The organism is Halomonas sp. YLB-10, from assembly GCF_003856855.1.
GTDB lineage: Bacteria > Pseudomonadota > Gammaproteobacteria > Pseudomonadales > Halomonadaceae > Halomonas > Halomonas litopenaei.
Genome location: NZ_RRCU01000002.1, coordinates 173015 through 230685, shown reverse-complemented (window position 1 = coordinate 230685; position 57671 = coordinate 173015). Strand labels below are relative to the sequence as shown.

Genomic DNA, 57671 nt, shown 5'->3' with positions numbered 1-57671 from the left:
GCCAGCACCATCAGCAGCGCCCCGATCAGCGCCGCCCCGGCCAGGTGCGCGCGTGCCCGGGACAGCCCCAACAGACGTGCCATATGAGGCGCCAGCAGGCCGACAAAGGACAACGGACCGACGATCAGGGTGGCCACCGCGGTCAGTATCGCCACCGTCGCCAGCAGGCCCAGGCGGGCGCGCTCGACGTGGATCCCGAGCGCCTTGGCGGTGGCAGCGCCCAGCGGCAGGATATCCAGCCAGCGAGTCAGCGCCTGAGCGGCGACGGCGGCCAGCGCCCCGATACCCAGTACCACCAGCGCCGAGACCGGGTCGACGTAGTAGGTCGACCCTGACAGCCAGGCGATGACCTGCTGGCCACGTGGGTCGCCGCCGGCCAGCACGATCGAGCGCACCGCGTCGAACAGCGCAGTGATGGCCACGCCGCTGAGCAGCAGGCGTTCTGGCTGGAAGCCGCTGGCGCGATTGAGCGCCACCAGCACGCCGAGCACGACCAGCGCACCGACGGTGCCGGCGCCCACCAGCGTCAGGTTGCTCGGCGCTGGCACCAGGAAGATGGTGAGAATCAGCGCAATCGCCGCACCACCGCTGATGCCCAGCAGTTCCGGGCTCGCCATGGGATTGGCGGTGACCCGCTGGATCAGGGTGCCGGCGATGGCCAGCAGGGCGCCGCTGCCGGCGGCGGCGAAGATGCGCGGCCAGCGCCAGTCGAGAACGTCGCTGTGAAGGCTCAATGCCCAGCCGCTGCTGGACTGGCCGATCAGAATGCCGACCAGGGTCGCCAGCGCCAGCAGCACGGCGAGCACCAGCAGCAGGCGCCCGGGTGCCTCGGCACGCAGGGCCTGCGGGTTCGAACTGGGCGGCGGACGCCGGGCGGTCAGGCGCAGGCGCGGGATCAGCCATAGCAGCAGCGGTGCCCCCAGGGCGGCGGTGGTCGCCCCGGTGGGCAGCAGGGTAGGCAGGGCGTCGACGCCGCCCTGGAGGACCAGGTCGGTGATCGCCAGCAGCAGCGCGCCGAACGCGATCGACCAGCCCAGCCGCGCCGGCAGACGCCGGGCACCGGCCATGCGCGCGATATTGGGCGCCGCCAGGCCGATAAAGCCGATGATGCCGACCACCGCCACCACACAGCCGGTGATGAAGACCGCGAGACCCAGCCCGCCCAGGCGCAGCCATTTGAGCGAGACGCCGAGGCTGCGTGCGCTGGCATCGTCCAGCTCCAGCAGCGCCAGCGGGCGCAGCAGCCAGATGGCAAGAGCGCCGGCGATCACCAGACGTGGCAACAGGTAAAGCACGCCGTCCCAGCCGTTCTGGGCCAGTGAGCCGGCGCCCCACACCAGCACGCCCTTGAGCGCCTCCTGGTTGAACAGCAACAGCACCACCGCCAGGGCGCCGAAGTAGAGGTTGACCACCAGGCCGCCGAGTACCACGACGCCGGGTGACAGGCCACGGCGCCAGCCGAGGGCGAACACCAGCCCCATGGCCAGGCCTCCGCCGGCCAGCGCCACCCACTCGCGGCCCAGCACCAGCAGGCCAGGCGCCATCAGGGTGGCGACCATCAGTGCCAGGTTGGCACCGCTGGCCACCCCCAGGGTGGTGGGGGCGGCCAGTGGATTGCGCAACACCTGCTGCATCAGCACCCCGGCCAGCCCCAGGGCGCCGCCGGCGCTCAGCGACATCACCAGGCGCGGCCACCAGCTATAGTGCAGCACCAGCGACTCCGGGTCTGGCGGTTCATTGGCGCCGAGCGCCCCCGAATCGGTCAGGGCAGCAAGCGCCGCCAGGGGGCCGCCCAGCTCGGCCAGGGAGTAGAAGGCGGCCAGCATGCAGGCCACCGCCAGCACCAGGCCGGTGATGCCCAGCGCAGTGGTACGGCGGGCGCGGGATTCAGCGGCGAGCATCGGTATTTCCTTGTGCCTGATCCGGTGTGGTGGCCTGTTCGTTGATGTCGAGGGCGCTGGTGTCGAGAGCGCTGGTATCGGAAGCGCTGGTGTCGGGAGTGTGGGTATCGGGAGCGCGGGTATCTGGCATGTTGCTGGAGAGGGCGTCGCCCAGCAGGGTGGCAAAGCGCCTGGCCGAGGGCAGGGCACCGAAGCTCCACACCGGTGGCAGGGTGACGACGTCGTCGCGCTGGACGCTGCCCAGATGGCGCCACAGGCCACTGTCGGCCAGCGCCTCGCGGACCCCGGCGATATAGGGTTCGACCACCACGATGCGGGCCTCGGGATAGTTGGCCAGCTGTTCGATGCCGATCAGGCTGAAGCCCCAGGCGTTGGTGGTGCCCTGCCAGGCGTTGGTCAGGCCCATGCGCGTCAGCACCGCCTGGTAGAGGCTGTGCTCACCGAACAGGCGCACGTGGCGTTCATCCATGAACTGGAGCAGCAACAGCGGGCGGGTGTCCTCGGGCAGCCGAGCGGCGATGTCCGCGATGTAGGCCTCGGTCTCCTCGATCAGCGCCTCGGCGGCGTTCTGGCGATCCACCAGTTCGCCGAGATGTCGGGTCAGTGCCAGCGACTGCGACCAGAAGGTGCCCTCGCCGCTGTACATGGCGAGCTGCTTGACCTCGGCGATCGATGAAAGCCGCGGCGCCAGGTTGGCGAACATCGGCGAGATCACGATGGCGTCGGGGTCGAGTTCGGACAGCAGTTCCAGGTTCGGCTGGGTACGCAGGCCGATGTCGGTGGCACCTGGCGGCGCCTCGAGCCCCACCCAGCTTTCGTAGTCGTCGACCTGGGCCAGCGCCACCGGTGGTGCGTCAAGTGCGATCAGCGTCTCGGCCAGGGTCCAGTCCAGGCTGGCGATACGCGGCGTGGCACTGGCCGGAGACGTCAGCAGCCAGGCCGACAGCGCCAGCCACGCCAAGCTATGGTAGCCACCCGAGCGAAAAAGGCCGGAACGCAAGCGCAGGGAAGCCAGGGACACCAGAGAAGGGCGGACAGTCAGAGCACGGCGGACATTCAAGGACAACCTCATTGCACCAGCGCCACCGCGTGTTCGCCGGAGGGATGGGGCATCACCTGCATCGGCACGCCGTAGATGTCCTCGAGCAGGTCGCCGGTCATCAGCGTCTGCGGGTCGCCTTCGGCGATGACGCGGCCGCTGTGCAGGGCGACCAGGCGATCACAGAAGCGTGAGGCCATGTTGATGTCGTGCAACACGATGACCACGCCCAGGTCGAGCTCCCGCGACAGCTTGCGTACCAGGGTCATCACTTCCACCTGATGGGCGATATCCAGCGCCGCCAGTGGCTCGTCGAGCAGCAGCAGGCGGCTGCCCTGGGCCAGCAGCATGGCCAGCCACACCCGGGTACGTTCGCCGCCGGACAGGGTGTCCACCAGGCGATCGGCAAAGCCCTCGGTGTGGGTCAGCGCCATGGCTCGGGCCACGTGTTCGTGATCGTCGCGCCGCGAGCGACCCAGGAGCCCCTTCCAGGGGTAACGACCAAAGGCGATCAGCTCGCGACAGGTCAGGCTTTCGGCACTGGGCAGGTGTTGCGGCAGATAGGCCACTTCGCGGGCGAAGGCGCGGCGACCCCAGGCTTCGAGCGGCTGGCCGTTGAACAGGATGCGCCCCTCGCTGGCCGGCTGTTGCTGAGCCATCAGCTTGAGCAGGGTCGACTTGCCGGAGCCGTTGTGGCCGATCAGTCCGTGGACCCGGCCGGCATCGAAGCTCAGGCTGGTCGGCGACAGCAGGGTCTTGCCCGGGATCGCGAAGGAAGCGGACTGAAGATCGAACATGAAGACGGCTCCGCTGGGTGACTTGGGCAGGGTGGCTTGGGCTGGCTGGTCCGGGCAGGAAAGATAATGGATAGGAATGGTTATCAATTTGTTTGTTATTGTCAATGATGCACGTCAGGGAGGCGTTGCGCTGAAAGACTATTGATCAACCCTTGTAGAAGGGGCGTAAAGGATGACACCCTGTGGTCCACGACATCGGGCCTCTTCAACGGCGGCAGGGACGCCGACACCGCCAGGCGGGCAATGCGTTTGGCGTGGAGCACGCTAGCGAGAAGAACGCGTCTTGCCTATAGTATGAGGCCCACGATGACGTAAGCTGGTGAGTGGGATACGATTATCCCCCCTGAACCCAGCCCTATTTCGACAAGGAAGGAGGTATCACCATGGCACATACTCTGCCGGAACTGCCCTACGCCTACGACGCACTGGAACCCTCCATTGATGCGCTGACCATGGAGATCCACCATTCTCGTCACCACAACACCTACGTCACCAACCTCAACGGCGCCCTGGAAGGCACCGGTCTCGAGGACCTGCCGGTCGACGAGCTGATCTCCAACCTGGAGCGTCTGCCGGAAGACAAGCGCCAGCCGGTCATCAACAACGGCGGCGGCCACTCCAACCACTCGCTGTTCTGGACCGTGATGTCCCCGAACGGTGGTGGCGACCCCAAGGGCAAGGTCGGTGAGGCCATCGAGAAGGAACTGGGCGGCTTTGACGCCTTCAAGGATGCCTTCACCAAGGCCGCGCTGGGCCGCTTCGGCTCTGGCTGGGCCTGGCTCTCCGTCACTCCGGACGGTGCCCTGGTGGTGGAAAACACCCTGAACCAGGACAGCCCGCTGATGCACGGCAACACGCCGGTGCTGGGTCTGGACGTGTGGGAGCACGCCTACTACCTGAAGTACCAGAACAAGCGTCCCGACTACATCGCCGCCTTCTTCAACGTGGTGGACTGGGACGAAGTCGAGCGTCGCTACCAGGCCGCCACTGCCTGAGCGAAGCCGGCCTGACGTCGATGTCTCGACGTCATCCGTGCTAGCGCAAGACCCGCGCCGCGGCCCCCAGGGCCGCGGCGCTTTTCGTTGGTGCCCCGGCTGGGGCGCCGTCTGGATTGGTCGTCGCCCTTGTGGTGCGACAGCAAGGAGTTCACGCCGTGTCCCGCTCATCCAGCCTGCAGGCACTAGGGCGCCTGTTGCGCTACGCCCGCGGTTATCGTCGACGGATCGTCGCCGCCACCCTGTGTTCGATGATCAACAAGCTGTTTGATATCGCCCCCGAGATCCTGATCGGAGTGGCCATCGACGTGGTGGTCAACCAGGAGCAGAGCTTCGTGGCGGGGCTCGGCTTCGTCTCGGCCAGCTCCCAGATCATTGTGCTGGGGGTGCTGACCTTCTTTATCTGGGCCGGCGAGTCGCTGTTCGAGTACCTCTATCAGATCCTGTGGCGCAACCTTGCCCAGCGCCTGCAGGCCGACCTGCGTCAGGACGCCTACGAGCACGTGCAGCGCCTGGACATGGGGTTCTTCGAGTCGCGCTCGTCCGGTGAGCTGGTCGCCACCATGAATGACGACGTCAACCAGCTCGAGCGCTTCCTCGACGGCGGTGCCAACTCGCTGATCCAGGTCGCCGTCACCGTGGTGGCGGTGGGGGCGGTGTTCTTCGTGCTGTCGCCGCTGATCGCGCTGCTGGCCTTTACCCCGGTGCCGTTGATCCTGTGGGGTGCCTTCGTGTTTCAGCGCAAGGCCGGTCCCCTCTATGCCGACGTGCGTGAGAAGGTCGGGGTGCTGTCCAGCCGGCTGTCCAACAATATTCAGGGCATGGCCACCATCAAGAGCTTTACCGCAGAGGCCCGCGAGGCGGCTCGGCTGAAGGCCGACAGCGAGGCCTACGTGGACGCCAACAGCCGTGCCATTCGTATCAGCTCGGCCTTTATTCCGGTGATCCGCATGGCGATCCTCACCGGGTTTCTGGCCACCTTCATCGTCGGCGGCATGCAGGCGCTGTCCGGTGAGCTCAACGTCGGCGCCTACGGCGTGCTTGTGTTCCTGACCCAGCGGCTGCTGTGGCCGCTGACCGGACTGGCCCAGGTCATCGACCTGTTCGAGCGGGCCATGGCCAGCACCCGGCGCATCCTCGATCTGATCGCTACCCCGATCCGGGTGCGCGACGATGGACGCCGTGAGCTCGAGACGCCGGTGCGTGGCGAGGTGCGCTTTTCAGAAGTGAGCTTTCACTACCCGGGCAGCGGCGCCGGCATCGACGCCGTGGACCTGGCGGTACCCGCCGGCAGCACCCTGGCGCTGGTCGGGCCCACCGGCTCCGGCAAGTCGACCCTGATCAAGCTGCTGTTGCGCTTTCACGACCCCGACCAGGGGCGGGTCGAGCTCGACGCCGTCCCGGTGGCGGAGCTTCGCCAAGGGGCGCTGCGCGACGCCATCGGCCTGGTCAGCCAGGACGTCTACCTGTTCGAGGGCAGCGTGCGTGACAACATCGCCTACGCTCGTCCCGAGGCCAGTGATGAGGAGGTCATCGCAGCGGCACGCACCGCCGAAGCCTGGGAGTTTATCGAGCGTCTGCCGGACGGCCTCGATACCCGTGTCGGCGAGCGCGGCGTGCGTCTGTCCGGCGGGCAGCGCCAGCGTCTGTCGCTGGCCCGGGCGCTGCTCAAGGATCCCCCGGTGCTGGTGCTGGATGAGGCCACCAGTGCGGTGGACAACGAGACCGAGGCGGCGATTCAGCGCTCGCTGTCGCGTATCGGCGGTGAGCGTACCGTGATCATGATCGCCCACCGGCTCTCGACCATCGTCCACGCCGACCAGATCGTGGTGATGGAGCGGGGGCAGGTGGTCGAGCGTGGAGACCACGCCGAGTTGATCGCCCGGGGCGGGCGCTACGCCGCCCAGTGGCAGGTGCAGACCGGCGAGGCGGCGACGGTGGCAGCCACGTCGCCCTGACCTGGCGCGATGCGTGGGGCTCGGCTGCTGGCTCGGATCACCCCGGAACTGGCCCCGGATTCGGTCCCGGAACCGACCCCGGTGTGCAGGATACGGCTCGCCAGCGCCGCCCGTGCAGTCTAGGGTAAGTAAGTAGTAACTTCCTATGCTGCATGAGGCGTGAAGGATGAGCCGCGTACTGCTCGGGGGTGGGGTCCGTCGCCGGGCGTTCCATCGTCTGCTGTCGGGCTTTGTCGTACCGGGCTTTGTTGTACCGGGCTTTGTTGTACAGGGCATAGCTGCACCCGCCTTGGCGATGCGCGCCCTGCGAGTGTCGGCGTCTTGTTTACTGGCGGCTTGTTTACTGGTGGCTTGGCGACCGAGAGCCCTGGTCCGGGCCGCTCTGCTGCTGGGTTGCCTGGCAACGACGCCGGCCCTTGCCGACTTGCGCATCCTGCACCTCGACGTGGGCATGGGCGACGCCACCCTGGTAGTGGATACCGGCAGCGGTCAGAGTCTGTTGATCGATGCGGGAAATCGCGGTCATGGCCGCAGGGTGGTGGCGCCGGCCCTGATCGCGCTGGGGATCGATCGACTCGACTATTTTCTCGCCAGCCACTATGACGCCGACCATATCGGTGGCTTCGATGAACTCATCGAGGCGGGCGTCACCGTCGAGACGGTGCTGGAGCGACCCGGTATCAAGCCCGAGGTGCTGTCTCCCACCGGCCGCGACACCCAGTACGGCGAGTACCTGGCGGCGGCCCGGGCGGTGGGGGCGCGGCTGGTCGAGCTTATCCCCGACTGTCGTCCCGATCATCCCCAGCTGCGACTGGGCGCCGACACCCGTATCCAGGTGGCCGCCGCCGGCGGCCGGCACCTTGCCGGGGATATCGGTTTCTGCGAGGTCGGTGAGCAGTCACTTCATCCACGGCGTGAAAACGCCCGCAGCGTGGCACTGATCATCGAGCACGGGCGCTTTCGCTACTTCACCGGCGGCGACCTCACCGGTGGCGGCGCTCGCAGCGTACCCATGGAGGCCTTCGTCGCCGCACAGGTGGGCAACGTCGACGTGCTCAAGCTGAATCACCACGGTTCCGACACCAGCACCAGCGACACCTTTGTGCAGACGCTGAGACCCGAGGTGGCGGTGCTCAGCGTCGGCGATGGCGGAGTGAACCTGCGCTATCGCCTGCCACGTCAGGCTCCGCTGGATCGCCTGGCCAAGCTCAGCCCGGCACCGCTGCTGTTCCAGACGCGCCAGGGCGAAGGTGGAAGCTACCTGGGGGCTTACGTCGAGAATCGCCACATCGTCGTTCATACCGATGGCGAGAGCTACACCATCAACGGCCTGATCTGTGTGGTGGACGAGCGCACCCAGGCAAGCGAGGGAGGACACTGTCGATGAGCAGTTCAGAGCAGGAGGGGCCTCGTCGCGATCGCAGGGGCGATGATGCCGACGGCGGCAGCGATAGTGACAATGTTAACGGCAACGGCAACGGCAACGGCAACGGCAACGGCAACGGCAACGGCAACGGCAACGGCAGTGAAGATGGCTGCGGAGAGCGTATCCGCAAGTTGCTCGACGACACCACGGCGCTGCTGGACTACGCCCAGGAGTTCGAAGGTTACCCGCCGGAGATCGACCTGACCGCCTACTTCGTGGCCAAGGAAAAGACCGATCGCAAGGAGCTGTTGACCACCGAAGAACTGGCCGGCGTGGTGGATTGCTACCGGCGGCTGTCTCGGCTCTACCCAGGTATCTCGCCACGTACCCTGGCGGCCACGCGCCCGGACAGCGATGGTCGAATGCGCGACAGCCGCACCGGCAAGTACTTGATTCGCCTTTGGTGGTGGACCGGGGCGGTGGTGATGGCGGTGATCGGCTCCAACGTGCTGATGTACGCCATCGATACGGGCCGGCCGTCCTCTGGGCTCGACTGGACCCACTGGAATACCGCGCTCGACTTTATCTACGAGGGACTTCGCCACACCGAGCCCTTTCTTTATGGTGCCCTCGGGGCCTTTGCCTTTGTGCTGCGGGTGACCGCGACCCGGCTGTACAGTCGTACCTTCGATCCCGCGCGGATCGGCGAGCATGTCAATCGCATCGTGCTGGGCACGCTCTCCGGTGGCGCCATCGTGTTGTTCGTCTCCCAGATTCCCACCGATCAGGGCGCACAGGTGGCGCTGAGCGGCGCCGCCCTGGGCTTTCTCGCCGGCTACAGCATCGATTTTCTGTTCGGCACTCTGGACCGGGTGATCTGCGCCTTGCTGGCAAACGACGCGGGCGACAAGACTGGCAAGGCGGCGCGGGCTCGCCGTGACGCCGACGTGGTTCAGGTGCTGGATGATCTGGTCGCCGAGCAGCCAGACGGCGAGGCCAGGCGTCGTCTGGGAGAGGTGATCGAGACGCTCAGGCAGCGCCACCAGGCCTGAGCGCGAGGGCCGAGGAAGCGTTCAGGGGCTTTGGGGCACGACGCAGCATCAACCCGGGGTCGAATAGAAGTGGCGACACCAGGCTAGCGTGCGGGTCTGGTCGCGGGCCTCGTAGTCAGTCAGCGCCTGCTCGAGGGATCCCGGCGACTCGTCGTCGCGATCCTCGGCCAATTGCGTCAGGCGCATGGTGTACCAGGCGGTGATGCCGCCCTCGGGCGGGGTGTCGAAGCGTGGGAAGGTCGGGCCCGCGCTCTGACCTTGCTGCCAGTGGCGGGGCAGCTCGGGCTCGATGGCCAGGGCCCGGGCCAGTCCGACGATATCCACGCTCCCTTCATCCACCGCGCTGCGTGCCTGGGACAGTGTCTTGAAGCCTCCGGTCAGCATCAGCGGCAGCGTCGTGTGTCGGCGAGCCCGACGTGCAAACGCCAGAAAGTAGGGGCTGCCAGCCGCCGTGCCCGTGTCTGAGGCAGAACGGGCGCCGGGAAAGTAGGTGCCACCGCTGATATCAATCAGGTCGATGGGCTGGCTGTCCAGCGACTTCACCACCTCGAGCGCATCCTCCTGGTCGAGCCCGCCTTCGAGCTGGTCGCTGGCGTTGAGCTTGACCGCCACCGGAAACGCCGGCCCCACGGCATCGCGTACCGCCTGGATCACCTCGAGCAGCAGGCGTCGGCGTCCCGTGATCGAGCCACCGTAGGCATCGTCGCGTCGGTTGAACAGCGGGGAAAGAAACTGGCTGAGCAGGAAACCGTGGGCGGCGTGGACCTGCACGCCGGCGAAGCCTGCCGCCCTGGCCAGTGCGTGCAAACTGATCGGGCAGGGCGTGGATCTCGTCTGGGCTCAAGGCCGCGCAGCGTAGACCCGGCAGGTCGAGGGCGCTGGGGCCCCTAGCGACACTGGTCGGCGGATAGGCCAGCGCTCCGGCGTGACCGAGCTGCAGCCACAGGCCGCTGCCATGCTGATTGCCACGTTGTGCCAGTCGCTCGAAGGCCGTCAGATCCGAGTGCTCGTTCAAGACTAGATTACCGGGCTTCTCGGCCACATCGGGCCTGCCCTGTACCTCGCCGATCAGCGACAGGGCGACTCCGCCCTGGGCCCAGCGCTCGTAGAGCCGGCCCTGGGCTTCGGTAGGGTGACCGGTGCCATCGCCGAGTGAGTCCGACATGGCCGCCTTGGCGATGCGGTTTTTCAGCACCAGGCCGCAGGGCAGCGTCAGCGGCGAGAACAGCGGACCGATGTCGTTGTCGTCGTGCGCGGTGTCGCAGGAAGGGATCATGGGCAAACTCCGAGCGTCGATGGGAAGGGAAAAGGGAACGGTAGAACGGCACCTGAGCAGGAGCCGCCATCCTGGCACGCCGCCGGGGCAGCGATAATCCCTTGTCGAGGCACAGGACTTGTGACTATAAGGAACAGATGGATACTGTCAGCGAACTTTCCGTCTTCCATGCCGTCATCGACGCCGGCACTTTTTCAGGGGCCGCCCGCCAGTTGGGCGTCACCCACTCGGCCGTAAGCAAGCGCATCAGCCGGCTGGAACAGCGGCTGGGTGTCCCCCTGATCCTGCGCTCCACGCGACAAATGAGCCTGACCGAAGCGGGAGAGACCTTCGCCAGCGAGACCCGGGGGCTGCTGGAGCGGCTTTCCCAGGTGGAACAGGGTATCGCCGAAGGCCGCAGTGAGCTGCGCGGGCGTATTCGCCTCACGTCGCCCACGGCGCTGGGCAAGCAGCGGTTGATGCCGCTGCTGCTGGCGTTCATGGAGCGCTATCCGGCGGTGGAGATCGACCTGACGTTGACCGACGCGATGGTCGATCTGGTGCACGAGCGTATGGACCTGGCGATTCGCAGCGCCACGCTTGACGATTCGAGCCTGATCGCTCGGCCCTTGGTGGCGCATCCCCGGCTGATCTGCGCCGCAACTGCCTACCTGGCTCGCCACGGCAGGCCGCTGGCGGAAGATGAGTTGCCCCGGCATGTGGGGCTGTTCCTGCATCAGGGCCGGGGCGCCGTCATGTGGGGAATCAAGGACAGCAGGCTCCCGCAACCCGGGTTTCTTTCCAATTCGCTGGAGACACTGCACGCCGCCTGTCTGCAAGGGCGAGGCATCGCCTGCCTGCCCGCGTACATGGTCGACGAGGATCTCCAGGCGGGCCGGCTCGAACGCCTGCTCGATGACGTCGTCGCCAGCGAGCCGGCGACGACAGTGTCCATCGTGCGGCCGGCCACGACCCTGCTGCCCAGACGCGTTCGCGTGCTGATCGACTTTCTGGTGGAGCGCTTTGCGTAGACAGAAAGCCTTGGATGGCCCCATTCCTCAGCCGCTCATCGCCTGTGGCAGATAGGTGGCGATGCCCGGGAACAGGCTCATCAGCACGATGGCCACGATCATCAGCAGGAAGAAGGGTAGCGTGGCGCGGGTGATCGACATGATGTCGCGCCCAGTCAGGCCCTGGATCACGAACAGGTTGAAGCCCACCGGCGGGGTGATCTGCGACATCTCGACCACGATGACCAGGTAGATGCCGAACCAGATCAGATCGAAGCCGGCGGTCTCGATCACCGGCATGATGATCGAGGTCACCAGAAGGATCAGCGAGATACCGTCGAGAAAGCAGCCCAGCACCAGCAAGAACAGGGTCAGCACCACCAGCAGCCAGGCCGGTGACAGACCCATGGCGCCGATCTTCTCGGCCAGGTCCATGGGCAGCTGGGTGAAGCTCATGGCCGAGGACAGAAACGAGGCCCCGGCGATGATGAAGGCGATCATGCAGGAGGTGCGCACCGCGGCGAACAGGGCGTCTTTGAAGATCGTGGCGTTGAAGTGGCCGTTGGCTCGAGCGATCAGCATCGACAGCACGACCCCCGAGGCGGCGGCCTCGGTAGGCGAGGCAAGCCCGCCGTAGATGCTGCCGAGGATGCCGCCGATCAGCGCCAGCAGCGGCAGCAGTTGCAGGCTTCCCGACAGCTTCTGGCGCAGCGGCATGTCGCTGTCGCGCTTGCCCACCGCGCCACGACGATTGCCCACCAGCAGCGACCAGCCGATCACGTAGGTCATGAACAGACCCAGCAGCATCAGTCCCGGCCCGACGCCGGCGATGAACAGCCGCGAGATCGACTGCTCGGTGACCACGCCGTAGACGATCATCATGATCGATGGGGGAATCAACAGCCCCAGGGTCGAGGCGCTGGCCAGGGTGCCGATGGCCAGGTCGTTGTCGTAGCCGCGCTTTTCAAGCTCCGGCAGGGTCATCTTGCCGACGGTGGCGCAGGTCGCCGCCGAGGAGCCGCAGACCGCGGCAAACAGCCCGCTGCCGATGATGTTGGAATGCAACAGGCGTCCGGGAATACGCCCGAGCCAGGGCGACAGCGCCTGGAACATGTTGTTGGCGAGCCCCGAGCGAAACAGGATCTCGCCCATCCACACAAACATCGGCAGCGCGGTCAGGTCCCAGCCGTAACTGGCGCCCCAGAAGTCCGAGGCCAGGATCGGGCCGGGCTCCAGCGGAAAGAACAGCGTAAGCACGATAAAGCCGGTGCCGAGCAGGGCGTAGGCGATCCACACGCCGCTGCCGAGCAGTACCGCCAGCGCCAGCAGGGTGACCAGACTGATCGTCAGCATCTCGGCAAGCCCTCCTGGCGAGACAGGCGCAGCAGGCGAACGAGGTTTCTCGGGTCAGTCATGGCTGGGCTCCTCGTCCGGGGCCTCGAAACGGCGCGGCGCCGTCAGCGCCTGTCTGGCGGTGTAGATCAGCGCTTCGGCCAGGGCCAGGCTCATCAGCGCCATGCCGACCAGCAACGCCAGCTGGGGAATCCAAAGCGGAACGGCGAGCAGTCCCGAGGAGACGTCGTCGAACTCGAGGCTCTCGTGCATCAGTTGCCACAGCGATACGCACAACAGCGCGTTGAGCGCCGAAGCCACCGCCAGGCAGAACAGTTCGGTGAAGGCGCGCACCGCCGCCGGCAGACGCTGGATCACCAGCGACATGCGGATGTGGGCGTGGTGGCTGAAGGTGTAGGCCATGCCGAGAAAGGTCGCGCCCACCAGCAGGAAGGACGCCAGTTCCGACACCCCGGTGATCTCGAGGCCAAGACGCGCGCCGCCGAACAGCACCAGCAGGGCATCCAGCAGGCGAAACAGCACCTGGATGGTGATCAGGCCGCAGATGGCGACCATGGAGGCGGCCGCACCTAGCCCACCAAGGCGGTAAAGCGGCATCAGGCGAAACTTCATGGGCGATCCTTGGCGTCAGTGGAGCGATACGTTGTCCGTGAGTCGTTGACCGCACCTTTCTTGCACGGCGCCGCGACGTGGCGTGTTGCGAAAGACAGGCCGTGAACGGGACAACGAACGAGCGGCGAGGACACCCCTCACCGCTCGTCCCGAGCGCTATTCGGTATTGGCGCGGTAGTCCTCGATCAGCGCCTTGGCCCGGTCATCGGCGCGGCTCTCCCAGTCCTGGAAGAGCTTGTCACCGGCCTCGGAAAGGGCTCCGGCCACCGCCTCGTTGGGCTCGCCAATGGTGATGCCGTTTTCCTCCAGGGCCTGGGCGCTGCCTTCCATATCGGCCTTGCTGGCCTCCCAGCCGCGCTCTTCGGCCTCGGCCGCCGCTTCCATCAGTGCTTGCTGGGTCGCCTCATCCAGGCGATCGAAGGCCTTCTGATTGACGAAGATGATGTTCTTCGGAATCCACAGGTTGGCGTCGGAGAAGTGGGAGACATAGTCCCAGGCAGCCATCGACTCGCCGGTGGACACCGAGGTGATCATGGCGTCGACCCGGCCGGTGGAGAAGGCGGTGGGGATGTCCGACTCCTCGGTCTCGGTGGGCAGGCCGCCGAGGTTCTCGGTCAGGCGCTGGGTATTGATGTTGGGCGCTCTTACCCTGAGCCCCTCGAACTGGGCGGGGTCATTCAACTCGAAGTCGGTGTAGATACCCTGTGACGGCCAGGGCACCGCGTACAGCGGCTTCATGCCCTGCTCGGCGAACAGCTCCTCGATCACCGGCTTGCTCGCCTGCCACAGCTCCCAGGCCTCGTCGTAGCTGCCGGCGAGCCCCGGCAGGGTGTCCAGCTCGAACACCGGCGACTCGTTGGACAGGATCGACATGAAGATCTCGCCGGCCTGGACGGTACCGCGGCGCACCGATGGCTTGATCTCGCCGTGGCTGATCAGCGAACCGCCGGAGTGCACGGTGATGTCGAGCTCGCCATCGGTGGCTTCGCGCACGTCCTCGGCAAACTGCTTGGTGTTCTCGGTGTGGAAGCTGGCATCCCCATAGGGCGTCGCCAGATTCCATTCGGCGGCCTGGGCGCTGCTGACCGCAGTGGCGGTGGAGAGTGTGGCCACGGCAACGGCCAGCCCCAGGGAGGAGTATCGAGTCATGATGCCTACCTTGTTGTTGTAGAAACGTGGCTGTGAAAACGACGTGTCGTGATGGAGGTATCAGTCTGACTATGCAGCATCGGGCAGGATGGCGTTGAAGATCAAGCCGCCTTGCCGATGCCGCTGGGCTCTCAGGCCTTCTTGAACAGCTGGCTTTCGCGATCCTTGAACGCCTTGAACTCCAGTGCGTTGCCGGACGGGTCCTTGAAGAACATGGTGGCCTGCTCGCCGGGCTCGCCCTTGAAGCGGATGTAGGGTTCGATCTCGAACTTGACGCCATGGGACTTGAGCTTCTCGGCCAGGGCCTCCCAGGCGTCCATTTCCAGTACCACGCCGAAGTGCGGCACCGGCACACCGTGGCCGTCCACCGGGTTCTTGTGGGCAGCGTCGGCGGCGTCCTTGAGACCGGGGTTCAGGTGGCAGACGAACTGATGGCCGTAGAGGTCGAAGTCGACCCAGGACTCGGAGCTGCGGCCTTCGGGGCAGCCGAGAAAGTTGCCATAGAACTCGCGGGCCTCGTCGATATCACGGACCTGAATGGCAAGATGGAAGGGATCGCTGACGGCCATGGGGAAACTCCGGAGTAGGTGAAGGGGTATATCACTGATTCTTGGCCGGGGAGGATCGTGGCGTCAATCTTCTTGCCGAATTTGTCGGGAATCGACTCGGGCGTTAGATTCAACTGACAAGAGAATATTGTGTGGCGCCCCGGCAACGCGATCGAAGCATCCGCGAAAGGGCTCGAAGGAAAGCGCTCGGAGCGCGCGCTGGACGCCACGATGGCGACAGAAGACAGCGGAAGACGACAATAACAGGTTCGTTAACCACCTGACGTCCGTTGGCGAAGGTTCACCAGAGGACGTCGACAACAGAGGCTGCCCCCATGCCGATACCCCGACTCAACTGCGACGTTGGCGAGAGCTTTGGTGCCTGGAAGATGGGCCGTGACGCCGACGTGATGCCCTATATCGACTGCGCCAACATCGCCTGTGGTTTCCACGCCGGCGATCCTGACGTGATGCGACGCACCGTAGGCTACGCCGTGGCCAATGAGGTGCTGGTCGGCGCCCACCCCGGCTATCCCGACCTGGTGGGCTTTGGTCGGCGCAGCCTGGCGGTGTCCCCGAGCGAAGCCGAGAACCTGCTGCTCTACCAGATCGGTGCCCTCGACGGCGTCTGTCGTGCCGAGGGCACCAGGGTCGGCTACGTCAAGCCCCACGGCGCGCTCTATAACGACATGGCCACCAATATGGAATTGCTGCGCGCCACCATGCGCGCGGTCAAGGCCTATGACGAGAGCCTGCCGCTGTTGGTGATGTCCACCGCCGACACCGCCGCAGTGAGGGCGCTTGCCGAGGAGGAGGGTGTCAGCCTGTGGTTCGAGGTATTCGCCGACCGTGCCTATGACGGCGAAGGTCGGCTGGTGTCCCGGCGTGAGCCAGACGCGGTGCATCACGATGAGGACACCATCGTCGGCCAGGCGGTGACCCTGGCCCGGGGTGAGGCGCTGACCGCCCGCGACGGCACCAAACTGGTCCTTCCCGCCGATACCCTGTGCGTGCACGGCGACAACGAGAGTTCAGTGGCGGCGGTGCGCGCCATCCGCGAGGCCTTCGACCAGCTGGAGGGGGCATGACGCCGAGCCCACGCCTTGAGACAGTCGCCTTCGACAGTCTGATCGTGCGGCTGTTCGACGCCATCGACGAGTCGCATATGCCTTGGGTGCTGGCGGCGGTGGACGCCATCCGCGAGCGGCTGGGCGAGGATGCCCTGGAGGTGGTGCCGTCCTACACCACGGTACTGGTGCAGCTCGATATCCGCAGACTGTCGCTTGGCGAGGCCCGAGCGCGCCTCGGCGAGGCCCTGGCGAGCCTGTCGCCCCGGGCGACGGAGGACGGCAGCCTGCACGAGATCCCGGTGTGGTATGACGCAAGCGTCGGCCCTGAGCTTGAGCTGATCGCTCAGCGCGCAGGCATCACCGCCGACCAGGTCATCGAGCGCCACTGTGCCCACGACTACAGCGTGTTCGCGCTGGGATTTGCCCCCGGCTACGGCTTCATGGGGCTGGTCGAGGACGCCCTGGCCACGCCTCGACTCAAGACACCGCGCCAGAAGGTGGCCGCGGGCAGCGTCGGCATCGCCGATCGCCAGACCGCCGTCTATCCCGCGCCGTCGCCTGGCGGCTGGAACCTGATCGGACGCACCGCCACCCGGCTGTTCGATCGCGAGCGCGAGGGTTACACCCTGTTCAAGCCCGGCGATCGCGTGCGCTTTGTGGCCATCGACCGCGCCACCTTCGAGGCGCAGGGTGGCGACACCACTCCCCAACCCCCGGCCGAGGAGAGCGGCGCATGAGTCTCAAGGTGGAACGCGCAGGTCCCCTGGCGCTGGTGGTCGATGGTGGCCGTCAGGGTGTGCGCCATCTGGGCGCGACCCAGGGCGGTGCCATGGACTGGGTGGCGCTGGGCTGGGCCAACTGGCTGCTGGGCAACGCCCCGGACGCTCCCGGCATCGAGATCATGGTGGGCGGCCTTGCGCTGGTGGCCGAGGCCGAGGTGAGCGTAGCACTGGCCGGTGCCGACCTGGGCGCGACTCTGGACGGCGAACCCCTGGCCCTGGCGGAGCCGGTAACGCTCAAGCGTGGTCAGCGGCTGGTGTTCGAGCGGCCGAAAAGTGGCCTGCGCGCCTATCTGGCGCTGCCGGGCGGGATCGAGGCGAGCGCCATCATGGGCAGCGTCACGAGCACCGTGCGTGAAGGGCTCGGTGGCCTCGACGGTTTCGGCAAGCCGCTGGCCCAGGGCGACGTGCTGACGCCAAAGCAGGATCGGCCCTCGGGCGGCGATCGTCGCCTGCCACGGCGGGACGCCGACAAGGGGCAGCGGGACGCTGATCGAGAGCAGGGGGCTCAGGTCACGGCAAGCGACGGGCCACTGGCGCTGTCGCTGGTGCCCGGGGCCCAGATCGCGAGCTTCTCGGGCACCAGCCTGTATCGCGCCTTCAATGACGTCTGGACGCTGGATCAGCGCGCCGATCGCATGGGGATTCGCCTGACCGGGCCGCAGCTTGAGGGCAGCATGAGCGGTATGGTGTCGGAGGGCATTCCGCTGGGGGCGGTGCAGGTACCGCCGGACGGCCAGCCGATCATTCTGATGAACGATCGCCAGACCATCGGCGGCTACCCGCGCCTGGGGGCGCTGACCCCGCTGGCCTGCGCCCGTCTGGCCCAGTGCCTGCCTGGCACCGAGGTGCGCCTGGTGCCGGAGTCGCCGGAGCGTTCCCGCGATGACCATCTGAGGCAGCTTGCCCGTTGGGAGTAGGGGCGGTGGGCTGCCCTCCAACAAGGCCTTGCAGCGGATTCCGATGCAGCAGCAGGCGAGGATAGCGGTCGGGCCGAAACGCAAAGCGCCCCGTTCATGGACGGGGCGCTTTTCCTTCATTTGGGTCAGTGGCTAGAAACGATAGCTCAGGGTGGCGCTGACGCTGCGTTCGGCGCCGAAGTAGCAGAATTCGAGCGAGTTGCAGGAGGCCACGTAGTCCTCGTCCAGCAGGTTGCTGACGTTGAGGCGGCCGCTGACGTTGGTCAGTCCGACCTGGCTGAAGTCATAGCCCAGGGTGGCGTCGACCAGGGTGTAGTCCGGGACCGACCTGGTGTTGTCGCGGTCGGCCTGGATATCGGCGTGGTAGCGGACCCCGAGGCCGGTGTTGAGTCCGGCCAGCGGTCCCTTGAGGAAGTCGTAGTAGCCCCACACCGAGGCGATGTGCTTGGGCGAGTAGATGGCGTCGTTGCCTTCCTCGCTGGGGTCATCGCTTTCGGCGTAGGTGATGTCGGTGTAGGCGTAGCCTGCCTGGAGGCTCAGTGCCTCGGTGAGCTGAGTGTGCGCTTCGAGCTCGATTCCCTGGGATTCGATCTCGCCCACGGCACGATACGGATCGGTGGGCTGCTCCTTGGTGGCCACGTTTTCCTGGGTGATATGGAACAGGGCGATGGAGTACTGGTCCTGGGTACCCAACGGCTGGTACTTGAGCCCGGTTTCCACCTGCTCGCCCTCCATCGGCTCGAGCAGATCGCCGGAGGCATCGACGAAGCTGGTCGGGGTGAAGGCGGTCGAGTAGCTGGCGTAGGGCGAGACGCCGTTGTCGAAGGCGTAGAGCAGGCCAGCGCGGCCGCTGAACTGGGTTTCGTCGAGATCCGAGCTGTCGCCGCTATCGAGGTTGGTGTTCTCGATGTCGACCCAGTCGTAGCGGCCACCCAGGGTCAGGTGCCAGCGATCCCAGCTGATCTGGTCCTGCAGATAGACGCCGGTCTGGTCGAGTTCGTGCTTCTCGCGGGTGGTCACGACGATATCGCCGATGGGGCCAGCACCGTAGCTCGGGTTGAAGGCGTCGATGTTGGGGAAGGTGCCCCCGGACCAGACCACGTCGTTCTCGCGGGTCTGGTAATCGAACCCGGTCAGCACCCGGTGCTCGAAGCCGCCGGTGGAAAAGTTGGCTTCGAGCTGGTTGTCCACGGTCCAGGCCTCGAGATCCTCGTCGGCGCCGGAGTAGTAGCGGTTGAGCTCGGTGTCGTTGGCCCAGCCGTAGGCGTAGACCTGGTCCATCTCGACGTTGGATTCCAGATACTTTAGCTTCTGGCGAGCGGTGATGCCGTTGCCGAAACGGTGCTCCAGCTCATAGCCCAGCAGGGTCTGGTCGCGCTCGAAGTTGTCGTAGTCGTCCTCGCCCTCGAAGAAGGTGTTGTCGATATGCCCGCCGGCATGGCTGGTCACCGTGCCGTCGTAGGGTAGACCGGCGTGATAGCCGCCCTCGGGTTCACGCGACACGTAGGCGTTGAGGTTGAGGGTGGTAGCGTCGGTGATGTCCCAGGTCAGCGACGGCGCGATGGCGTAGCTTTCTTCTTCGGCTTGATCGAACTGGGTATCCGAGGAACGGGCGATGCCGGTCAGGCGGAAGGCGGCACGCTGGCCTTCGTCGACGCTGCCGGTGACGTCGAAGGCGGCGCGCTGCTGGTCATTGTTACCGAAGCCGACCTGCACCTCGCCGGTGGGGGTGTCGCTGAACTCAGGGCGCTTGCTGGTCAGCGCCACCAGGCCGCCGGGGGAGGCGCGACCATAGAGCACCGAGGCCGGCCCCTTTACCACCTCGATGCTTTCGAGCATCCAGGGGTCGACCTTCAGCGAGCTGAAGCTGTTGGTGTCGCCCATCAGCTTGAGGCCGTCGAGGAAGGTATTGCTCAGGCTGCCGTCGGAGAAGCCTCGCAGTACCAGATAGTCGTAGCGGTTGGACGACCCGAGCTGGTTGGTATAGACCCCGGGGGTGTAGTCCAGCGCCCGCTGCACGGTCTGGGCGCCACGTCGCTCGATCTGCTCGGCGCTGACCGTCGAGGTGGCCTGGGGTGTCTCGAGGAAGGGCGTATCGGTCTTGGTGGCGGCCTGGCCGGTGACCGTCATGGTGCCCAGTTCGGTATTGGTGGAGGTGCCAGCATTGACGGCATCATCACTGAGGGTGGTCTGGGCCAGTGCGGCGGAGGACACGCTGGCCGCCAGCAGCGCCGGGCCAGCCTTCAAGGCGAAAGGTTTCAGGGCGAAAGGCGTCAGCGCGAAGGGCAGGGTCGAGGTGATACGCATGTTGTCGCTTACCATTGGGAGCAGGGAATGGCGCCACGGGGTAGGCACCTGAACAAAGCGGTCATGTTTCGGTAATGCGAATTATTACATTTTGCGGGTGGACCTGTTTATGCGCGGCGCCAAGAACCTTATGCGTGGTGACAGGACCTGCGCCGATAATGAAACCTCAGTAGACAAGTGCGATCGGCGTAGCGAGTGCTATCGGCGTAGCGAGTGCTAGCTGATGTAGTGGATACAGTCATCGACGAAGCACCGCCCGACGGCTGGGTGCCGTTGCGGTGTACTGTGTCCAGTTGAGGTCTCGGGGGGAGAGGTGCCCAGGGGGGCTGGGCGAAGGGCGAAGGTCCTGGAAACGTCTAGCCAACGTCGCGGGGTGAGACCCCGAAGCGCCGCCGAAAGGCGGTAGAGAAGTTGGAGGCGTGGCTGTAGCCGCTCTCGAAAGCGGCCTGCTGCACGCTGGCGCCCTGGGCCAGCAGCTCGTGGGCCAGGGTCAGTCTGCGTTCTCGCAGGTAGTCGAAGACCGAAATGCCGAACAGCCGCTGGAACTTGGCGCGCAGGCCCGAGGCGCTCATGGACGCCATCGCCGCCAGCTGCTCGAGGCAGTAGGACTCGGCGGGAAAGTCGTGCAGCCGCTGGCGGATCCGCTCCAGCCGCTGGCGCTCCGGCAGGGGCAGGTCACCGCGCTGGCGCGGGCCGGGATGTCGCAGCCCATGGGCCAGTAGTTGCAGGCCGATGGCCTCCATCAAGAGCTGGCGCTGGCCGGGGGAAGGCTGCGGCATGACCGCCTGTTCGAGCATCGGCGCCAGGTAGCCCGGCAGCGGCCAGACGTGCAGATGAGGACGCGGGGCGTCGAGCAGTTCGGTGATGTCCGGGCGCTGGCTCAATGAGGCGATCGCGGCCTGGTCCAGCGACAGGTTCAGGGTGCGCAACCGCTGCCCCTCATCCTGATGCACGCGCAGGGAAACCTGATCGGCGAGCCGGGCGCTCAGTGCGCTGCCGGCGGTGAGCCGCTGCCGCCGTCCTCCGGTGTCGACCACGATGGCGCCTTCCATCACCACGCACACGAACAGCGGCGAGGCCATGGTGGAGCAGGAGTCGTAGGGCTTGAGCACCTCGACATCGGAAAAGGTCAGATGCCAGCCGCTGCGTACCTCTTCCTCGATGACGCGGCCTCTGAGAATTTCCAGGTGGTGGGCCACCGCCGGGAAGCGGGCGCCGTCGAAGCGGTAGTCGATGCCATGGCGCTGGCCAAAGCGTAGAAAGTCCCGCGCGCGGATGACCCGGGTATCACCAAGTCCCGCGGCGGCTCCGGCCAGCGGGCGCGAGCGAGGCGGATCACCACTCGGCTCGCAGACCTGCGCGTGGCTTGCAGCGCTCATCTTCAGCTTGCGACCAGGCGGCGGGCTTCGCCGCGGGAGGGGAAGGTCTGCACCACTGCCCCCGTGCTCTGGGGCATCGCTGTGGTCCTGGGCTGCCTGGTCTTATTGCTGGTCTTGTTGCCGGTCGTGCTGCTGGTCTTGTTGCTGGTCGTGTTGCTGGTCGTGTTGCTCGCCCTGGCAACGGCGGCATCGTCCAGCGGGCAGTTGCCGCAGCAGCCGAAGTCCTCTAACCGATAGCGCAGGCAACATAGCCGCCGTGTGCGCTGGGTCTCGCCGTGTTCGTCCGGCAGGTAGCGCACCGGCATGAACAGGGGATTGCGCCGGCCATCCGGGTAGACCCGGTGGTCGATCAGGCGCAGCGCCTCGTCGCCGAGCCCAGGTGAGGCCATGGGGTGGTGCACGGCAGCCTTGGCAAAGTACTCGAAGTAGTTGCCGAAGTTGCTCCAGAACACCTTGGGAGAGGCCCCGGAGACGCAGCCCAGCATGTCGACCAGCGGTGCCACATGCCCCTGCAGCAGGCGTTCGAAGCGCTCGAAGGCGTCGAGCGACCCCAGCGGGGTGCCTTCGTGGGGCAGGGCGATGCCAATCGTCTGGCCGCTGTCGCTGAGATACAGGCCCATCTGATCCAGCGCTACCGGCAGGTCGCGCTCCAGCAGCAGGTTGGAGGCCAGGGTATGGGCGGCCATGGCGCTGAAATGCCACTTGGACCAGAGCGAGACCACCGCCTTGAGGTCATCGCCCTGGTACTGGGCGGCGAAGCGCTCGAGCAATTCGTCCAGCACGCCAGGTTCGAGCAGTCGCTCGGCAGGCATGGCGTCGTCGGGTAGCTCGGCCGCGACGGTGGGTACGGCAAGGTGTTCCAGGGGACCGCAATACAGACGAGGCAGCGCTGATGTCATGGGGTGTCCTGCAGGCCGGAGGCTTGAGGTCATAAGACCAACGGTGCACACCATAAATTAAATGCGAATTGTTATCAAGAATATTGCCGATAGCCGGCGTCGATCGATTGAATGCTGGCGGCCCGCCAGACCTGGCTGGGGCTGGGCCCCTGGTCGATATCCGAGCACATGTCGATCCGTTCAAGCGTGAGGGTATGGCAATGGACGACCAGCTCACCGCTCGCTTCCCCGACCTTGCCTTTGCCATCGCCCTCGCCGGGCTGGCGCCAACGCCAGACCTGACGGCGGTATTGCTGGCCGTTGTCAGCGTCGTTGTCGCTGTCGCTGCCGCTGCTGCTGCTGCCGCCAAGGTGGCCGGGCATCTCCTCCGGTGCCAGGGCGCTGTCCTCCACCAGCGCCAGTTCGACGCAGGGCAGGGCCGAGTCCCTGGCCAGCCACTGGAGTGCGGCGACCTCGGCGCACTGCTGCGCCGGGGTCAGGTGGGAGGCTCCGCGATAGCCGGGCAGGAAGCGCTGCCCCTGCGCCTCGGCTTGCAGCATGGGCAAGGCCTGGTCGGGCTCGATACGCCCGTATTTGCGCACCGGTGACAGCAGGATGATGCTCGCGGCGAAGCGGCAACCGCCCAGGTGGCTGCTCTCCCAGACGTCGAAGGGCAGGCGATGTTCCTCCACGGCGCGGGCCAGCGCCTTGTAGCTGCGATAGCCGTAGCGCGCGCAGCACTTGTCCTTCTTGCCGTGGGTGCAGCACAGCACCAGGTCGTGGTGCTGTGGTGTGGACGGCCAGCGCTCGAGATCCTCGCCCGCCGCCTGCGCCTCGACAAAGGCCAGCAGTGCGCTGCGCTCGAGCTGGAGACGCCGACGCTCCGGCATCAGGATCACCTCGTGGACCTCGGCAGGCTGATCACGACGATGGATCAGATTGACCCGGCGACCGTTGGCGGCCAGGGCATCGAGTTGTGCTGCCAGCTCGGGGGCCATGTCGCTGGCGTGGCGCAGGTTGCGCTGCCACCTGGCCCGGGGCCAGCTGATCAAGAGGTTGCGCTCGGCGTGGGCGCCGCTGCCGGGCAGCGGATCCCCCGCTTCGCGAGACAGGTCGGTGCAGAAGACGTGGCTCATGGCCTCGGCCCTGACGTTGTCGAAGGATGCCTTGCCTGAGTGTGCGGCGCCGGCGACTCGTCGGTTGGTCTCTGCCGCGGCGCCTGCGATTCACGGCGTCCCAGCAGAGGTACGCACAGCGGCTTGCCGCTTTCAGGGTCGACCATGACGTGGGCGTCGAGGTCGAAGACGCGCTTCAGATTGTCGGCGGTGAACACCTCTCGCGGCGCGCCGCTGGTGAGGATGCGGCCGTCGCGCATCATCACCAGCTCGTCGGCGTAGGCGGCGGCCAGGTTGAGGTCGTGCAGCACCAAAAGCAGGGTGCGCCCCTGGTCGTGGGCCAGTCCCGAGAGCAACTCCAGCAGGTCCACCTGGACCTTGAGGTCAAGAAAGGTGGTGGGCTCATCGAGCAGGATCAGGTCGGTCTGCTGGGCCAGCACCATGGCGATCCAGCAGCGCTGGCGCTGTCCACCGGACAGGGTGTCGACGTGCCGCTCGGCGAACTCGGTGACCCGGGTGTAGGCCATCGCCTGCTTGACCACCTCGGCGTCGCGACGGGCATCGCGTTGCCACAGGCGCTGGTGGGGAAAGCGTCCCATCGCCACCAGCTGGCGCACGCTCAGCCCCTCCGGTGCCGTCGGCCCCTGGGGCAGCAGCCCCAGATGCTGGGCGACCTCGCGGGTGGAGCGACGGTGGATATCCTGACCGTCGAGCAGCACCTGGCCGCCCTGGGGCTTCAAGGTGCGTGCCAGGGTCTTCAGCAGGGTCGACTTGCCACTGCCGTTGGGACCGAGCAGCACCGTCAGCTTGCCTGGCGCCACCGCGATATCCACCCCGTCCAGTACCAGCCGTTCCTCGTAGCCGACCTTGAGAGAATGTCCCGCCAACGGGTGGCCGAGCGCGGACGCCGCGGTCGATCCGTCTGACGACAGGCCTGACGATGCATCGGACCGGTGTTGGGGTGCCGCGCTGGATGAGGGTGTGGCCGGAAAAGAAGGCTGAGATGAGGTCATGCAAGGCCCGCCTGGGGGTGTGTGGCAGCAGCACGGTATGACAAAAAATTCTCATTTTCAATCCGGCCAAGCCCGTATCGGCGCGGCTTGTCGGCATGGCGCGTGGCGTTTTAGCACAGTGTGTTGTTAGCTTATGCCGAACGAATGGTTCGCATTTCGTGGACATCAGGAAAGCGATTAATTAGGATAATCGTTCTCATTTGTATGTGAGATGGCAATAAACGACGCAATGCGGCATCGAGGCTTCGGTAAGGTGCGGCCCTTCGGGAAGGTGGCGAATCGCATCGCCACCGCTCGCCGGGAGCGGCAGCACGGGGCAGGGACGACGTCCGAGAGCAACGTCCTGGCGTGAGGGACTCGCCAGACCTCGAGTCAGCGTTTGCGCGATCATTCGATTTAGCAAAAGGAACGATGCACGACATGAAACGTCATGCTCTCTGGCCCACCGTTTCACTGCTTGGCCTGGTGGCCGCACAGCAGGTCGCGGCGCAGACCTCCGTCGATACCTCTTCCTCGAACGGCGCCCGTGCCGACGAGGCCCCGACCATGGTGGTAACCGCCTCGCGGACCAATACCACCGCGGAAGATTCGCCGCAGACCGTGCGCATCATCAGCGAGGAGGAGATCGCCCAGCAGCTGGACGTGACCACCGACTCCTCCCAGATCCTGAGCAACCTGCTGCCGTCCTATTCGCCCAACCGCCAGAAGATGACCGGCAGCGGCGAGACCCTGAGGGGCCGCACACCGCTGTTTCTGATCGACGGCATTCCCCAGTCGAATCCGCTGCGTCCGACCGGTCGTGAGGCCCACACCATCGATTTCTCCCAGGTGGAGCAGATCGAGGTGATCCAGGGCGCCAACGCCACCAACGGCGTCGGCGCCGCCGGCGGGGTGATCAACATCATCACCAAGCGTCCGGAGCCGGGTTCCTTCAATCAGCATTTCGGCGTGCAGATGACCACCCCGACCAGCGAGCTGGACGAGGACACCCTGAGCTACAAGACCGACTACGGCTTCAGCGGCAACAAGGGCAACGTCGACTACCTGTTTGGTCTGAGCTACGAGGACCAGGGGCTGTACCTGGACGCCAAGGACGACCCGGTCGGTGTCGACAACACCCAGGGCGACCTGATGGACTCGCGCAGCTATGACCTGCTCGGCAAGATTGCCTACTGGATCGACGATGACCAGCGCATCCAGTTCACCCTCAATCACTATGACATCGAAGGTCACAACGACTACGTCAGCGTGACCGGCGATCGCGACGCCGGGATTCCGACCACCTCCGTGCGTGGCACCCCCGAGGGCGACGCCCCCTTCAATGAGGTCTGGACCACTGGGCTTAGCTACGAGAACTACGACCTGGCCGGCATGCACCTTAGCGCCCAGGCCTACTATCAGGACTACGAGGCGTTGTTCGGCGCCACCGACTCCAGCAGCTTCCAGGATCCGTCACTGGCGCCGGTAGGCACCTACTACGACCAGAGCTCGGCCAAGACCGAGAAGTTCGGCACCAAGATCTCGCTGACCAAGGACGACCTGTGGAATGACCGGCTCAAGCTGACCGGTGGCTTCGATACGCTGTTCGACGAGACCGAGCAGTACCTGTATCAGAGCAACCGCACCTACGTGCCGCCCACCGATTACACCGACCTGTCGCCATTCTTCCAGGCCGAACTGCAGCCGATCGACTCGTTGCTGCTGTCCGCCGGGGTGCGTTATGAGTACGCCGAGCTGGATATCGATGACTATCAGACGGTGTGGGCCAACAATGGCGTCGACGTCGAGGGCGGCAATCCCGACTTCGACGAGACGCTCTACAACGTCGGCGCGGTGTGGAAGCCGGTCGATCGCGTCAGCCTGTTCGCCAACTACTCCGAAGGCTTCTCGATCCCTGATGTTGGTCGTGCGCTGCGCGGCATCGATACCCCGGGACAGTCCGTCGACAGCATCGACAACCTGCGTCCCATCGTGACCGAGAACGTCGAGACCGGCGTGCGCTTCGAAGGGGATCGCCTGTCGGCAGAGCTGAGCTACTACGAGTCCACCTCCGACTTCGGCAGCCGCCTGACCGAAGAAGACGGCGTCTTCATCATGAACCGCCAGGAGACCCAGATCACCGGTATCGAGGCCTCGGTGGACTACGCCTTTACCGAGCGCCACTCCGGTCGCCTGGCCTATTCCCACATGACGGGTCTGTATGACAGCGACGACGATGGCGACCTCGATGCTGAACTGTCCGGCCTGGATGTCTCGCCGGATCGTCTGATCGGTAGCTGGTCCGCCAACTGGACCGACAAGGTGTCCACCTTCCTCCAAGCCAACTACTCGTTCGATGAGACCTATGACGAGGACGATCGCGAGTTCGACGGCTATCTGTTGGTGGACGCTGCGGTGGGCTACCAACTGCCTACCGGCAAGCTGAATGTGGGCGTGTCCAACCTGCTCGACGAGGACTACATCACCTACTACTCCCAGAGCGCGCTGGTCAACGACGACCGTTACTTCGCCGGTCGTGGTCGTACCCTGACGGTAGGGTATAGCGTCGACTTCTAAAGGCCGCGTTTGTAAGCACTGCGGCTGGAAAGCGCTACTTTTCGTAAGCGCCGCTAGTCGGCTGACCCGGACCGCCGCCAGGACGGCGGCGGTCCACGCGGATGGGCCGTGGTGCCGCTTTGATGACACCAGGCAACGCCTGACGCTGTTGTCAGACCATCTCCAGAATCAGTTTCCAGATCAACGACTTCATAACAACGTACGCAATAACAACTACGCCATAACAACAACCCTTCGCCAAGTGACTAGCCAGGAAAGCGCGGTTTCCCCTGACGAAAGGCGTCGATGATTCGACGTCCGGGGAAGCAAAACAAGGAAGGAATCCTTGCGGAGGTTGCACATGCAATTCCCCCCATGTACTCGCACCCCTGGCGAGATCGCTCGGCATGCCTCACAGCATGCCCTGCTCAACGGCATCATCAAGGAAGTGGCGATCCCCCACGACCTGTTGAGCCACCACTGGCCCGCCAACCGGCTTGGCCTGCCAACGAGCCTCCAGGGCCTGCCGCTGCAGGTCGACTGGTCGCCTTCTTTAACCCTGTTCGTGTTGGTCGATCGCCACTCGGCGATGGGCTGCCACCAGGTTGTGTCGCCGCTGTATCTGCGACGCGGCCTCGATCAGCCCTGGCGGGAGGCCGATACCGGCGAGCTGGTAACGGCCCTGCTGGAAGATGGCCCCTGGCGCGAGGCCAGCCCCAACCCCGAGTTCGGCGACCAGGTGCTGCAGAGCCAGGCGGTGATGGCCTCCATCATCGAGGACGCTCGGCGACGCCCGCATGACCCGCTCAAGGACTACGCCGCCAGCGAACAGGGGCTGTGGTTCGGCCATCCCAATCACCCCACGCCCAAGGCCAGACAGTGGCCGCAAGGCATGAAGGGGCAGGGCCGGGACTGCTCCCCCGAATCGGGCCTGAATACCCGGTTGCATCAGTTCTCGTTTCCGGCGCAAGGGCTACGGATCGCCTGCAATGGCCTGGAGCCCGGTGAGGTGCTCAGCCAGGCCGCCGACCAGAGCGCGGAGCCCGAGGCCGGGCGGGTGGTGCTGGCCATGCACCCGGTCCAGGCCGAGCTGTTTCGCCAGGCGCCGGATGTCGCCGCGCGGATCAAAGACGGCAGCATCCGCGACCTGGGCAGAAGCGGCCCGCTGGCGCTGCCCACCGCCTCGATGCGTACCTGGCATGCGCCTGAGCATCCCTGGTTCATCAAGGGCTCGCTCAACGTGCGCATCACCAACTGCGTGCGCAAGAACGCCTGGTACGAGCTCGAGAGCACCCTGGTGATCGATCGCATCATGAGTCGCTTGATCGACAGTGAAGACCCGGCGCTCGAGACCCTCGAGCTGGCTCGGGAGCCCGCCACCCTGCACTGGGCCCCGCAGGACGCTGACGACGACCAGCGCCGCTGGTTCCGTGAGCAGACCGGGGTCATCCTGCGCGAGAACTTCTGTCAGCGCTTCGGCGCCGAGCGCTGCCTGCTGGCGGCGACGGTATTCGCCCGTGACACCGAACTGGAGCCGATGGCGCCATCGTTGGTGGCGCGCGCGAGTTCGCCTGCGTCCGCTGCTGTGAGCGGCGCCCCCGCCGACGATGTGCCCGAACACAGGATCGTCGACTGGTACAAGGCCTATCTTGGCGCCCTGGTCGAGCCGGTGCTGGCGCTGTATTTCCGTCATGGCATCGTGGTCGAGCCGCATCTGCAGAACTGTGTGCTGATCCATGACCAGGGCTGGCCCCGTCGCGTACTGCTGCGCGACTTCGAAGGCGTCAAGCTGACCGAGGATCAGGGCCTTGACTGGCTCGCCGGCGAGACGCTGGATGAGCGCGTGCGCGCGTCGATGACCTACAGTCGCGACAAGGGCTGGAAGCGCATCGCCTACTGCCTGCTGGTCAATCACCTGGCCGAGGCGATCCTGGCGTTGAGCTGGCGCCGCCCGGCCCTGGCCGAGCGTCTGTGGGAGGCCACCGGGGAGGAGCTTTCGCGGGTCAGGCAACGGCTCGGAGTCGCCACGCCCGAGCTCGATGGCCTGCTCGCAGGCGGCGACTTGCCGTGCAAGACCAACCTCAAGCTCAGGCTGATGGCCCGGGCCGATCGTCACGCCGACTATGTGTGGCTGCCCAACCCCTGGCATCAGCTCGCAGGTGAGCGTCTGGAGGTGGCCCATGGCTGACAGTGTTGCTGTCTCGGGGCGCAGCGAGGCCCAGCGGCTGCCGCCAGCGGTGCGGGAGGCGATACGTTGCCACCAGGCCGAAGCGCAAGATCCTATCGCCGCCTTCTTCTATGACCTGGAGGCGCTGGCCGCCCGGGCGCGTTCGATCAAGTCCGCACTGCCCGACGGTGTCGAGCTTTACTACGCCATCAAGGCCAATAGCGAGGCGCCGGTCCTCGGGACCTTGGCCCCCATCGTGGACGGCTTCGAGCTATCCTCCGGTGGCGAGATCGGGCGCATGCGCGAGGCGACGAGCACGCTGCCCTGGGTGCTGTCGGGGCCGGGCAAGCTCGACTCGGAGATGGCGTTGGCCATGGACGAGGGCATCGAGGCCTTTCACGTGGAGAGCCTTGGCGAGATCGCGCGCCTTGAGCGACTCGCCAAGGCCAGGGGGCGTCACCAGGCGGTGCTGATCCGCATCAATCCGACCCTGCCCGAGGCGCTGTCGAGTCGTCTGCGCATGGCCGGTACCGCCACCCCCTTCGGCATCGACGAAGCCAGGCTTGGCGAGGCGGTGGCGGCGGTGGACGCCGCTGCCCATCTCAGCCTGGTCGGCTTTCATATCCACGCCATGTCCCACCAGACGAGCGTGGCGCGCCACCAGGCGCTGCTTGACGGTTACCTGGCGCGCTGGCCCGAATGGCGCGCACTCGCCGCCTCGCCCGCCAGGGTCACCCAGCTCAATGTCGGGGGTGGCATCGGCGTCGACTATATGGCGCCGTTCGAAGCCGAGCGGCAATTCGACTGGCAGGCGCTGTGCGCCCATCTTGACGCGCGGCTCAAGGCGATGGCTCAGGCCCCGCGGGTGCGCTTCGAGATCGGCCGCTTCCTCAGTGCCTTCTGTGGCTACTACGCCATCGAGGTGCTGGACACCAAGCACAGCCATGGTCAGGGCTTCGTCGTCTGTCGTGGCGGTACCCACCAGTTCCGGCTGCCCGCGGCCCAGGGCCACGACCACCCGGTCATCCACCTGCCGAGCGGGGAGCGCGGCGAAGCGTCGTCCGGCGAGAAGCGACCCTGGACGGTGGTGGGGCAGCTATGTACGCCCAAGGACGTGCTGGGGCGCGATCGACTGCTTGGCGACGTCGCCCCGGGGGATCTTCTGGTGCTGCCGCTGGCCGGGGCCTACGGCTACAACATCTCCCACGCCGACTTTCTGTGCCACCCAAGGCCGCCGCAGATCTTTATTGGCGCCGACAGGGCGTCACCTGACACCGCACGCTGAGGTTATTCATGTCATCACCTTCTTACGTTGCCGAGCCCGCGACGGGGTCCGCTGACGCCGTCGCAGACGTCGCCGCACCTCGAGTTGCCCCCTGTGTTGCTCCCAGTGCTGTTCCCGCTGCCGTTCCCTTTGCCAGTTCCGACGACTGGCGTCATCGGTCGCGCATCGAGCGGCGGGTCATCGCCCAATTGCTGCAGACCCTGCTGTACGAAGACGTGCTCGAGTATCGCTGCGAGCACCTGGCCCCGATTGAGGGTGAAGGGCAGGGGCGTGAAACCACCTTCGTCGTCTCCCTGGGAGAGCGCGACTATCGCGTGCGAGGCTGGCTGTGCCACAGCTTCTCGCTGATTCGCCTCGATCATCAGAGTCTGGTCCTGGCGCCGACACAGGCGTCGGCTCGGGCGTCGACAAAGGCGCCGGCTCTGGCCTCGGCCCAGGCCAACCGCCACAGGGAGGCGCCGTCGCTCTCGGAGTTTCTGGACGACCTGGCGTCCACACTGAGCGCCAGGGCCGAGGGAGACCTTCAAGGGCGGCTGCAGCCGGGGTTCATCAACGAGCTCAAGCAGACCCTGATCAAGGACCTGCAGTCTTCGACGGCAGCGCCCGTCGACGGCCAGAGCGCGCCCCACACGCTCGACGCCGACGCCCTGGAGCAGTACTTCACCGACGCCCACAGCTACCATCCCTGCTACAAGTCTCGTCTCGGCTTCACGCTTGGCGACAACCGTCGCTTCGGTCCCGAGTTCGGCCAGCCGCTGCGGGTGCTATGGCTGGCGCTGCCGGCGCGGCTGGCACATCAGGGGGCTGTTCCTGGTCTCGGCGCCCTGGCGACATTCGCGGCCATGGCCGATGCCGAGCTGGGTGAAGAGGGATCGCCGGCCAGGCAGCGTCTGGCCGAGTGGCTAGGCGAGCGAGGCCTTTCGCGCGAGCAGGCGGTGCTGCTGCCGGTGCACCCCTGGCAGTGGGAAAATGTGCTGGTCAGCGCGCTCTACCCGGAGCTTGCCAGTGGCGAGATCGCCCTGCTCGGCGAGGGCGAGACCCGCTATCGGCCGCAGCAGTCGATTCGTACCCTGGCGCCGCTGGATCACGATCGGCACGCGTCCCCGACGCCCTATCTCAAGCTGGCGCTGGGGATCACCAACACCTCCAGTACCCGCATCCTGGCGCGCCATACCATCACCAACGGCCCCATCATCACCGCCTGGCTCAAGCAGCTTCTGGAGAACGACGCCGGCGCCGGGGCGGCCAACGTTGTGATCCTCGGCGAGTTGGCCGGGGTTGCCCTGGACGAACGCGCCTTTGGCGGCCTGCGCCATGACGAGGTGTACGGCCAGGCCGGTGCCCTGTGGCGTGAGCATATCGACGGCTTTCTCGCCCCTGGCGAGCAGGCGGTTCCCTTCAACGGCTTGAGCCAGTGTCTGCGCGACCCAGACGGGGCGCCCACAGAGCCCTTTATTGCCGACTGGATCGCCCGTCACGGGCGCGACGCCTGGACCCGCCAACTGGTGAGCGTGGCGACACTGCCGATCATCCACCTGCTGTTCGCCGAAGGGGTGGGGCTTGAGTCCCACGGCCAGAATATCGTGGTGATCCATCGTAATGGCTGGCCAGTGCGAGTCGCGCTCAAGGACTTCCACGACGGGGTGCGCTACTGCCCGTCGGCGCTGGCCCGTCCCGAGCTGGCCCCCAGCCTGGAGCCGTTGCCGGCGGCCCACGCCGCGCGCAACCGCAACTCCTTTATCGTCACCGACGACCTGGCGGCGGTGCGCGACTACTCCTGCGACGCCTTCTTCTTTATTGCCCTGGCCGAGATGGCGATCTTCCTCGAGCGTCACTTCGGACTCACCGAGGGCTCCTTCTGGGCCATGGTCGCCGACGTCATCACCGCCTACCAGGACGCCCATCCAGAGCACGCCGAGCGCTATCGCCAGTTCGACGTCTTCGTCCCCGAGTGGGAAGTGGAAGCACTGACCCGCCGGCGGCTGTTCGGCGACGAGGTGCCTCAGATCAAGCGGGTGCCCAATCCCCTGGCTTTGCATGCGCCGGCGTCGCGCCCTGCGTCTGTGACCACGGGGAAGGCTGCAGCGACACAGGAGCGCACCCCATGCTGAGAACCAATCGCCTGAAACGTGCGCTGAGCGAGCAGCGCGAGGTCTACGGCGTGCTGGCCTCGTTGCCCACGGCGGCGTCGATCGAGCTGATCGCCGAGGCCGGCTTCGACTTCGTGGTGATCGACACCGAGCACGTGCTGATCAACCCGGAAACCGTCGAGCACATGATCCGCACCGCCGAGAGCTATGAGCTGACGCCGCTGGTGCGGGTCGCCGACGACAACCCCAAGACCCTGCTGCGCCTGCTCGACGGCGGCGCTCAGGGCATCGTGTTGCCGAGCGTTGAAGACCCCGAGCGGCTGGCCGCTGCGATACGTGCCTGCAAGTACGCCCCCCAGGGCACGCGCAGCCTCAACGCCGGGCGCCCCGGCGCCTTCGGCAAGCACTCCCTGGCCGAATACGTTCAAAAGGCCAACGACGAGATTCTGGTCGTTGCCATGATCGAGAGCCGGGCCGGCGTCGAGCGCATCGACGAGCTGTGCGCGGTCGATGGTCTCGACCTGGTGCTGGAAGGTGCCGCTGATCTGTCCCAGTCCCTGGGCGTGAGCTGGCAGACCGCCCACCCCGAGGTGCTAAAAGCGCTTTGCCGGGTGCAGCAGCGGGCGGCGGACCACGGCCTTCCCTACGCCGCCTTCCTGCGCCATGTGGGCGCCAAGGCCGAGTGGCGCGAGCGCGGTGTGCGTACCTTCCTGCTCGGCGACGAGCGCGGCATCGCCTTTCGCGCCCTGACGAGCGCCTTGAAGGAGGCACGCGCATGAAGTGCCTGTCGCTTGCTTCCGGTGCCCCTGTTGCCCGAACCCCGAACCCTGCTGCCGCGCCTTCGTCGGTGCCCCCGATCGTTGCAGTTGCAAGGAGAGCCCAATATGGCCTCGTTTGATTCCGTTTCTTCGCCTGTTTCTTCAGCCGTTCCTTCACCTCAGGCTTCACCCCAGGCGAGGCGCCTGGCCAGCGAGCAGATCCTTCAGTCGCTGGTCGATGGCCTGCTGGTCGAGGGGATCCTCGAGATCGACTCGCTGGCCGGTGATGACAGCGATGCCCGCTCGTTTGCCGCTGAGCTGTTTGGTGATGACTCTCTGGTGGCCCACCCCGGGGCGCGATTGTGGCGCCAAGAGCGGGCCCAGGGCGCTAGCCAAAAGACCAGCCTGGTGATGCTGCTGGAGCCCGGCATTGCCCAGGACTGGCAGAAGGTGCCCGGCACGCCAGTGCTGGCGCTCGATGGGGGGACTCCGTCGCCCCTGGACCCCGTGGCATTGATGCGCCGGGTGTTCGGCGGCGATGACCAGGCTCTGACGACTGGCCAGCGCGTCTTTCTCGACGCCTTGGAGGAAAGCCTGTGGCAAGCCACGGCCTCCATGGCCCACGGCGTGGACACCCGCCATCTTGCCTCCCTGGGCACCCTTGAGCACTTCACCATTCTGGAACAGTGGGCGTCGCTGCTCGACCGGCCCTACCATCCCACCGCCAAGGCCAAACAGGGTTTAAGCGCTGCCGAGTACCGCGCCTATATGGCCGAGTTTGCCAACCCCGTCGAGCTTTACTGGGTGGCGGTAGCGCGTCACCGGCTGACCCATGGCGCAGGGGTGGGGGCTCTTGAAGCCGGCGCGGCTTCGGGCGCCGATAGAGCGACTTCGGGCGCCGATAGAGCGACATCCGGCGCGGTGTCGGGCGCCATTAGAGCGGCTTCGGGCGACATTAGAGCGGCTTCGGGCGACATTAAGCCCCCAGCCGACTGGCTGCTCGCGGCCGAGGAGCGTCAGGCACTGGACGATGAGATGCGCGCCAAGGGCATCGCCGATAGCCACCTGGCACTGCCGGTGCACCCCTGGCAGCACGATCATGCCCTGCCGAAGTGGCTCGCCGAGGACTTTGCCGCTGGTCACTGCATCACCCTGGAGGCTCGCGCCGGGCGCTGGTGGCCGACCTCGTCGCTGCGCTCGCTGCTGCCGGCTGCGCCCTCGTCAGACGGCGCAGCGTATAGCCTCAAGCTGCCCATGGCCATCCACTCGCTGGGGGCCTCGCGCTACCTGCCGGCGGTGAAGATGATCAATGGCGATCTGAGCGCACGGCTGCTGGAAGAAGCCCGGCAGCGCGATCCACTGCTGGAAAGCGCCTTGCACCTGTGTGACGAAGGCAAGTGGTGGGCTTACCTGCCCGAGGACGCCAGCCTGTTTGATGAGGCCCCGCGGCATCTGAGTGCCATGGTACGCAGCTACCCGCGGGCACTGCTTGAGCAGGTCGGCACCCAACTGGTGCCCATGGCGACCCTGGGCACGCCACTTCCGATGGTCGGGGCGTCCGGTCCTGCGAGCACCAGCGCCCATCACGTCTTCGATGACTGGATGGTGCAGCGTGGCATGGAAGCCAGCGCCACGAGCGCACGGTCGCTGTTCGGTGAGCTGTGTGCGCGCTTTTTCGAGATCAACCTGCGCATGCTGAGGCTTGGCATGCTGGCGGAGGTGCACGGCCAGAACGCCGTGCTGGTGGTGCGCCAGGGTAGGGTCGAGGGACTGTTGCTGCGTGACCATGACTCGCTGCGTATCAACGTCGGCCAGCTCGAGCGCCACGGCATGCAGGATCCCTGCTACCGGATCAAGCCGGGTCACGCCAACACCCTCTACCACGACAGTCAGGAGGCGCTGTTGTTCTGGCTCCAGACCCTGGCGATCCAGGTCAACCTGCGCGCCATCATCGACACCCTGGCGGGGCACTATGGCCTTTGCCAGCGCGCGCTATGGCGGGATCTGGCGGTTCAGCTCGAGGCCCAGCTCGACGCCGTGCCCTTCGATGCCGCCGAGCGCAATGTCTTGAAGTCCGCGCTGTTCGAGCGCGAGCGCTGGCCCTACAAGCGCCTGATCGCCCCGATCATCGAGCGTGCCGGCGGCCCCGGCAGCATGCCTTTTGGCGTCAGCGAGACCGTCAATCCGCTGAGGGCCTGCCAGGGGGCGCTGACGCCTCAGAACGCCGAGGCAACTGCCGGTGTTGAATGCGGTGTCAGTACCGCTGGCGAAGCCGACCGTCTGGGGACGCTGCAGCAAGCCTGATCTCACCGTCAGGAAAATACGCGGCGGCATCGGTGAACACCGATGCCGCCGTTTTTTCGTGCGCAAGAGACGGGATATTCAGCGAAGCCATTCGGGATGCTCAGTGAGCATCGCCTCGCGCCGACGAGTCTCGTCCTGCTGCTTGGCCAGGGCTTTTTCGGCCAGCTCGTCGGCCCGGTGCGGGGGCACCACTAACAGACCGTCGTCGTCACCCAGCACCAGATCTCCGGGCGCGATGGAGACCCCGTCGATAGCCACCGGGGTATTGATCTCACCCTCCAGCGATAGCGAGCGGGTGGTCAGCGGACTGGTACCCGCAGCAAACATCGGCAGGGTCAGCCGAGACAGCGTCTCCCGGTCGGTGACGGCGCCATTGGTGACGACGCCGGCCAGTCCCTTGGTCAGCGCCGCGTAGGCGCGAAATTCGCCCCAGCAGGCGCGACGATGATCACCGGACACGTCGATCACCAGCACGTCACCGGGGCGTGCGAGCGTCAGCGCCTCGCGGATGATGCTGCCGTCGACATGAGGAATTCTGACCGTCAGGGCGGTGCCGACCAGGCGCACCGGACGGTGCAGCGGCTCCAGCGAGGCAATGGTGCCAAAGTCACTGAAGTGGCCCAGGGTCGAGGTGGCAAGCCCGGCGAAGCGATCGATCTGCGCCTGGCTGAAGCTGTCACTGCGGGGGGCAATGTGGAACATCGGACCTCCTGTCGGATGTGTTGCTGAGGGAGTGCTGATCGGGTTACGGCGAGGCACCCCGCGCCCTTACTGCCGGGTGCGATAGAGCAGATAGACGAAGAAGGGCGCACCCACCGCGGAGACGAAGACCCCGGCGGGCAGGTCCTTGGGCAGAAAGGCCACTCGGCCGATCAAGTCGGCGTAGAGCACGATCAGCGCACCACACAGCGCCGCCACCGGCACCAGCCGCGCCAGACTGCGGCCGACCAGGCGGGCCGCCAGATGGGGCGCCACCAGGCCGACGAAGCTGAGTCCCCCGGCAAACGCCACCGCCGCGCCGGCCAGTGCCACGCTGAGGGCCAGCAGGATCAGCCGGCTTCTCAGCACATCGACACCGAGCCCGAGGGCCACGGCGTCGCCCAGTGCCAGGGCGTCCATATGCCGAGCCAGGCTCAGGCACAGCGGAATCGCCACCAGCAGCCAGGGCAGCAGCGACAGCACATGGCGCCACTGGGCCGCATACAGGCTGCCGGTGAGCCATACGTAGGCGTGCAGCGCCGAGGCGTCGTCGCTGATCACGATCAGCAGGGTCGTCGCCGCCCCCATGGCGGCGGACAGCCCGATACCGACCAGTACCACCCGGCTGGGATTGAGCCCTTTACGCCAGGCCAGCGCCACCACCAGCACGGTGGCCACCAGGGCGCCGCCCAGCGCCGCCAGCGGCAGCAGGTGGATGCTCAGCTGACTGGCAAAGCCGGCCAGAAATACCACCGCCGCCAGCGCCGCGCCGCTGGTGATACCGATCACATCCGGCGAGGCCAGGGGATTTCTGACGATGCCCTGCAGCACCGCGCCGGCCACCGCCAGCGCCGCGCCCACCAGCACCGCCAGCAGAATGCGCGGCAGCCTCAACTCCCAGACGATGAAGCCGATGTCGCTGGCCTGGGGCGCGGCCAGGGCTTTCAGCACCTCGATGGGGGGAGTGGGGAAGCTGCCCAGCGACAGCGACAGGCCTGCGCTTGCCACCAGCGCAAGCGCCAGCAGCGCCACCAGGCGGCGATAGCGCCGGTTGGCCCGATCTGGTGTATGGCCTTGTGTGGCGGATTCGGCGTTGGCGCCAGACAAGCTGCTCATGCGGATACCTGCTTCTTGCGGGCCAGATAGATGAAGAAGGGCGTGCCGATCAGCGCGGTCATGACGCCGACCGGGATCTCCTGGGGCGCCATCAGAAAGCGCGAGGCGATATCGGCTACCAGCAGCAGCGTGGCCCCGAGCAGCGCACAGGCTGGCAGCAGCCAGCGATGGTCGATGCCGACCAGGCCGCGGGCCATGTGCGGCACGATCAAGCCGACGAAGCCGATCATCCCGGCCAGCGCCACCGAGCTGCCGGCCAGCAGGATTACGCACAGGCCCAAGGCAAGCTTCAGGGTGCCGGCGCGCATGCCAAGGCCGGTGACCATGTCATCGCCCAGCAGCAGGGCGTTGGCCTGACGGGCGAGGACCGCGGTGATCGCAAGGGCCAGGGCAAACAGCGGCAGCAGTGGCACCACCAGTTCAAGCTCGCGCCCGGAGACCGAGCCCGCCAGCCAGTACAGCACGCTCTCGAAGCTCTGCTGGTCGATGATCAACAGGCCCTGACTGAAGGACACGAACATCGCCGTCACCGCCACCCCGGCGAGCACGACCCGAAGCGGTGACAGCTCGCCGCGCCGGCCACGGCTGAGCGCCACCACGGCGAGTGCGGCGACCAGCGCGCCGAGCAAGGCCGCCCACACGTACTGACCGGGGGTGTGCAGCGGCAGCAGCGATACCGCCACCACCACAAAGAACATGGCGCCGGCGTTGATGCCGAGGATGCTTGGCGAGGCCAGCGGGTTGCGCGTCATGGTCTGCATCAGCGCACCGGCCACCGCCAGGCTTGCACCGGTCAGGGTGGCGATCACTGCTCGGGGCAGGCGTTCGCTGAGGATGATGATATGGCTGACCCTGCCGCCGTCGTAGTCGGTGATGGCCTCAAGGGCGGTCAGCGGCGCGATCTCGGTGGTGCCGAGGATCACGCTGGCGCCGAACGCCGCCAGCAGCAGCAGGGTACCGAGGATCAGTCCGACGGCCCGGGTCGAGGTACGTTCCAGCATCAGGCCGCACCCTCGTCTGTTGTGGACGACGGCTCTGTGATAACTGAAGGCTCTTTCACAGCTGAAGGCTCCTCACCCAGCGCGCAGGAAGGGGAGAGCGCCTGCGGCGCCAGGCCGTAGTGGCGATAGAGGTCATCGAGCATGGCGTTGGCGGCGAGGATGCCACCGCCCATGATCCAGTTGACCGTGTCCACCTCGTACACTCGGTCGGCGCGGGTCGCGGTCAGCCGCTGCCATAGCGGGTGGGCGGTCCAGTGGCGGTAGGTGTTTTCGATCGCCGGGTCGTCTTCCAGCAGCACGAAGATGACGTCGGCGTCCAGCGCGGGGATGTTCTCCTCGCTGGTCAACTTCATGCCCCAGCCTTGGTCTGCGGCGGCGTCAGGTTGGCGGAAGCCCAACTCCTCCAGGATGCTGCCGGCGAAGCCGGAGGAATACAGACGCACGTGGTCGCTCTTGAAGCGCACCACCGCGGCTTTCTGTGGCCAGGCGTCGCCCAGCACCGTGGAAATCTTCGTGCGCAGATCTGCCACCCGAAGGTTCCAGCAGGTCAGCAGTTGTTCGGCCCTGTCCTCACGACCGGTAGCCTTGGCCACCAGCTCGAGCGAGTCCTTGAAGTCAGACACCGTGGACGAGAATACCGTTGGCGCGATCTGCTCGAGCAGCGGGCGTACCCGTTCGTGTCGAAAGCGGGTGGCGACGATCACCCCGGGATCGAGCCAGGCCACTTTTTCCAGGTTGGGCTGGGTCTCCAGGCCCACGTGCTCGACGCCATCGAGCGCCTCGCGCAGGTAGCGATAGGTGGGCTTCTCCATCCAGGCATCGACTACCCCGATGGGCGTTACCCCCAGCGCCACCGCGCTGTCCGTGGCCCCCTGATACAGGGTGATCAGACGCGGCGCCGAAGCCGAGGAGACTACCGTCGCAGCGGCCGCCGAGTCAGACCTTACATCAGAGCTTGCATCAGCGCTTACACCAGCCCTTTCATCAGCCCTGATGTTGGCCTCGGCAGTGCCTGCAAACAACAGCATCCCGGCGAGCAGGGCGAGTGCCACAAAGGCCAGCACGCCGGCGAACAGCCCGAGCACCAGCAGCAGACTGCGCAGCACTGAGGGTGCCTGCCGAGGCTGGGGCCGGGAGCGGTGCGGCGGCTTGGGTGGCATGTGCGATGAAAATGGCGAGCGCGAGCCTGGTGAGGGTTGCGACGGCGGTCGCAGCGATGGCGTGAACGTCATGGGGATGATCCTTCACCTGTATTGGCGTGTCTGGCGCCCCAACGAGTGGCCGATTTCTCGCCCCAGCGCCCAGGCCAGCGGCAGGCATAGCAGGGCAATGGCGGCCAGGGCGATAAATGTCTCCTGCAGGGCCTGGGCGCTGGCCTCGGCGGCACTCACGCCAGCGGTGGTGACGCCACTGACGCGGGTGTCGTAGTAAAGCGATAGCGCCACCAGACCCAGCGAGGCGATCAATCGCCTCGCCATATTGTTCATGGCCGAGGCCTGGGCCATGTCCCGGTCGGGCAGGGCGCGCATGCCCACGGTGGTGGAGGGCAGATATCCGCAAGCCAGGCCGATGCCACGCGTCCCCATCCACAGCCCCACTACCCAGGCTGGCGTCGCCGACGACATCAGCGCGAGCCCCGCAAGACTGACAGCGGTCAGCACAAGGCCGGCGAGCAGGCACCACTGGGGCGGGTGGCGGTCGATCATCCGCCCGGCGATGGGCGAGGACAGCGACGCCATCAGGGCCGTGGCCAGAAACACCAGCCCGGTGGTCAGCGGACTCGCCCCGAGCACCTGGTGCATCCACAGCGGCACCAGCAGCACGCAGCCGAACAGGGTGATGGACTGCAGGCAGGCCAGGACGACGCTCAGGCGAAAGGCGCGGTGTCCAAACAGAGACAGCGACAACAATGGCGCCGGGGTGCCCTGGGCTGCTGTGGGGTCGGCTTTCCGTTCCTGAATTCGCCCCGCCTTGAACTCCATACTCCGTTCGACCACCACGAACCCTGCCAGGGCGGCTAGTCCGAGCCCCAGGGGAACGAGCGCCGTGGGCGTGAGCAGTTCGGCCAGGCTGTCGATTCGGCTTAGCGAAAACAGCACCGCGCCCATACCGAGGGTAATCAGCAAAAAGCCCGGCAGGTCGAAGCGCCTGGCGCGGTTGGGCGCCTCCCGATGGAGGCAGCGCCAGCCGACCACCAGCCCCAGCAACGCAAAAGGCAGATTCATGACGAACAGCGCCCGCCAGTGGCTGACTTCCAGCAGCAGGCCGCCAACGCTTGGGCCGATGGCCGGCGCGATCATCACCGCAAAGCCCCAGATGCCGCTGACGCGGCCACGCTGCTCGGGCGGGTAGGCGGCGAAGATCAGCGCCAGCGACAGCGGCATCATCAGCCCCGCCGCCATGCCCTGGACGCCCCGGGCGATGATGATGCTGTTTAGACTGTCGGCCATGGCGCCGAGGCCAGAACCGGCGATAAAACCGACCAGCCCCAGCAGATAGATCACCCGTCGGCCGAAGCGATCGGCCAGATAGCCGGTCAGCGGCATGGTCATGGCCATGCTGATCATGAACAGGGTGATGACCCAGTTCACCTGGCTGGCGCTGGCATCGAAAGTCGCCATCAGCTCCGCCACCGCCAGGTTCAGCGCACTGTTGTTGAGGCTGACGGTAAAGGTGCCCAACAACACGCTGACCAGCACCCAGGCGCCGCCGGCGCGGGCCTTCGACGAGGTATCGGAAGACAGCTCAGCACCCCGCGACGCAGGGGCCTTGGCGAGTGTGTTGGTGGGCCGGGCCTGGAACATGAACCGTCTCACAGTCCTGGAAAGCGGAAATGCGGAGGGGCAAGAGCATGCCATGATGCAAAAGCAAATGCAATTCATTATCAAATGAGAGGAGGGAGGAATACTACCCGAAGTCGTCGCGCCAGGTGAGCGACGCCATCAGCCTGAAACCATAAGCGCCGGACCTGAAATGGCCCGGCGCCTGGTGGGGATGGGAATTCCCAGGACGAAATTTAGAAGTCCATGGTCCAGCCAAGGGTAAAGGTCCGTCCCCGACCCTGATAGTCGTACAGGTACTCCGGACCGTAGTAGGGCGAGTAGAACATTGCCGCTCGCTGTCCCCAGACGGTGGAATATTCCTCGTCGAGCAGGTTGTCGACACCCAGCGTCAGACGGCCGATATCGATATCCTGGGCCAGTGCCAGGTCCACCGTGGTGTAGCCGTCGATCTGGCGGTCATCGTCATCTTCCAGGTTATGGGCATGGTTGGCCTGCAGCCGGGCGCTGCGTCCTGCCGCCATGTCCTGCCAACCGACGAAGGCGGTGGCGGAGGACAGCGACGCATAGCGGGCGTCACGCTTTTCCCAGCTGCCGTTCTCGTCTTCCTGCTCCGAGCGCACCAGGTGCAGGGTGCCGCCGACCTCGAAGCCGCCGTCCAGGAAGCGGGTCACCGCCGCCTCCAGGCCGTAGTCGCGCTTGTTTTCCTCGACCACGCTGACCGACAGGTCTTCGGCATTTTCCACCGCCTTGTCGGACCAGGCGTAGTAGATCGCCGCCTGGGTGCTCCAGTCGGCGTCATTGAAGCGCCAGCCGAGTTCCACCTGGTCTGTCTTGATGGCGTCCAGCGGGTTGTCGTCGACGCTGACATCGGCGCTCTTGCCGTAGTACTTGGCCGGGTCCGGCAGCTCAAAGCCCTGGCTGAACTGGATCCAGTTCTGGTGGCCGTTGCCGTAATCGTAGAGGGCGCTTGCGTTGACCAGGGTGGCATCATAGTCATTCTCGCCACCCGGTACGCCGTTGAAGTCATCGACCTCAACGTCCATATGCTGCTGGCGCACCCCGGCGGACAGGGTCAGACCGTCGGTGACGCGCCAGTCGCCCTGGGCGAAGCCGGCGTAGCCGTCGACCTCGTAGCTTGGATAGCGCGGGCCGATCTCGCGCTCTTCCTGGGTGAGACCGCCACTGGCATTCGAGGTGGCGATGTCGAAGTACATCTGGTCGGCGTCGAAGGACTCACGGTCCATGTCGAGGCCATAGGTCAGCGAGACGCGCTCGCCCAGCTCGGCATCGAACAGCGCCTTGATACCGCCCAGATCGGTGTTCTGCTTGGAGGCGCGGAATTCGACGCCCTGAGTGGTGGCGTAGGGGAAGGCATTGAAGCTTGCCTCTTCCTCGCGATAGAACGCCTGCAGGTAGAAGTCCTGACCCAGCAGGTCGGCGTGGTGGTACTGCAGGTTGACCATGCGACGATCCGTCTCGGGATCGCGATCCGACGAATAGCCGTCGCGGATCTCGGCGCCTTCCAGATTGCCTAGCGCCAGGTTGGGGAAATAGAGCCCACGGTCCCCTTCATAGGCCGAGCGGTATAGCTGGGCGCCAAGCGTCAACGTCTGCTCGGCGCTCAGCGCCAGATCGACGCTGCCCATGATGTCGATGGAGCGATTGTCCTGCAGGTCGGTCTGGGCGATGTCCGGGAAGATTTCGTCGCCACGCCCGTCATAGAAGCGTCCATTGTCCTGATAGGCCACCGCCAGACGTCCCTGGACACGCTCGCTGCCGCCACTGATCGACTGGGCCAGGTGGAAGTCGGCGTCGTCACTGTCATTGAAGCCGCTGGTGACGCTCGTCGCGGTGGAAAAGTGGCGACCGGGACCGTCACCTTTCTTCGTCACGATATTGATGATGCCACCGGTGGCGCCACCGCCATAAAGACTGCTGGCGCCGGACAGCACCTCGACGCGCTCGATGTTGAACGGGTCGATGGCGTCGAACTGGCGCGACAGGCCCCGGGAGCTGTTCAACGAGACGCCGTCGATCAGCACCTGCACGCTGCGGCCACGCATGTTCTGGCCATAGTTGGTGCGTCCCTGTGGGGCCAGATCCAGCCCCGGTACCAACCGACCCAGCGCGGTCTTGAGGTCGGCTCCCGTCGCGATCTGGGTCTCCAGCTGCTGCTGGTCCACCACCCACACCGCACCCGGAATCTCGCTGATCGACTTCGGCGTACGCGAGCCGACCACCACCATGGTCTCCTGGGATTGGACGGTTGCCTCGTCGGTGGCCGCCCTGGCGTCGGTGCTTTGCTGATCGGCACCAACCGCCTGCGCCCAGCTAAGCGACGGAGCAGCGGCCAGCAGCAAAAGGCCTGCACCGAGGGAAAGTGACGCTGACAAGGGAGAGCCGCCATATGACGTTACGGCGGTGACTGGCGCAGTAGTAAGGGGACGCGGGCGTGTGTGGAGCTGAGTCGGAATCTGGGATGGCATGGAATGATCGCTTGGCTGATGTTGACCGGCTTGCCGAGACGAGCCGATGGGACAGTGCGGATCGGGCTTCTGGCGGCCCGTCTCGCGCCACCTGCCGAGGGAGCTGCGTGTTGGCCGTGGGGCAGATGTGCAGCTTCGGCAGCGGCAAGCAATATAGCTAATTGTGAAAATAATGCGAAGCGTTCGTATTAAAATTTATGATTTGTGCAAGTCAAGCTCCCCCCCTCGCCGATCAGAGGCACAAGGCGTAGGCTGGATGCATCTACCACGCGACGATCAGGAGGCCTGATGGCACGAGTAAAGATCCTCAAGCAGGGCACGATCCACTGCTTTCCTCCCGGCCTGCGTGACGACCAGGGCGAGCTGGTCAACGCCGAGATTTCCGCGGTGGCCTACGACGGCGAGCGACTGTTGATGGCCAGCGACAAGCCGATCCCCGGTCACGAGCGCTCCGCCGCCTTCAGCCTGCCGTTGACCGCCGATGGTCCCGACGACAGCCGTATCGACTACCTGACCCAGCAGACCATCAAGGAAGCGGTGAAGTATGAAGACTTCGCCCTGACCACCGATGGGCGACACATGATCGCCACCACCGGCTTCGATCGCATCGACGACGAGACCCACGATCTCAACGCCTACAACCACCTGCTGATCTGGCCACTTCATGAGCCTGACCGGGTCCAGGTGGTGGACCCTGACCCCCGTGACGGCGTGGAAGGGTCGCTCGAGTTCCGGCGCAAGATGGACGCAGCCGTAGGTGAGCCCTACTACAAGATCGAGGGTCTGGCCGCGATCCCCGGCGAGCGTGGCGATGGCCTTTTGCTGTTCGGCATCCGCGAGCAGGGCAAGGCCCACGATGACTTCGACTACGTGCGCAGGGTCATTGGTGCCCACTACATCATCAACGACGACGACAACCTGGAGTTCGTCGACGCCCTGCACGACGTCTTCAGCTTCGACCCCGGCGAGTACGACGGCGTGGAGCACATCTGTGGCCTGTCGAGCCTCGAGTACGATCCCTACCACGGCCAGCTCTACCTGCTCACCAGCTTCGAGACCGAAGAGGGTGACGACGAGGTCATCGGCGGCTATCTGTGGGTGATGTCGCTGCACGACTTCCGCCAGGGCAGGGCACCCACCCTGGTACGCGACGACAACGACAAGGTGCTCGAGTTCGAACACAAGGCCGAAGGCCTCGCCGTGCTCGACCGCGAGCGCCTGTTCGTCGCCTACGACAACGACCGCAACTACGACCTGCACAGCGTCAGCGAACGCGACGAACGCCGCTGCTGCGAAGCCCCCTACACCATCCTCGGACTGGTGCAGTAGGCACGAAGCGGTTCAGGCATGGCACAACGCCACATCGAACCGAGACAGAACAGAACGCGGAGTCGGAGACTGGATAGCCCTGGAGTGGAGTAAAGAGTGATAGAGAGTGACAAGTAACGATAGCGATTGATTGCGCGTGAGAAGGGGCGCGGAAAGAGGGAGCGTGTGGAGTGAAAAGGGCGCGTGAGGAGGAGGGGGCAATGTGTGGGCGCTGCGGGTACGCCTGCGGTACACCCAGCCGCCAAAACCGGTTCTCGAGGCGCCAGAGCGATGATGCTATAAGGGCTGTAAGGCGAGAAAGCTCCAGGAAGAGCACAGCCGAAGCGCCTCGAAAGCCGCCATACTGACCAGTGGCAAGCGTCCACCCGAAACCCGCTAGCCTACGGCCGCAGCTTTCGCTATCATACGCCCGCGCTGATAAGGGCCTATAGCTCAGTTGGTTAGAGCAGGGGACTCATAATCCCTTGGTCGTAGGTTCAAGTCCTACTGGGCCCACCATCGCCCCTTCCTGCCTGTTGGTTGTCCTGTCTGGGATTGACGTTGCTCTTGGACCACGGGAATTCCCGATGCTTGGCTATCCACGAACATCGTTCCAGCACCACTTGATCTTGCCCAACAAAAGTGGACACCTGTCTATGCGATCATTCGAGCTTCGAAGGCTGCTGGGCTGATCATCCCAATGGCGCTGCGGCAACGCTGCCGATTGTAGTCCAGTTCAATTCAATGTATTCGAAGACCTGCCTTTGTATCGCATCCTTGGTCGCGAAGCGCTCACCGTGGATAGCCTCGACTTTGAGACTGTGAAAGGAGCTTTCAGTAGCAATTGCCGTTGGCGCTCATGCTGCATAAGAGCTTGCGTCGCTTGATAAGCCTTTGATAGTCCACCGAACGATACTGACTTCCGCGATCTGAATGGGTTATCACCTTTTTCGGGTAACCGCGCCATGAGAGCGCCATCTCTAACGCCTCACAGACGAGATCTGCTTTCCTCCGACTGCTCGTCGTCCAGCCAATATTTCGTCGAGAAAACAAATCGATAACGACGGTATAACCAGCCTTGGTCTGTGCCCAGATATGTGATGTCGCTCACCCTCTTTTGGTACGGCCCTTTGGCGTCGAAGTCCTGATCCAAAAGATTCGGCACCACCGGCAAGGAGTGTTTCGAGTGGGTGGTTGCCTTGAATTTGCGCGCCGCCTTGGCGCGCAGGCCTTGCCGCCGGAGACTGGCCGCGACCGTGTTGCGACAGACCGCCAACCCATCCTTCTTCAAGTCGAGAACCAACTTGGGGGCGCCTGAACGCCCTTTGCGATGGTGGGAGGCCTCTGCCACGCGCTGGGCCGTCTCGGCCTGCTGACGTCGCCGTAGAGACGCCTCATCGACACGTTTGCGCCAAGCGTAGTAGCCACTGCGGGCGAGGCAAAGAAACGCGCACATCCGCCGGATGCGGTAGGCCTTATGGTGTTGCTGGATGACGGCGTACTTCACTTCAGGTTTTTTGCGAAGTACACAGCTGCCTTGATGGCCTGCGATAGCTCCCCTTTTTCGTCTCGCAACATAATCTGCTTCTCGATGCTTAAGTAGTAGATCTCGCTGGGCTCTATTTAGCTAAGACAACAGACGACAAAGAAGTATTTATCTAAAACTTAAGCGGGCTTCAAGGAAACTGCACCAACTTTGAGACCTGTTGCATGAGAAGAAAAGTCCAACGGAGCGTCCGCTACGAGCTAGGAAGACGGCACGTCTCCCTAGACAATAACCCCTCAGTGGCACATTTCCAGCGGCGAGCACGAAGTATAGTGGTGACCATAGGAAGTGGGCCATTAACCGAGATGAGTATTAACCCGATTTTCGCAGAGCTGCGCTATAAGCTGTTGAAGATAAAGGAGTAAATTTCTATGGCTACACTTTTGTCGTAGTGTTCTCGTGATGAAGAAAATGTGCTATTGTGACAAGAGAGCGGGGATAAGCATTAATCAACAATGTGATGGAGCAGTAGATTGCCAGAGAACAAGAACCATCATGTGTACCGAATGGCTCGGTTTCTGCCGTTTGATCCCTCACATGACCAAATTTATGAAGAATATCAAGAGGTCAAAGACTCTCTTAATCTAGATACTGTCGCTTTCGACTATGTTTTGGCTGCAGCAAGTTCCCAAGCACGTGTGATTGTCCTGACCGGCGACGCAGGCCACGGGAAAACGCATTTATGTCGTAGAGTAATCGAGAGCTTGCTTGGCTATAATGAGGCGGAAGCGAGAAATCTAATAAACAGCGCTTGTGATGGCAGGCAGATAATTACGCCGAAGAAGGAAAGTTCATCCGTGAGCGCTCTGCGTATTTTTAAAGACTTTTCAGAGTTTTCTCCCGAGATCGCTGCTAAGTTAGTTGAGGAGTCAGATAGTGGCGATGCAGTTACTTTAATCTGTGCAAACGAGGGTCGCCTTCGCGCTGTTCTGGCATCGGACAATGCTGGTTCGTATTGTACTAAGATTCTGAGGTGCTTCGAATCGTCTTTCGAGCACGGAAAGGCCAGTATTGATGGACGCATTCACGTTGTGAATCTTAATCATCAATCCACCGCGGCCGGTGCCGATGGCCAGTCTCTCGGAGACCGAGCACTTCGGGATTGGACATCGGGCATCAGGTGGAGAAGCTGCAATGATTGTGACTCACGGGCAGCGTGTCCGATACATCGAAACCGAGACATGCTCTCAGAACGTGCCGAACTAGAAGTGGCTTCAGTAAGGAAGGAAAAACTTCGTCTACTTTTTGCGACGCTTGAGCGGATAGGTTATGTAATAACTATTCGAGATATGCTGATGACTTTCGCCTATCTGTTGACGGGCGGCCTTAAATGTGAAGACGTTCATAGGATGAAGCATCACCGGAGAAAAGGTTGGCAGCAGGCATACGCATTTTACAATTTAGCCTTTATAGCCCCGGATACGCTGTCGAAGGAGCAGCTTAAGCGTCTGCCGTTGATGCAGCAACTTCCAAAACTCGACCCAGGGCGTCGTGCGATACGAGATATAGATGAGCGCATAGTAAATCAGCAAGATATGTTTGATCAGGGTCAAATGGACTTGCAGTTTAGTGCTCCATATCCGGATGAAAATGTCATCGATGCGGCTGATGGTATCGACGAGATCACAGGTGATCCCCGCAACAGGAAACAGCGGACACACGAAGCGGAAAATGTCATTCGCGTGGTAAGAGCACTCAGGCGCCGTGCTTATTTTGATGGTGTAAGCAAAAAATCTATAGATATGATTCACCTAGGCTTTCCCTATGGGGCTGAGTTTCTAAATATTGCTAATAGTAAAATTGACGTCCCTGAAAAAATGCTTTTGAAAAAGCGAGTGATCGCTGGGCTACACCATATACAAGGCTTACAATTTTCGGAGCAGACGCCAACACTCCACCTCGTTGACCCTGCTTTTGGCCGGTCGCTGTCAGGGACTGCGATACTAGCGGCCCGAATCAGGCCCGCCAACGTCGATCTTCTTAGGCTTTCGGAAAAGTGGGGAACGAGCGACGAGGTACCTCATCATGTAAAAGGTAGCGTCGACTGGATCGATCGCCATGTGGTATTACGAGTCGTTGATCCGAAGGGTGTACCTCACGACCTTCTTCTCGACCTAATGACATTTGATTGCATTCTTAGAGCTGCGGCAGGACACGTACCCACGAAGTTCTACGAACACGATATACGGCGTGTTGCAAGCTTTCTCGGAAGCATTGCTCAGTCTGCACATTCCTGCTCTGATCAGATAAACCTGATAAGAAATGGCCGATCTCAGACCATATCGATTGATGGTAGCACTATCCAAGTCGGTACCGGCGCCTAAGCGAGCGATAAAAAATATGCTGAATGAGGCAGAAAAAGCTGTACGTAAGGGACCAGAAGTTTCGCGCGAACTATTCGGAGGCGTCTTAGACTTCGATGCCGCTGGACATTATCCGGGGCTCGAACTTTTGAATTTTGTCTACTGCAATGACGGCGAGGATCCTCTTCCGGTCGGCAATGATTTGAAAATTTGGCGTCGATCACATGATTTAGGAAGAAAAATTGTATGGGATGGCAGCTTCCAAAATGACGAGAGGCGACACAGTGTGTTTCTCGATGACCCTTCAGCAGAAGAGACTTTACGAGAACTCCTTCGCTGCCTGCAGCTTGAAATCCCTAGCGGGACAAAAGAGCCTAAATGGACCAGAGCACACTTCTTCCCTTATACCCCTTCGCTCATTCACTGGGACGCCCGGGAGCGAAAAGAGAATATTCACCTCGAGCGACTTTACCTTCGCGGAGGTGGTGCTCTTGCTTTCAAGATTTTGAGGACAGATCACGATCTAGCACGTGTCCAGCGCATAAGAGAAGGTTTCGACGAGCTCTATTCAGCGAGCGCATCTAGCCAGCTTGAAATGCTGGCAAAGTTTCTTGACGAACAGAGTGAAAAAGACGAAAAACCCGTCGAAGATAATATTGAAAAAGCTACAAGGTCTAATATCGATGGTTTTGAAGATACTTACCGTGATGGGATGCTTAATATTTTGGAACAGAGAGAGGCGACTTCTGTAGCTAAGATACGAGCAATCATGGGGTGGACCGCGCTTTGGCTTGTTCTTATGCAAAATAGGCGCTCAAGGTACAGCCTTGGCCTCGAGATAGGTCCAATCATCTGCGACTGCGGAGCGGGCAGCCCCCAGCTACGGAGAGTATCGCAGCGCTGCCTTCAAGAGATTCTAGGAAATATTGTCAAAGCGGTAGTAAAGGCAGAGCCGAATATACCAACTGCACAGAGAAATAAAATACGAAGTTTTTTTTGGGCCACGGCTGCAGCGAATGGATTCCTTAATGCATGGAGAGGACGAAAGCATTTCGTTCTTTCTGTCGATACTTTAGAGATGATTGTGCTTGCAACAATTCCAGCAGGGTCGGAGATGCCGTACGAAAGATTCGTTACAGACGTATTATATGGACAGCTCGGCATTGCGGTAGGTCGTGGTGCAGCGGAAGCTTCTGGTCTTGTTAGTTCAATCGACGCCAGCGTTTTTGAAGAAAATGAGGCACAGCTAGCGCTCCAAATGATTGCGGCGGGACTGGTTACCCAGTATTCAGATGCTACACGTATGGTTAGTCAAAGAACAGCTTCGTAAGCGGATCCTGAAATGATAGAAATTGAAAAAATTATCGCCGGCACTGCTTTTGAGATCGTTGCACGTAGCTTCTCTTCTGATGAAGCCTCTAGTCGAAAGTCCTTCAGGTTGAAGAATCTTACGAAAAATGAAGCGCTGGAGTTTTTGGACGTCTGGCAGCGTCGTAGTCCCGAGAGTAGCTTAAGGCAGGTCAGGCTATTGATTGCCAGTGACTCTCACGAGGACTTTCCGCCAGATTTTAGAGCAAACCCTGCTCATTCAATCACATACTACCGTAACAATAATGAATGCGGCCTTGTCTATATTGAGACAAAGGTGGAGAGCGATGAACAGGGGCTAAAAAATCTTTTTACTCTAAGGGATGTGAATTTTCTTGATGGCACATTTGATGAGAATGGAGAGTTCTCGGTGCCCCAAGAAATGGTCAAGCAGGCACTCTATTATTCCGAATCTCCAAGCCCTAAAGGCAGCGAGCTATTACGCGAGAGACTCGTAGAAATTCTTCGTGAGCTTAAGAAGGCAGGCATAACCGTTCCTGTGCGAAAGTTTGCAGGCTTCGTTCTAGCTGCAGCTAGTGAATCGGTTTCAGGCGCGGATGTCTATTCACCAGAAGAAATGAATGCGTTGGTTGGTAGATGTCTCGTGCATCTAGATATGTTTCCCGACGAGGAATGGCGGCATAACCCTGGAAATATTTCACGCCGTCTTTCATTAAATCTATGGAGGTCAGAACTGGCTGCCTCACCTTCTTCTGATCTTGATACGGAAAAAGTCGCGCAAGAATGCCTTCAAAGAAAATTTGTGGACGAAAGCGGAGTCCAATACCAGAACAAAACACAAGCATTCTGGCGTAAAAGCTGTTCTGATTACTGCCTTAGCCCAACCCGCAAAAAACGGGAAAAAATTCCATATAGGATCTTCGAACAAGTTTTCAATAAGGACGTAAAGGGCCTCCCTCTTGGTAAGATAGTAGCTGAAGAAATTAGCGAGAACGCTTCCGGTAGAAAGTTGGAATTCGACGAGCTGAACGTTGAAGCTGGATTAAACAACCGTTCATCAGACGAGGCACGACGATTTCTTGAAAGCGAGCCTACGAATTTTAGTGAGATTCGACTGAAGGATCTTCTTTCGAAGGCGACCCTTAAAAGAGTTGAGAAACTAGCATCGCCCGTCATCGAGAGGATTCAGAATCCACTTATAAAACTAGCTCAAGTGGCTATGAGTTTTCGTGAGCGAATCGATTTAGACGAAAACGATTTCAGCATAAAGCTTCGTGTTGGCGTTAGCGAACATGATCAGTATGCACCGACCTTAGGTCTTTTTGCGTTTCTTTACGGAAGATCACTCGTTGAAGTTTGTAGCTCGTTGGCAGATGGTCTAGGTGCGCTATCTCTAAAGGTTGATGAACGTCTCACAACCCAATCGCCGCCACCACTCCTCAAGAAGGAGATAGGCCCCGAGCTGGAGAGAGCTAACTCAGAATCATCAGAAGAAAATGAGGGGACTTATTGGCCGCCCATTCCACTTGATTTCGTTCTCGTAAAAGCCAATTCTGACGAAGAAATTGACAGCGAGTCGGCCTATGAGTGGCTTCCGGAAGATTTGCCTTATCTTGTAATGTTTTGGATATCGGTATGTGGAGAGGACAGGTGCGATATAGCGTCGGAACTTCACGCTCCTTCAAGCTTGGCTGGCGAAGCGTGGATAAAGGAAGTGATGCATCGACTTCGACCTCTAGACAACGGGATGGCAAGACCAATAGAAGAATACATTTTAAAAAACCCGGTAATGGATCGTCTGGTGGAGCTGCGTACTAGGTTCCGGTCTCAAGCTGAAAAGGACGGAATTTCGTCGGGATTAGCAAATGATGTGTTTGATAGTTGGGCCACGCTTCTTTCTGACGCACGTAAGTCATATGTGCCAGATGGGGATATTCCTCATGGAATGATCGAATTTCTTCACGCTGACTGTATTAAAGATTTTGACGGTGACAGCTTGTTAATGCTGCAGTCACATCCGTTAAAACTTAGGTGGATTTCGGCATATCTCAACAAATCAGCTCAGCTTGCTTGTGATGCGATGGAGGGGAATTTAAAGCTGAACTCGTACAATGAGCTTTTGTACCTAGACTGGATACAAGGCCTTTCACCATATCAACAACCAACGATTCACACTGTTTCAGAGGGCGATATCCTCTTTGCAGCCGGGGAAAGAGGCTGGACCGAGAAGTTTGAGAGGGCGGCCTTAGCCGGCGGCACAGCATCTGCAGACGGAATTCACCTCAGCCTAGTAGGTGAAATAATTCGTCAGATAACATCCTACCTCTATGCTCATCCATATAAAGCCGACGGCCTAACAATTCTTGTTGTTACCAGCGGTGCGAGCTCTCTCCCCGCAGATATAGTTCAAGGTGTTCGTAGAGGTGAGTTCAAGCATCTAAAAATGACTATTGAGCTCGTCGCTCCCAAGGATTGCTGGGATGAGGCTGCGCGCCAATTTGAACTGGTGGACACGGACAATCGCCTTGCAGGCGAAGGAGCGCTTTTTCCCCCTGTGCAGTTGAATATGCATGCTCTTGAAGAGGTCAAAAAGAATGCCGACGCGGCATTGGGGGAGATGGTCTGCGATCTTGCAATTGTACCTCAACTCTTGGATGAAAATGTCAGCTCGGATGCTAAGACTGAAAGCGAGGCGACGTCTATGGGGAAGTTTAATCCTCTTCTAGATGACCCAACTTATATCGCCTCGGGCGCTGGATCCTCAGCTTTGTGGGTTTCTCTGAGGCCAAAGATGCCGGATTGTTCACTTTCCGACTGGTCGACACTTGTTGTCAGACACGAACGGAGAAACCCGGTTGCGGCGGACCGCCCTGAAGCAACAGACTTTATCGATATTAGAATAAACTTCCATAATACTGCACGCTTCTTCGGAGCACTTCATAAACGCTCCCATTGGGTTGTCATTGTCGAACGACATATCACAAGAGAGCAAATTGAAAAGCTAGAAACGCGACCAGAGGTTCTTTCTTTACGTGACGGGGTTGGTCCTGGTGGCTTGTTTACTCTCATTGTATCATCCAATACTGGAAAAAAATTTGTTATCGACCGTTTGACTAGGAAACTAAAGAGAATTGCGATGTTGATCGGCCGGGATGAGATGGCCGAATTTCAGGCATGCCAACTAGCTAAAAGAATCTACGAAGAAACTAGGCAAATTTCTCCTAGGCTGACTCTCGATGCGCTGGGGATATCGCGCGTTACAGAGGAAATCTTAGGTTTGAGCGTAGCGAGGCAAATTGCCGATCTGAAATTTCCGGTTTCCATTAACGAGGGATTTGTCGCTTGGATATCGCTTGACGAGCATCCTGAGTTTTTTGCTTCGGCAAATTCGATGCGTGCTGATATGATAAGGTTATCAGCAAGCCTTGGTGATGATGGTCTTTCCGTTGAACTGCTGGTGCTTGAAAGCAAGCTGAGGCGTTTGGGATATGATGCGCACGGGGCGGAGCAGGTTCGTAGAACCTTGGAAATGTTCGATGCCATCCTTCCGCAAGATAGTAAGCTTGATCCGATGGATGGTGAGCTCTGGAGAGAGACCATTCTCTCTGCAGTAGATACTATTAGTGAAGAAGCAGTTTTTATTCCGCCTGAGGGGAAAAATGCTCAATCATTATATCGATCCAGAGTTTCCGAAGATATAAGAAGTCGTTTTCGCGAGGGCAAGTTTTTTTCGGTTAAGATTGCTGGGCTATACTCAATATGTGAATATTCACACCCCAGAGATATCGTAGAAGAAAAGTACGAGGCAGACTCTCGCGTTACAATAGTTCAGACAGGGGGAAGCGCGTTGCTCAAGAAGGCAGCTGACCCTCATGACCTGAAACTGTGGAGTGATCAAAGTTATTCTAATTTTAGGGGAAATGAAGAAAATAGTCTGCTGAATTCGCCTAAGGTGGATAATGCAGAATGTTTTCTAGTTGACGTTCGTACGTCGCCTAGGCCTCTTGATCAAGAATATTCACTCCAAGCAGAACTCGGGGCGGAACAAAACGAGAACGGAAAGGAAGAAATATATATTGGTGACAGTCGAGGCCTCCTCGGAAAGGCAGAGCTAGATCACAGATATCAAATAATATTGGATACGTTCGGACAGTACGGCATAAATGTCAGCAAGACTGCGCCGGGCGTTGAGCACGCTATTGAGGGACCTGCATCAATCCTTTATAGGGTTCGTCCAGGCAAGGGGGTCCCACCCAGCAAACTGTCTGCTCAGCATGATGCGTTAAAGCTAGCTTTGGAGTTGGAAGCCGTTCAGGACATACGCTTCGATATCGACAAGGGATACGTAACAATCGATGTGCCAAAACTGGATGAGGACCGGTACTTTGTGTCAACTTCACAGCTTTGGTTCCATTGGAAGCGCCCTGATTTCGGTCTGAGGGTACCCTTGGGTGAGGACCGCTTCGGAAACGTTGTCGAAATTGATTTCACGTCATCTAACTCACCACACCTTTTGATCGGAGGGACCACTGGTAGCGGGAAGTCGGAGGCTCTAAATACGATTCTGGCCGGTATTACTGAGCACTACTTACCTACAGAGGTACGGCTGCATCTAATCGATCCCAAAGGGACAGAGTTAGATCATCTATCGCAGTCTAAACATCTTGAAGGTGAAATTGGCTGGGACGAGGAAGATGCAATCGATATACTTTCTCGGGCTGTAGAGGAAATGCAGCTCCGCTATTCTAAGTTTAAAAGTGTTAAAGTTCGCACGCTCGAAGATTATAACGACCAAGCATCCGAGAGTGAGAAAGCACCAAGGTGGGTAATTGTTCTGGATGAGTATGCGGACCTGACATCAGAACCAGAATCAAAAAAGACAATAGAAGGGCACCTGAAGCGCCTTGCTCAAAAGGCTCGTGCGGCAGGAATACATGTCATAATCGCTACTCAGAAGCCAGATGCGTCGGTAATCAGCACTAACCTAAGGTCAAACCTCCCGTCGCAGCTTGCTCTACGCGTCAAGAGTTCAACTGAAAGCCGGGTCATTATGGATGATCCGGGGGCAGAAGCTCTAACGGGGAAGGGCGATGCTTTTTTTAAGGAAAGCGGCGTTTTAACACGTATTCAATGCGCAAAAATTGGATGAGAAGGTTTTAGCTGCTGTATGAGCTATCTTGGGATATTTGATGTTCTCCAAGATAGCTCCTGAATATAGCTGTCGACGGAGGCTTAAGTAGGTGAGGGCTCTTTTATTCGTGTTTCCTTCTTTTTGTCCAGTACCTCTTGGACCTTGATAGCGATGCGTCTCGCGAGAAGCGGGGGGACTGCATTGCCGACCTGGGTATACTGTTCTGTTCTGTTCCCCTCGAAGTAGTAATCATCGGGAAAAGTCTGTAGTCGTGCTGCCTCTCGCACGGTAAGACTTCTGCACTGTTCGGGGTCGTAGTGGATGAAATAGTGGCCATCCTTGGAAATGTGGCTCGTTATTGTCTTGGAAGGGTGATCCTTGAGCACAACCTTGAACCTGTCGGCAAATTTTCCGGACTTCCAGTTGGCGTGCATGGGAGCTAGGTAGTCGAGATAGATCTCCTTTGTACCGGTCGGTGAATAGCCCATAACCTTGGAAAAGGTTGCACAATATAGGTATCTTGCCAGATCCTCTTCCATGTGACTTCTGGCTTCGTGATTATACCACAGGCCTTTGGAGTTCGGGTTGATAGCACCGTGGTACCACTTCTCGAGTTCTGTTGTGGGGCCGACTGGCCTAGATACCGCTATGGGTTCGTGGTGTCTTTTTAGCCCTTCTCGTGGAGTTTGAGCGATGATACGAAGTTCTGCGGCTATTCTCTCTCTATCGGTAGTGGTGAGGTACTCGCTTGGGTGGCAAAGCAGTTCATTCGCGACTTTCGTGGCTACCCGCTTGATTGCTGCGTACCATGTTTGATCTGAATCCTGTCGGCTCAACCCGCTACGAAGCGGCGGCAGTTCGGCGAGGACTTGTTCGACAGCAAGCTTCTCATCGTCACCCGTTGTCGGCATCCGTAGGTTCGTGGCGATGGTCGGAGCACCAGCACAGCGGACAATGTCGTTTCGAACACCAACCAAGATGACGCGATGACGCGCCTGAGGTATACCGTGTTCTTCGGCTTTGATTACAAAAGAATTGTACTCTCCTTCCTCAAGCGGAGATGGTGTGTCGAAGAGCCCTGTCGTTCGCGGGAAGTAAACGCGATCGTCTTCGAGAGAAAAAATCGTATAGCCTTCCATGCTCCCAGTGAGGCACTTTGGCGCTTCGTGCCCAGTAGCCTTAGTTGGATCATGCAAATCTTCCAGTATCTGACCGAATATCCTTTTTTGCCCGATCCGTGATGTCAGCATCCCCCTGACGTTCTCCATGACAAAGGCAGCGGGTCGGAACTTGGCTATGACGTCAAGATACTCTCGGTACAGGAAGTGACGCTTGTCTTCTTCCGGACGATAGTGCTTGTTACCGCGGTTTCGGACGCGACCAACCACCGAGTAGGCTTGACAGGGAGGTCCGCCGATCAGTACCCAGTCCTCACAGCCCGCCAGCTCGCGCCTGAGACGCTCCTCGAGGCATCTGTTCCCTGCTTCGCTTCCCAGCTCAATACAAAGCGCTTCTTCGCTAGCCAGCTTCCAGAGGTGCTGCACGTCTGTGCGCTTTGACGGGTGCTCGCCTCCTTGGAGATAGTCATAGTACGCTGACATACTCATGCCGCTGTCATGTAGTAGTCTGTAGAATGCACGCAGTGTCAGGGTGCGGTGAGCGGCGGGGTCTTTTTCTACGGAAACGAGCGTCTTGAATTGACGACTGCCGTCGGGCCTACGTATTGAGCTGAAGCCTTCGCCAAGGCCGCCTGGCCCGGCAAAGAGATCAACTAGGTGAATCGACTTAGTCATCAATGGAAACCTGCAATTCGTTCATGAAAAGTTGGGGCTAACAGTATGCCCGATGTTGTCGATAGTGCGACTCGGTCGCGGATGATGCGATCAATCAAGGGTCGTGATACGCATCCAGAAGTAACCTTGCGCAAGTACCTGCATGCCCAGGGGTATCGGTTCAGGCTTCACCGCAAGGATCTACCGGGCTCTCCCGATCTTGTCCTTCATCGATACCACTTGGCCATTTTCGTGCATGGCTGTTACTGGCACAGGCATGCCGATTGCTTCTATGCCTCGGTACCTGGTACAAGGACATCATTCTGGGAGGCCAAGTTCGAGGAAAATGTTCGACGTGATCGACGTGCATGCAGCCAACTGAAGCAGCTGGGATGGCGTGTGCTCGTGGTTTGGGAATGCGGTTTTAAGCATTTTCATGAGCGGTTGTCCGAAATTCCGAAAATGATCCAAGCTGAAAAGCTGTATCAAGAGTGGCCATCCCGACCGCCAAGACTTCGTCCTGTCTAGCTTATCAAGCCGAATGTCTTGGGGCCTTGTGTTC

The 57671-nt window shown here is 62.3% G+C and carries 39 protein-coding genes, 1 tRNA gene and 2 pseudogenes (1 of these 42 cut by a window edge); 20 read left to right on the top strand and 22 right to left on the bottom strand.

Features of this window, described 5'->3' with window-relative positions; all coding sequences use genetic code 11:
- The 3 genes from fhuB to EBB56_RS04950 all read right to left on the bottom strand — a co-directional run.
- Positions 1 to 1901, bottom strand: partial view of a Fe(3+)-hydroxamate ABC transporter permease FhuB gene (gene fhuB, locus EBB56_RS04960; RefSeq protein WP_124803196.1) — the 5' portion only. Its footprint begins 106 nt before the window's first position; the window shows 1901 of its 2007 coding nt (coding positions 1-1901); it begins with the start codon at positions 1899 to 1901; its stop codon lies beyond the left edge, outside the window.
- Entirely contained in the window at positions 1888 to 2862 is a 975-nt protein-coding gene (locus tag EBB56_RS04955) for an iron-siderophore ABC transporter substrate-binding protein (protein WP_239452531.1), read from the bottom strand. Before EBB56_RS04955 ends, fhuB begins: the two co-directional genes overlap by 14 nt.
- Positions 2863 to 2969: 107 nt before the next feature.
- Complete coding sequence (locus EBB56_RS04950) at positions 2970 to 3737, bottom strand: ATP-binding cassette domain-containing protein (RefSeq protein WP_045992323.1); 768 nt, start codon at positions 3735 to 3737, stop codon at positions 2970 to 2972.
- A 383-nt stretch (positions 3738 to 4120) separates the two neighbouring features.
- Here EBB56_RS04950 and EBB56_RS04945 point away from each other — a divergent pair, with 383 nt between their 5' ends.
- From EBB56_RS04945 to EBB56_RS04930, 4 genes are all read left to right on the top strand, one after another.
- Entirely contained in the window at positions 4121 to 4732 is a 612-nt protein-coding gene (locus tag EBB56_RS04945; RefSeq protein ID WP_045992322.1) for a superoxide dismutase, read from the top strand.
- Between the two features lie 158 nt (positions 4733 to 4890).
- Entirely contained in the window at positions 4891 to 6690 is a 1800-nt protein-coding gene (locus EBB56_RS04940) for an ABC transporter ATP-binding protein (RefSeq protein WP_124803194.1), read from the top strand.
- A 166-nt stretch (positions 6691 to 6856) separates the two neighbouring features.
- Positions 6857 to 8077, top strand: coding sequence for a ComEC/Rec2 family competence protein (locus EBB56_RS04935; protein WP_124803192.1), 1221 nt, complete (start codon positions 6857 to 6859; stop codon positions 8075 to 8077).
- The gene (locus EBB56_RS04930) at positions 8074 to 9108 is read left to right on the top strand and encodes a hypothetical protein (RefSeq protein ID WP_124803190.1); all 1035 of its coding nucleotides are present in this window, start codon (positions 8074 to 8076) and stop codon (positions 9106 to 9108) included. Before EBB56_RS04935 ends, EBB56_RS04930 begins: the two co-directional genes overlap by 4 nt.
- Positions 9109 to 9156: 48 nt before the next feature.
- Here EBB56_RS04930 and EBB56_RS21980 read toward each other — a convergent pair whose 3' ends face one another.
- Positions 9157 to 9915, bottom strand: a complete 759-nt coding sequence (locus tag EBB56_RS21980) for a hypothetical protein (protein ID WP_260425292.1) — start codon at positions 9913 to 9915, stop codon at positions 9157 to 9159.
- Positions 9916 to 10042: 127 nt separating this feature from the next.
- Positions 10043 to 10384: pseudogene (locus EBB56_RS22305) on the bottom strand (oxidoreductase); the annotation flags it as partial.
- A gap of 137 nt (positions 10385 to 10521) precedes the next feature.
- Between EBB56_RS22305 and EBB56_RS04920 the strand changes: the two are divergent.
- The gene (locus tag EBB56_RS04920; RefSeq protein WP_045992317.1) at positions 10522 to 11394 is read left to right on the top strand and encodes a LysR family transcriptional regulator; all 873 of its coding nucleotides are present in this window, start codon (positions 10522 to 10524) and stop codon (positions 11392 to 11394) included.
- 27 nt (positions 11395 to 11421) lie between these two features.
- On the opposite strand, the gene EBB56_RS04915 is transcribed toward EBB56_RS04920, so the two are convergent.
- The 4 genes from EBB56_RS04915 to EBB56_RS04900 form a co-directional block, all read right to left on the bottom strand.
- A complete protein-coding gene (locus tag EBB56_RS04915) occupies positions 11422 to 12726 on the bottom strand; it encodes a TRAP transporter large permease (protein WP_108448299.1) in 1305 nt (434 codons plus the stop codon).
- Positions 12727 to 12780: 54 nt separating this feature from the next.
- Positions 12781 to 13338 carry a TRAP transporter small permease gene (locus EBB56_RS04910; protein WP_108448300.1) on the bottom strand — a complete coding sequence of 186 codons (558 nt, stop codon included), beginning with the start codon at positions 13336 to 13338 and terminating at the stop codon, positions 12781 to 12783.
- Positions 13339 to 13494: 156 nt separating this feature from the next.
- On the bottom strand, positions 13495 to 14487 hold the full coding sequence (locus EBB56_RS04905; RefSeq protein ID WP_124803188.1) for a TRAP transporter substrate-binding protein: 993 nt from the start codon (positions 14485 to 14487) through the stop codon (positions 13495 to 13497).
- Between the two features lie 131 nt (positions 14488 to 14618).
- Entirely contained in the window at positions 14619 to 15056 is a 438-nt protein-coding gene (locus EBB56_RS04900; RefSeq protein WP_045992313.1) for a VOC family protein, read from the bottom strand.
- Between the two features lie 314 nt (positions 15057 to 15370).
- Between EBB56_RS04900 and EBB56_RS04895 the strand changes: the two genes are divergently transcribed.
- The 3 genes from EBB56_RS04895 to EBB56_RS04885 are packed head-to-tail and all read left to right on the top strand — an operon-like array spanning position 15371 to position 17804.
- Positions 15371 to 16123 (top strand): 5-oxoprolinase subunit PxpA, encoded by a 753-nt coding sequence (locus EBB56_RS04895; protein ID WP_045992312.1) that lies wholly within the window; start codon positions 15371 to 15373, stop codon positions 16121 to 16123.
- Complete coding sequence (gene pxpB, locus EBB56_RS04890; protein ID WP_124803186.1) at positions 16120 to 16842, top strand: 5-oxoprolinase subunit PxpB; 723 nt, start codon at positions 16120 to 16122, stop codon at positions 16840 to 16842. The genes EBB56_RS04895 and pxpB overlap by 4 nt, the downstream gene beginning before the upstream one ends.
- A complete protein-coding gene (locus EBB56_RS04885; RefSeq protein WP_124803184.1) occupies positions 16839 to 17804 on the top strand; it encodes a biotin-dependent carboxyltransferase family protein in 966 nt (321 codons plus the stop codon). Before pxpB ends, EBB56_RS04885 begins: the two co-directional genes overlap by 4 nt.
- A gap of 132 nt (positions 17805 to 17936) precedes the next feature.
- Here the strand turns inward: EBB56_RS04885 and EBB56_RS04880 are convergent, their stop codons facing one another.
- The 5 genes from EBB56_RS04880 to EBB56_RS04860 all read right to left on the bottom strand — a co-directional run bounded on the left by EBB56_RS04880 (position 17937) and on the right by EBB56_RS04860 (position 24370).
- Positions 17937 to 20111, bottom strand: a complete 2175-nt coding sequence (locus tag EBB56_RS04880; protein WP_185696389.1) for a TonB-dependent siderophore receptor — start codon at positions 20109 to 20111, stop codon at positions 17937 to 17939.
- A gap of 356 nt (positions 20112 to 20467) precedes the next feature.
- Complete coding sequence (locus EBB56_RS04875; RefSeq protein WP_124803182.1) at positions 20468 to 21490, bottom strand: AraC family transcriptional regulator; 1023 nt, start codon at positions 21488 to 21490, stop codon at positions 20468 to 20470.
- Positions 21491 to 21492: 2 nt separating this feature from the next.
- The gene (gene fhuF, locus EBB56_RS04870) at positions 21493 to 22389 is read right to left on the bottom strand and encodes a siderophore-iron reductase FhuF (RefSeq protein WP_124803180.1); all 897 of its coding nucleotides are present in this window, start codon (positions 22387 to 22389) and stop codon (positions 21493 to 21495) included.
- Between the two features lie 74 nt (positions 22390 to 22463).
- Positions 22464 to 23504, bottom strand: coding sequence for a sucrase ferredoxin (locus tag EBB56_RS04865; protein WP_124803178.1), 1041 nt, complete (start codon positions 23502 to 23504; stop codon positions 22464 to 22466).
- On the bottom strand, positions 23501 to 24370 hold the full coding sequence (locus EBB56_RS04860) for an ABC transporter ATP-binding protein (RefSeq protein WP_260425291.1): 870 nt from the start codon (positions 24368 to 24370) through the stop codon (positions 23501 to 23503). The genes EBB56_RS04865 and EBB56_RS04860 overlap by 4 nt, the downstream gene beginning before the upstream one ends.
- 546 nt (positions 24371 to 24916) lie before the next feature.
- Here EBB56_RS04860 and EBB56_RS04855 point away from each other — a divergent pair.
- From EBB56_RS04855 to EBB56_RS04830, 6 genes are all read left to right on the top strand, one after another.
- Complete coding sequence (locus tag EBB56_RS04855) at positions 24917 to 27052, top strand: TonB-dependent receptor (protein WP_124803174.1); 2136 nt, start codon at positions 24917 to 24919, stop codon at positions 27050 to 27052.
- A gap of 340 nt (positions 27053 to 27392) precedes the next feature.
- Positions 27393 to 29219: an IucA/IucC family siderophore biosynthesis protein gene (locus EBB56_RS04850; RefSeq protein ID WP_124803172.1), complete on the top strand. Its 1827-nt coding sequence runs from the start codon at positions 27393 to 27395 to the stop codon at positions 29217 to 29219.
- Positions 29212 to 30483, top strand: a complete 1272-nt coding sequence (locus tag EBB56_RS04845; RefSeq protein WP_124803170.1) for a type III PLP-dependent enzyme — start codon at positions 29212 to 29214, stop codon at positions 30481 to 30483. The genes EBB56_RS04850 and EBB56_RS04845 overlap by 8 nt, the downstream gene beginning before the upstream one ends.
- An 8-nt stretch (positions 30484 to 30491) precedes the next feature.
- Positions 30492 to 32594, top strand: a complete 2103-nt coding sequence (locus tag EBB56_RS04840; protein WP_124803168.1) for an IucA/IucC family siderophore biosynthesis protein — start codon at positions 30492 to 30494, stop codon at positions 32592 to 32594.
- Positions 32588 to 33352, top strand: a complete 765-nt coding sequence (locus EBB56_RS04835; protein WP_124803166.1) for an HpcH/HpaI aldolase/citrate lyase family protein — start codon at positions 32588 to 32590, stop codon at positions 33350 to 33352. The genes EBB56_RS04840 and EBB56_RS04835 overlap by 7 nt, the downstream gene beginning before the upstream one ends.
- A gap of 105 nt (positions 33353 to 33457) precedes the next feature.
- Entirely contained in the window at positions 33458 to 35635 is a 2178-nt protein-coding gene (locus tag EBB56_RS04830; RefSeq protein ID WP_124803164.1) for an IucA/IucC family protein, read from the top strand.
- A 78-nt stretch (positions 35636 to 35713) separates the two neighbouring features.
- Here EBB56_RS04830 and EBB56_RS04825 read toward each other — a convergent pair whose 3' ends face one another.
- The 6 genes from EBB56_RS04825 to EBB56_RS04800 form a co-directional block, all read right to left on the bottom strand.
- Positions 35714 to 36337 (bottom strand): RraA family protein, encoded by a 624-nt coding sequence (locus EBB56_RS04825; RefSeq protein WP_124803162.1) that lies wholly within the window; start codon positions 36335 to 36337, stop codon positions 35714 to 35716.
- 66 nt (positions 36338 to 36403) lie between these two features.
- Entirely contained in the window at positions 36404 to 37450 is a 1047-nt protein-coding gene (locus EBB56_RS04820) for an iron ABC transporter permease (protein WP_124803160.1), read from the bottom strand.
- The gene (locus EBB56_RS04815) at positions 37447 to 38451 is read right to left on the bottom strand and encodes an iron ABC transporter permease (protein ID WP_124803158.1); all 1005 of its coding nucleotides are present in this window, start codon (positions 38449 to 38451) and stop codon (positions 37447 to 37449) included. Before EBB56_RS04815 ends, EBB56_RS04820 begins: the two co-directional genes overlap by 4 nt.
- Positions 38451 to 39557 (bottom strand): ABC transporter substrate-binding protein, encoded by a 1107-nt coding sequence (locus EBB56_RS04810; protein ID WP_260425290.1) that lies wholly within the window; start codon positions 39555 to 39557, stop codon positions 38451 to 38453. Before EBB56_RS04810 ends, EBB56_RS04815 begins: the two co-directional genes overlap by 1 nt.
- A 138-nt stretch (positions 39558 to 39695) precedes the next feature.
- The gene (locus EBB56_RS04805; RefSeq protein WP_124803156.1) at positions 39696 to 41255 is read right to left on the bottom strand and encodes an MFS transporter; all 1560 of its coding nucleotides are present in this window, start codon (positions 41253 to 41255) and stop codon (positions 39696 to 39698) included.
- Positions 41256 to 41467: 212 nt separating this feature from the next.
- Complete coding sequence (locus tag EBB56_RS04800; RefSeq protein WP_260425289.1) at positions 41468 to 43627, bottom strand: TonB-dependent receptor; 2160 nt, start codon at positions 43625 to 43627, stop codon at positions 41468 to 41470.
- A 381-nt stretch (positions 43628 to 44008) separates the two neighbouring features.
- Here EBB56_RS04800 and EBB56_RS04795 point away from each other — a divergent pair, with 381 nt between their 5' ends.
- Both EBB56_RS04795 and EBB56_RS04790 read left to right on the top strand, forming a co-directional pair.
- Positions 44009 to 45049 carry a hypothetical protein gene (locus EBB56_RS04795; RefSeq protein WP_124803152.1) on the top strand — a complete coding sequence of 347 codons (1041 nt, stop codon included), beginning with the start codon at positions 44009 to 44011 and terminating at the stop codon, positions 45047 to 45049.
- A 421-nt stretch (positions 45050 to 45470) separates the two neighbouring features.
- Positions 45471 to 45547, top strand: a tRNA-Ile gene (locus EBB56_RS04790).
- 135 nt (positions 45548 to 45682) lie between these two features.
- Here EBB56_RS04790 and EBB56_RS22120 read toward each other — a convergent pair.
- A pseudogene (locus EBB56_RS22120) lies at positions 45683 to 46568 on the bottom strand (IS3 family transposase); the annotation flags it as partial.
- A gap of 479 nt (positions 46569 to 47047) precedes the next feature.
- Between EBB56_RS22120 and EBB56_RS04770 the strand changes: the two are divergent.
- The 3 genes from EBB56_RS04770 to EBB56_RS04760 are packed head-to-tail and all read left to right on the top strand — an operon-like array spanning position 47048 to position 55355.
- Complete coding sequence (locus EBB56_RS04770) at positions 47048 to 48898, top strand: hypothetical protein (RefSeq protein ID WP_124803148.1); 1851 nt, start codon at positions 47048 to 47050, stop codon at positions 48896 to 48898.
- Between the two features lie 16 nt (positions 48899 to 48914).
- Entirely contained in the window at positions 48915 to 50207 is a 1293-nt protein-coding gene (locus EBB56_RS04765; protein WP_124803146.1) for a hypothetical protein, read from the top strand.
- Between the two features lie 12 nt (positions 50208 to 50219).
- A complete protein-coding gene (locus tag EBB56_RS04760; RefSeq protein ID WP_221621144.1) occupies positions 50220 to 55355 on the top strand; it encodes a DNA translocase FtsK in 5136 nt (1711 codons plus the stop codon).
- Positions 55356 to 55438: 83 nt separating this feature from the next.
- Here EBB56_RS04760 and EBB56_RS04755 read toward each other — a convergent pair whose 3' ends face one another.
- Entirely contained in the window at positions 55439 to 57130 is a 1692-nt protein-coding gene (locus EBB56_RS04755) for a DNA cytosine methyltransferase (RefSeq protein ID WP_124803144.1), read from the bottom strand.
- 45 nt (positions 57131 to 57175) lie between these two features.
- Here EBB56_RS04755 and EBB56_RS04750 point away from each other — a divergent pair, with 45 nt between their 5' ends.
- On the top strand, positions 57176 to 57637 hold the full coding sequence (locus tag EBB56_RS04750) for a very short patch repair endonuclease (RefSeq protein ID WP_124803142.1): 462 nt from the start codon (positions 57176 to 57178) through the stop codon (positions 57635 to 57637).
- Positions 57638 to 57671: the final 34 nt, after the last annotated feature.

What these genes read in the sequence shown, in the direction of transcription:
- EBB56_RS04935 (WP_124803192.1), top strand. Translation starts at nt 6,857, where the DNA reads ATGAGCCGCGTACTGCTCGGGGGTGGGGTCCGTCGCCGGGCGTTCCAT.
- EBB56_RS04945 (WP_045992322.1), top strand. Translation starts at nt 4,121, where the DNA reads ATGGCACATACTCTGCCGGAACTGCCCTACGCCTACGACGCACTGGAA.
- EBB56_RS04915 (WP_108448299.1), bottom strand. Translation starts at nt 12,726, where the DNA reads ATGCTGACGATCAGTCTGGTCACCCTGCTGGCGCTGGCGGTACTGCTC.
- EBB56_RS04835 (WP_124803166.1), top strand. Translation starts at nt 32,588, where the DNA reads ATGCTGAGAACCAATCGCCTGAAACGTGCGCTGAGCGAGCAGCGCGAG.
- EBB56_RS04930 (WP_124803190.1), top strand. Translation starts at nt 8,074, where the DNA reads ATGAGCAGTTCAGAGCAGGAGGGGCCTCGTCGCGATCGCAGGGGCGAT.
- EBB56_RS04805 (WP_124803156.1), bottom strand. Translation starts at nt 41,255, where the DNA reads ATGTTCCAGGCCCGGCCCACCAACACACTCGCCAAGGCCCCTGCGTCG.
- EBB56_RS04950 (WP_045992323.1), bottom strand. Translation starts at nt 3,737, where the DNA reads ATGTTCGATCTTCAGTCCGCTTCCTTCGCGATCCCGGGCAAGACCCTG.
- EBB56_RS04830 (WP_124803164.1), top strand. Translation starts at nt 33,458, where the DNA reads ATGGCCTCGTTTGATTCCGTTTCTTCGCCTGTTTCTTCAGCCGTTCCT.
- EBB56_RS04815 (WP_124803158.1), bottom strand. Translation starts at nt 38,451, where the DNA reads ATGCTGGAACGTACCTCGACCCGGGCCGTCGGACTGATCCTCGGTACC.
- EBB56_RS04845 (WP_124803170.1), top strand. Translation starts at nt 29,212, where the DNA reads ATGGCTGACAGTGTTGCTGTCTCGGGGCGCAGCGAGGCCCAGCGGCTG.
- fhuF (WP_124803180.1), bottom strand. Translation starts at nt 22,389, where the DNA reads ATGACATCAGCGCTGCCTCGTCTGTATTGCGGTCCCCTGGAACACCTT.
- EBB56_RS04825 (WP_124803162.1), bottom strand. Translation starts at nt 36,337, where the DNA reads ATGTTCCACATTGCCCCCCGCAGTGACAGCTTCAGCCAGGCGCAGATC.
- EBB56_RS04875 (WP_124803182.1), bottom strand. Translation starts at nt 21,490, where the DNA reads ATGAGCGCTGCAAGCCACGCGCAGGTCTGCGAGCCGAGTGGTGATCCG.
- EBB56_RS04895 (WP_045992312.1), top strand. Translation starts at nt 15,371, where the DNA reads ATGCCGATACCCCGACTCAACTGCGACGTTGGCGAGAGCTTTGGTGCC.
- EBB56_RS04840 (WP_124803168.1), top strand. Translation starts at nt 30,492, where the DNA reads ATGTCATCACCTTCTTACGTTGCCGAGCCCGCGACGGGGTCCGCTGAC.
- EBB56_RS04865 (WP_124803178.1), bottom strand. Translation starts at nt 23,504, where the DNA reads ATGAGCCACGTCTTCTGCACCGACCTGTCTCGCGAAGCGGGGGATCCG.
- EBB56_RS04820 (WP_124803160.1), bottom strand. Translation starts at nt 37,450, where the DNA reads ATGAGCAGCTTGTCTGGCGCCAACGCCGAATCCGCCACACAAGGCCAT.
- EBB56_RS04750 (WP_124803142.1), top strand. Translation starts at nt 57,176, where the DNA reads ATGCCCGATGTTGTCGATAGTGCGACTCGGTCGCGGATGATGCGATCA.
- EBB56_RS04855 (WP_124803174.1), top strand. Translation starts at nt 24,917, where the DNA reads ATGAAACGTCATGCTCTCTGGCCCACCGTTTCACTGCTTGGCCTGGTG.
- EBB56_RS04920 (WP_045992317.1), top strand. Translation starts at nt 10,522, where the DNA reads ATGGATACTGTCAGCGAACTTTCCGTCTTCCATGCCGTCATCGACGCC.
- EBB56_RS04905 (WP_124803188.1), bottom strand. Translation starts at nt 14,487, where the DNA reads ATGACTCGATACTCCTCCCTGGGGCTGGCCGTTGCCGTGGCCACACTC.
- EBB56_RS04910 (WP_108448300.1), bottom strand. Translation starts at nt 13,338, where the DNA reads ATGAAGTTTCGCCTGATGCCGCTTTACCGCCTTGGTGGGCTAGGTGCG.
- EBB56_RS04900 (WP_045992313.1), bottom strand. Translation starts at nt 15,056, where the DNA reads ATGGCCGTCAGCGATCCCTTCCATCTTGCCATTCAGGTCCGTGATATC.
- EBB56_RS04795 (WP_124803152.1), top strand. Translation starts at nt 44,009, where the DNA reads ATGGCACGAGTAAAGATCCTCAAGCAGGGCACGATCCACTGCTTTCCT.
- EBB56_RS04765 (WP_124803146.1), top strand. Translation starts at nt 48,915, where the DNA reads ATGCTGAATGAGGCAGAAAAAGCTGTACGTAAGGGACCAGAAGTTTCG.
- EBB56_RS04880 (WP_185696389.1), bottom strand. Translation starts at nt 20,111, where the DNA reads ATGCGTATCACCTCGACCCTGCCCTTCGCGCTGACGCCTTTCGCCCTG.
- EBB56_RS04755 (WP_124803144.1), bottom strand. Translation starts at nt 57,130, where the DNA reads ATGACTAAGTCGATTCACCTAGTTGATCTCTTTGCCGGGCCAGGCGGC.
- pxpB (WP_124803186.1), top strand. Translation starts at nt 16,120, where the DNA reads ATGACGCCGAGCCCACGCCTTGAGACAGTCGCCTTCGACAGTCTGATC.
- EBB56_RS04760 (WP_221621144.1), top strand. Translation starts at nt 50,220, where the DNA reads ATGATAGAAATTGAAAAAATTATCGCCGGCACTGCTTTTGAGATCGTT.
- EBB56_RS04850 (WP_124803172.1), top strand. Translation starts at nt 27,393, where the DNA reads ATGCAATTCCCCCCATGTACTCGCACCCCTGGCGAGATCGCTCGGCAT.
- EBB56_RS04885 (WP_124803184.1), top strand. Translation starts at nt 16,839, where the DNA reads ATGAGTCTCAAGGTGGAACGCGCAGGTCCCCTGGCGCTGGTGGTCGAT.